At 59.3% G+C, this 56,468-nt stretch carries 59 protein-coding genes and 1 pseudogene (1 of these 60 running past the window's edge); 49 read left to right on the plus strand and 11 right to left on the minus strand.

What is annotated here, in order from left to right:
* From M2447_RS07115 to upp, 5 genes and pseudogenes are all read left to right on the plus strand, one after another.
* Positions 1-444 (plus strand): annotated as a pseudogene (locus M2447_RS07115) (hypothetical protein); the annotation flags it as partial.
* Positions 445-535: 91 nt separating this feature from the next.
* Positions 536-742 (plus strand): hypothetical protein, encoded by a 207-nt coding sequence (locus tag M2447_RS07120; protein ID WP_108826433.1) that lies wholly within the window; start codon positions 536-538, stop codon positions 740-742.
* Positions 726-1,184: a nucleotidyltransferase gene (locus M2447_RS07125; RefSeq protein ID WP_277510459.1), complete on the plus strand. Its 459-nt coding sequence runs from the start codon at positions 726-728 to the stop codon at positions 1,182-1,184. The genes M2447_RS07120 and M2447_RS07125 overlap by 17 nt, the downstream gene beginning before the upstream one ends.
* Positions 1,185-1,288: 104 nt before the next feature.
* Entirely contained in the window at positions 1,289-2,551 is a 1,263-nt protein-coding gene (locus M2447_RS07130) for a S41 family peptidase (RefSeq protein WP_277557987.1), read from the plus strand.
* Between the two features lie 81 nt (positions 2,552-2,632).
* Positions 2,633-3,247 (plus strand): uracil phosphoribosyltransferase, encoded by a 615-nt coding sequence (gene upp, locus M2447_RS07135; protein WP_277510462.1) that lies wholly within the window; start codon positions 2,633-2,635, stop codon positions 3,245-3,247.
* 61 nt (positions 3,248-3,308) lie between these two features.
* On the opposite strand, the gene M2447_RS07140 is transcribed toward upp, so the two are convergent.
* The gene (locus tag M2447_RS07140; RefSeq protein WP_277557988.1) at positions 3,309-4,370 is read right to left on the minus strand and encodes a DUF481 domain-containing protein; all 1,062 of its coding nucleotides are present in this window, start codon (positions 4,368-4,370) and stop codon (positions 3,309-3,311) included.
* Between the two features lie 121 nt (positions 4,371-4,491).
* On the opposite strand from M2447_RS07140, the gene M2447_RS07145 reads away from it, so the two are divergent.
* From M2447_RS07145 to M2447_RS07160, 4 genes are all read left to right on the plus strand, one after another.
* Complete coding sequence (locus M2447_RS07145; protein ID WP_277557989.1) at positions 4,492-5,427, plus strand: class I SAM-dependent methyltransferase; 936 nt, start codon at positions 4,492-4,494, stop codon at positions 5,425-5,427.
* Between the two features lie 259 nt (positions 5,428-5,686).
* The gene (locus M2447_RS07150; protein ID WP_277557990.1) at positions 5,687-7,195 is read left to right on the plus strand and encodes an O-antigen ligase family protein; all 1,509 of its coding nucleotides are present in this window, start codon (positions 5,687-5,689) and stop codon (positions 7,193-7,195) included.
* 268 nt (positions 7,196-7,463) lie between these two features.
* The gene (locus M2447_RS07155; RefSeq protein ID WP_277557991.1) at positions 7,464-7,952 is read left to right on the plus strand and encodes a hypothetical protein; all 489 of its coding nucleotides are present in this window, start codon (positions 7,464-7,466) and stop codon (positions 7,950-7,952) included.
* Positions 7,953-8,372: 420 nt separating this feature from the next.
* Positions 8,373-9,260 (plus strand): fructose bisphosphate aldolase, encoded by an 888-nt coding sequence (locus M2447_RS07160; protein ID WP_277557992.1) that lies wholly within the window; start codon positions 8,373-8,375, stop codon positions 9,258-9,260.
* 82 nt (positions 9,261-9,342) lie between these two features.
* On the opposite strand, the gene M2447_RS07165 is transcribed toward M2447_RS07160, so the two are convergent.
* Positions 9,343-10,020 (minus strand): hypothetical protein, encoded by a 678-nt coding sequence (locus M2447_RS07165; protein ID WP_277557993.1) that lies wholly within the window; start codon positions 10,018-10,020, stop codon positions 9,343-9,345.
* A 239-nt stretch (positions 10,021-10,259) separates the two neighbouring features.
* Here M2447_RS07165 and M2447_RS07170 point away from each other — a divergent pair, with 239 nt between their 5' ends.
* From M2447_RS07170 to M2447_RS07220, 11 genes are all read left to right on the plus strand, one after another.
* Complete coding sequence (locus M2447_RS07170; protein ID WP_277557994.1) at positions 10,260-12,377, plus strand: sulfatase; 2,118 nt, start codon at positions 10,260-10,262, stop codon at positions 12,375-12,377.
* A 72-nt stretch (positions 12,378-12,449) separates the two neighbouring features.
* Complete coding sequence (locus M2447_RS07175; RefSeq protein ID WP_152032696.1) at positions 12,450-12,749, plus strand: hypothetical protein; 300 nt, start codon at positions 12,450-12,452, stop codon at positions 12,747-12,749.
* Positions 12,750-12,761: 12 nt separating this feature from the next.
* Entirely contained in the window at positions 12,762-13,064 is a 303-nt protein-coding gene (locus tag M2447_RS07180) for a hypothetical protein (protein WP_108824590.1), read from the plus strand.
* Between the two features lie 137 nt (positions 13,065-13,201).
* On the plus strand, positions 13,202-13,576 hold the full coding sequence (locus tag M2447_RS07185; RefSeq protein WP_277557995.1) for a hypothetical protein: 375 nt from the start codon (positions 13,202-13,204) through the stop codon (positions 13,574-13,576).
* Positions 13,577-13,792: 216 nt separating this feature from the next.
* Positions 13,793-14,167: a metalloregulator ArsR/SmtB family transcription factor gene (locus M2447_RS07190; RefSeq protein ID WP_277557996.1), complete on the plus strand. Its 375-nt coding sequence runs from the start codon at positions 13,793-13,795 to the stop codon at positions 14,165-14,167.
* A gap of 103 nt (positions 14,168-14,270) precedes the next feature.
* Positions 14,271-15,575, plus strand: a complete 1,305-nt coding sequence (locus M2447_RS07195; RefSeq protein WP_277557997.1) for a permease — start codon at positions 14,271-14,273, stop codon at positions 15,573-15,575.
* A 50-nt stretch (positions 15,576-15,625) separates the two neighbouring features.
* Entirely contained in the window at positions 15,626-15,859 is a 234-nt protein-coding gene (locus tag M2447_RS07200) for a thioredoxin family protein (RefSeq protein WP_108826435.1), read from the plus strand.
* Positions 15,860-15,872: 13 nt separating this feature from the next.
* Positions 15,873-16,295, plus strand: coding sequence for a thioredoxin family protein (locus tag M2447_RS07205; RefSeq protein WP_277557999.1), 423 nt, complete (start codon positions 15,873-15,875; stop codon positions 16,293-16,295).
* 19 nt (positions 16,296-16,314) lie between these two features.
* Positions 16,315-17,013, plus strand: coding sequence for a cytochrome c biogenesis protein CcdA (locus M2447_RS07210; RefSeq protein ID WP_277558000.1), 699 nt, complete (start codon positions 16,315-16,317; stop codon positions 17,011-17,013).
* Between the two features lie 389 nt (positions 17,014-17,402).
* Positions 17,403-18,653, plus strand: a complete 1,251-nt coding sequence (locus M2447_RS07215; RefSeq protein ID WP_277558001.1) for an FtsW/RodA/SpoVE family cell cycle protein — start codon at positions 17,403-17,405, stop codon at positions 18,651-18,653.
* Between the two features lie 228 nt (positions 18,654-18,881).
* A complete protein-coding gene (locus M2447_RS07220) occupies positions 18,882-20,666 on the plus strand; it encodes an Rne/Rng family ribonuclease (RefSeq protein WP_277510484.1) in 1,785 nt (594 codons plus the stop codon).
* Between the two features lie 153 nt (positions 20,667-20,819).
* Here the strand turns inward: M2447_RS07220 and M2447_RS07225 are convergent, their stop codons facing one another.
* The 3 genes from M2447_RS07225 to M2447_RS07235 all read right to left on the minus strand — a co-directional run bounded on the left by M2447_RS07225 (position 20,820) and on the right by M2447_RS07235 (position 23,391).
* Positions 20,820-21,614, minus strand: coding sequence for a glycerophosphodiester phosphodiesterase family protein (locus M2447_RS07225; protein WP_277510486.1), 795 nt, complete (start codon positions 21,612-21,614; stop codon positions 20,820-20,822).
* Positions 21,615-21,799: 185 nt separating this feature from the next.
* Positions 21,800-22,567: a glycerophosphodiester phosphodiesterase family protein gene (locus M2447_RS07230; RefSeq protein WP_277558002.1), complete on the minus strand. Its 768-nt coding sequence runs from the start codon at positions 22,565-22,567 to the stop codon at positions 21,800-21,802.
* A gap of 128 nt (positions 22,568-22,695) precedes the next feature.
* Positions 22,696-23,391: an L-ribulose-5-phosphate 4-epimerase gene (locus tag M2447_RS07235; protein ID WP_277558003.1), complete on the minus strand. Its 696-nt coding sequence runs from the start codon at positions 23,389-23,391 to the stop codon at positions 22,696-22,698.
* A gap of 224 nt (positions 23,392-23,615) precedes the next feature.
* Between M2447_RS07235 and M2447_RS07240 the strand changes: the two genes are divergently transcribed.
* From M2447_RS07240 to M2447_RS07300, 13 genes are all read left to right on the plus strand, one after another.
* On the plus strand, positions 23,616-24,956 hold the full coding sequence (locus tag M2447_RS07240; RefSeq protein WP_277558004.1) for a sn-glycerol-1-phosphate dehydrogenase: 1,341 nt from the start codon (positions 23,616-23,618) through the stop codon (positions 24,954-24,956).
* A gap of 335 nt (positions 24,957-25,291) precedes the next feature.
* The gene (locus M2447_RS07245; protein ID WP_277558005.1) at positions 25,292-26,674 is read left to right on the plus strand and encodes an MFS transporter; all 1,383 of its coding nucleotides are present in this window, start codon (positions 25,292-25,294) and stop codon (positions 26,672-26,674) included.
* 173 nt (positions 26,675-26,847) lie between these two features.
* On the plus strand, positions 26,848-27,633 hold the full coding sequence (locus M2447_RS07250; protein ID WP_277558006.1) for a DeoR/GlpR family DNA-binding transcription regulator: 786 nt from the start codon (positions 26,848-26,850) through the stop codon (positions 27,631-27,633).
* 66 nt (positions 27,634-27,699) lie between these two features.
* Positions 27,700-28,899 (plus strand): AAA family ATPase, encoded by a 1,200-nt coding sequence (locus tag M2447_RS07255; protein WP_277558007.1) that lies wholly within the window; start codon positions 27,700-27,702, stop codon positions 28,897-28,899.
* An 87-nt stretch (positions 28,900-28,986) separates the two neighbouring features.
* Positions 28,987-30,507: a carboxypeptidase M32 gene (locus M2447_RS07260; protein ID WP_277558008.1), complete on the plus strand. Its 1,521-nt coding sequence runs from the start codon at positions 28,987-28,989 to the stop codon at positions 30,505-30,507.
* A 38-nt stretch (positions 30,508-30,545) separates the two neighbouring features.
* Complete coding sequence (locus tag M2447_RS07265) at positions 30,546-31,352, plus strand: TatD family hydrolase (RefSeq protein WP_277558009.1); 807 nt, start codon at positions 30,546-30,548, stop codon at positions 31,350-31,352.
* A 22-nt stretch (positions 31,353-31,374) separates the two neighbouring features.
* Positions 31,375-31,749 carry a metallopeptidase family protein gene (locus tag M2447_RS07270; protein ID WP_108824606.1) on the plus strand — a complete coding sequence of 125 codons (375 nt, stop codon included), beginning with the start codon at positions 31,375-31,377 and terminating at the stop codon, positions 31,747-31,749.
* A 67-nt stretch (positions 31,750-31,816) separates the two neighbouring features.
* The gene (locus tag M2447_RS07275) at positions 31,817-32,206 is read left to right on the plus strand and encodes a hypothetical protein (protein ID WP_108824607.1); all 390 of its coding nucleotides are present in this window, start codon (positions 31,817-31,819) and stop codon (positions 32,204-32,206) included.
* On the plus strand, positions 32,203-33,126 hold the full coding sequence (gene nadC, locus M2447_RS07280) for a carboxylating nicotinate-nucleotide diphosphorylase (protein ID WP_277558010.1): 924 nt from the start codon (positions 32,203-32,205) through the stop codon (positions 33,124-33,126). The genes M2447_RS07275 and nadC overlap by 4 nt, the downstream gene beginning before the upstream one ends.
* A 16-nt stretch (positions 33,127-33,142) precedes the next feature.
* On the plus strand, positions 33,143-34,195 hold the full coding sequence (locus M2447_RS07285; RefSeq protein WP_277510497.1) for a biotin--[acetyl-CoA-carboxylase] ligase: 1,053 nt from the start codon (positions 33,143-33,145) through the stop codon (positions 34,193-34,195).
* On the plus strand, positions 34,192-34,545 hold the full coding sequence (locus M2447_RS07290) for a four helix bundle protein (protein ID WP_277510498.1): 354 nt from the start codon (positions 34,192-34,194) through the stop codon (positions 34,543-34,545). Before M2447_RS07285 ends, M2447_RS07290 begins: the two co-directional genes overlap by 4 nt.
* A 96-nt stretch (positions 34,546-34,641) precedes the next feature.
* Positions 34,642-35,421 carry a type III pantothenate kinase gene (locus M2447_RS07295; RefSeq protein WP_277558011.1) on the plus strand — a complete coding sequence of 260 codons (780 nt, stop codon included), beginning with the start codon at positions 34,642-34,644 and terminating at the stop codon, positions 35,419-35,421.
* The gene (locus M2447_RS07300; protein ID WP_277558012.1) at positions 35,414-36,664 is read left to right on the plus strand and encodes a helix-turn-helix domain-containing protein; all 1,251 of its coding nucleotides are present in this window, start codon (positions 35,414-35,416) and stop codon (positions 36,662-36,664) included. The genes M2447_RS07295 and M2447_RS07300 overlap by 8 nt, the downstream gene beginning before the upstream one ends.
* A 72-nt stretch (positions 36,665-36,736) precedes the next feature.
* Here the strand turns inward: M2447_RS07300 and M2447_RS07305 are convergent, their stop codons facing one another.
* Together M2447_RS07305 and M2447_RS07310 are read right to left on the minus strand one after the other, a co-directional pair.
* Positions 36,737-37,858 carry a tetratricopeptide repeat protein gene (locus M2447_RS07305; RefSeq protein ID WP_277558013.1) on the minus strand — a complete coding sequence of 374 codons (1,122 nt, stop codon included), beginning with the start codon at positions 37,856-37,858 and terminating at the stop codon, positions 36,737-36,739.
* A gap of 285 nt (positions 37,859-38,143) precedes the next feature.
* Positions 38,144-39,106 carry an archaemetzincin gene (locus M2447_RS07310; RefSeq protein WP_277558014.1) on the minus strand — a complete coding sequence of 321 codons (963 nt, stop codon included), beginning with the start codon at positions 39,104-39,106 and terminating at the stop codon, positions 38,144-38,146.
* 201 nt (positions 39,107-39,307) lie between these two features.
* Between M2447_RS07310 and M2447_RS07315 the strand changes: the two genes are divergently transcribed.
* On the plus strand, positions 39,308-39,952 hold the full coding sequence (locus M2447_RS07315; protein ID WP_277558015.1) for a YajG family lipoprotein: 645 nt from the start codon (positions 39,308-39,310) through the stop codon (positions 39,950-39,952).
* 24 nt (positions 39,953-39,976) lie between these two features.
* On the opposite strand, the gene M2447_RS07320 is transcribed toward M2447_RS07315, so the two are convergent.
* Positions 39,977-40,396, minus strand: coding sequence for a hypothetical protein (locus M2447_RS07320; protein ID WP_277510506.1), 420 nt, complete (start codon positions 40,394-40,396; stop codon positions 39,977-39,979).
* A gap of 135 nt (positions 40,397-40,531) precedes the next feature.
* Between M2447_RS07320 and M2447_RS07325 the strand changes: the two genes are divergently transcribed.
* Positions 40,532-41,365, plus strand: a complete 834-nt coding sequence (locus M2447_RS07325; RefSeq protein ID WP_277558016.1) for an ABC transporter ATP-binding protein — start codon at positions 40,532-40,534, stop codon at positions 41,363-41,365.
* A 78-nt stretch (positions 41,366-41,443) separates the two neighbouring features.
* Here the strand turns inward: M2447_RS07325 and M2447_RS07330 are convergent, their stop codons facing one another.
* Positions 41,444-42,124, minus strand: coding sequence for a nucleoside 2-deoxyribosyltransferase (locus M2447_RS07330; RefSeq protein WP_108824614.1), 681 nt, complete (start codon positions 42,122-42,124; stop codon positions 41,444-41,446).
* A gap of 149 nt (positions 42,125-42,273) precedes the next feature.
* Between M2447_RS07330 and ruvB the strand changes: the two genes are divergently transcribed.
* Positions 42,274-43,320: a Holliday junction branch migration DNA helicase RuvB gene (ruvB, locus tag M2447_RS07335; protein ID WP_277558017.1), complete on the plus strand. Its 1,047-nt coding sequence runs from the start codon at positions 42,274-42,276 to the stop codon at positions 43,318-43,320.
* A gap of 30 nt (positions 43,321-43,350) precedes the next feature.
* On the opposite strand, the gene M2447_RS07340 is transcribed toward ruvB, so the two are convergent.
* Entirely contained in the window at positions 43,351-44,322 is a 972-nt protein-coding gene (locus M2447_RS07340; protein WP_277558018.1) for a DNA polymerase III subunit delta', read from the minus strand.
* Positions 44,323-44,383: 61 nt separating this feature from the next.
* Positions 44,384-46,621, minus strand: a complete 2,238-nt coding sequence (priA, locus tag M2447_RS07345; protein ID WP_277558019.1) for a primosomal protein N' — start codon at positions 46,619-46,621, stop codon at positions 44,384-44,386.
* A gap of 119 nt (positions 46,622-46,740) precedes the next feature.
* On the opposite strand from priA, the gene M2447_RS07350 reads away from it, so the two are divergent.
* From M2447_RS07350 to M2447_RS07410, 13 genes are all read left to right on the plus strand, one after another.
* The gene (locus tag M2447_RS07350) at positions 46,741-47,211 is read left to right on the plus strand and encodes a transcriptional repressor (RefSeq protein WP_277558020.1); all 471 of its coding nucleotides are present in this window, start codon (positions 46,741-46,743) and stop codon (positions 47,209-47,211) included.
* A gap of 42 nt (positions 47,212-47,253) precedes the next feature.
* Complete coding sequence (locus tag M2447_RS07355; protein ID WP_277558021.1) at positions 47,254-47,640, plus strand: tetratricopeptide repeat protein; 387 nt, start codon at positions 47,254-47,256, stop codon at positions 47,638-47,640.
* 277 nt (positions 47,641-47,917) lie between these two features.
* The gene (locus M2447_RS07360) at positions 47,918-48,595 is read left to right on the plus strand and encodes a phosphate propanoyltransferase (protein ID WP_108824619.1); all 678 of its coding nucleotides are present in this window, start codon (positions 47,918-47,920) and stop codon (positions 48,593-48,595) included.
* A gap of 98 nt (positions 48,596-48,693) precedes the next feature.
* A complete protein-coding gene (locus M2447_RS07365; protein WP_108824620.1) occupies positions 48,694-48,963 on the plus strand; it encodes a BMC domain-containing protein in 270 nt (89 codons plus the stop codon).
* A 68-nt stretch (positions 48,964-49,031) separates the two neighbouring features.
* Positions 49,032-49,310: a BMC domain-containing protein gene (locus tag M2447_RS07370; protein ID WP_277558022.1), complete on the plus strand. Its 279-nt coding sequence runs from the start codon at positions 49,032-49,034 to the stop codon at positions 49,308-49,310.
* Between the two features lie 115 nt (positions 49,311-49,425).
* Positions 49,426-50,637, plus strand: a complete 1,212-nt coding sequence (locus M2447_RS07375; RefSeq protein ID WP_277558023.1) for an acetate kinase — start codon at positions 49,426-49,428, stop codon at positions 50,635-50,637.
* Between the two features lie 113 nt (positions 50,638-50,750).
* Positions 50,751-51,044, plus strand: coding sequence for a BMC domain-containing protein (locus M2447_RS07380; RefSeq protein ID WP_108824623.1), 294 nt, complete (start codon positions 50,751-50,753; stop codon positions 51,042-51,044).
* Positions 51,045-51,231: 187 nt separating this feature from the next.
* Positions 51,232-51,531 carry a EutN/CcmL family microcompartment protein gene (locus M2447_RS07385; protein WP_108826439.1) on the plus strand — a complete coding sequence of 100 codons (300 nt, stop codon included), beginning with the start codon at positions 51,232-51,234 and terminating at the stop codon, positions 51,529-51,531.
* A gap of 69 nt (positions 51,532-51,600) precedes the next feature.
* Positions 51,601-53,100 (plus strand): phosphatase PAP2 family protein, encoded by a 1,500-nt coding sequence (locus tag M2447_RS07390; protein WP_277558024.1) that lies wholly within the window; start codon positions 51,601-51,603, stop codon positions 53,098-53,100.
* A gap of 36 nt (positions 53,101-53,136) precedes the next feature.
* Complete coding sequence (locus M2447_RS07395; RefSeq protein WP_277558025.1) at positions 53,137-54,600, plus strand: aldehyde dehydrogenase family protein; 1,464 nt, start codon at positions 53,137-53,139, stop codon at positions 54,598-54,600.
* A gap of 60 nt (positions 54,601-54,660) precedes the next feature.
* A complete protein-coding gene (locus tag M2447_RS07400) occupies positions 54,661-55,935 on the plus strand; it encodes a PDDEXK nuclease domain-containing protein (protein WP_277558026.1) in 1,275 nt (424 codons plus the stop codon).
* A 68-nt stretch (positions 55,936-56,003) separates the two neighbouring features.
* Positions 56,004-56,285, plus strand: a complete 282-nt coding sequence (locus M2447_RS07405) for a EutN/CcmL family microcompartment protein (protein WP_277558027.1) — start codon at positions 56,004-56,006, stop codon at positions 56,283-56,285.
* Positions 56,286-56,384: 99 nt separating this feature from the next.
* A protein-coding gene (locus tag M2447_RS07410) for a EutN/CcmL family microcompartment protein (RefSeq protein WP_277558028.1) crosses the window boundary here: on the plus strand, positions 56,385-56,468 show its start. It continues 240 nt past the right edge of the window; only the first 84 of its 324 coding nucleotides appear in the window; it begins with the start codon at positions 56,385-56,387; the stop codon falls past the right edge of the window.

Consider the following 56,468-nt stretch of genomic DNA (forward strand, 5'->3'; position numbering starts at 1 on the left):
TTCGTGACCAATCGCAACGATGCGCCCGAGGCGTTGTGGCGCGATTACAACCAGCGCGCGCGAATCGAGCAGCGCATATGCGAACTCAAGGACGACTTGGCGGCGGACAGTTTTTGCCGGCGGGAGTTTTTTGCGACGGAGGCGGCGTTTCGCTCGGTGCTGATGCTCTTCAACCTGCTCAGTGTGTGGCAGGGGGCGGCGTTGGGCGAAAAGCGCGAATACAAGCGTCCGGTGACGCTGCGCATGGAGGTGTTCCTGTGCGGAGCGGTGGGCGGACGAAGCGGGCACAAGCATGTGCTGCACATGAGCAGCAGCTGGGGCGGGTTGGAAAAACGCAAGCCGATGATCGAGCAAACATTGCGATGGTGCCGTTCAATCGCGCCGCGATTGGAACCGCCCGGTGAAAAACCAAGGGACATCCCCCCGGGCCTGCTGCAAAATTAATCTCCAATCGCGGTTTTCAGGTTTAAAACAGGAGGGCCGCGCGGGGTCTTTCATCATTGCCTCGGGCATCGGACTCCGGAAACTTTGGCGCATGAATGAACGGCTGAAGAGAGAGCGAATTTTCGATGAGGCCCGCAAGGCGGGAGTCGATCTGGATTTACTCGACACCAATCTTCGCCTGAGCGTTTCCGAACGCGTGCGCCGGCATAACGAGGCTTTGCGCTTGGCGGCGAAACTGGAACGCGCCATGAAGGCACGTCATGGAAGACCTAAGCATCCTCTTGAAGCGTCTCAATGATGAGGGCGTCGACTTTGTCATCATAGGCGGGTTTGCCGCCGTGGCTTACGGGGCTTCAACGCTTACGCGAGATGTTGATCTTTGTGCCGCGCTTACACGGGAAAACGTGGAAAGAATTCGCGCAGCCCTGTCCGGATGGAATCCAAGGCACCGCATGACGCCGGCCCGGCTTTCGTTTCTCACGCATCCAAGTGCCGGCGAGGATGTGAAAAACCTTTATTTGGAAACTGACAAAGGCGTGGTGGATATTCTTTCGTCGGTGATAGGCGTGGGTGATTTTGAGCGACTCAGGCGGGCGGCGGAGGTGGTGGAAATTGACGGCTGCGAATACCGCATCATGGGACTTGCCGATTTGATTGCCTCAAAAGAGGCGCTCGGGCGCGACAAAGACTTGCTCGCCGCCAGGGAGTTGCGGGTCATTGAGGAAAAACGAAAGTCTTGAGCAAAAACTTTCGTCCCGGCGTCCTTTCTCAAGCGGCGTGTTGCTTTTGCGGCGGGGTTTTCCAGTCTGCTCGCAACGTGCTGGTTTTAAGGACAACGGACTGGTTGAAAACACGCGCTGCGAAAGGCCGGTGCGCGTGGCTGTTTCTTGCGGTGGCATTCGCGCTGCTGTTTTCCGGCTGCGCGAGCACGCCGGACCGCGCGTGGTTTATGCCGCGCGTCACTCCGCGCGCCTCGGATAAAACACCGCGCGCCGATTACAACCGCATCGTTTTCGACCATGCGTGCAAATTGACGGGGATTTATTTTTACGACGAAACTTTCGGCGGGCGCGACTGGCCCGCGCTTCAGGCGAAACACCGGGCAAAAGCCGGCGCCGCCAAAAACAACGAGGAGCTTTATAACGCGCTCAACGAAATGCTCAAGGAGCTCGGCTCCAGCCATGCGACCGCCATCGCGCCTGAAATCGTGCGCGCGCAAAAGAAAATGCGCGCCGACGCGGTTTCGCTCCTCGGATATATTTCGGTGCGGCTGCCCGGCCTCGACACACCCGTCGTGTATGAAGTCACGCCCGACAGTCCGGCGTCCGAGGCCGGCGTGAAACGCGGCTGGCTGCAGGTCGGCGTGCTGCTGCGCGACAACACCGACGTGCCGGCGCATGAGGGCGAGGTGGCGCGCCAGCAATTTCTCGACGAGAACAACACGCTGCGCACGGTGACTTTCACGCTGCGCGCGGTGCGCGGACTGGGCTCGCGCAATTTTGCCGAGATGCGACCCGACGGCGTGCTCTATTTGCGCTTCGACCGTTTCAGCGGGGACTCCGCCGCCTGGGTGCGCGAGCAATTAAAAACGCATGCGGGTTCCGCGCGCGGCGTGGTGCTCGACCTGCGGCTAAACGGCGGCGGCGAGGTGGGCGCGTGCCGCCGTGTGTTGGGGGAGTTTTTCACGAAGCCGGTCAAGGCGGGCGTGTTTCTGGACAGGCGCGGCAGAGCTTCCGCCGTCGAGGCCAGTGTCAGCCGCCGGGGCGCGCACTACACGGGACCGCTTGCGGTGCTCGTGGCGCGGATGAGCGGAAGCGGCGCGGAGGTGTTTTCGGCGGCGATTCAGGACAACAAGCGCGGCGTGATTGTCGGCAGCACATCGACGGGGCGCACGGCGGGCGCGGTTTTGATGAGCGTCGATTTTTCCCTGCCCGGCGGCGGCAAGCTGCAACTGCCCTTGAGCAATTACAAAACCGCCGCGGGCGCGTTGCTTGAGGGGCGCGGAGTGCCCGCCGACATCAACGCGCCGCTGCCAACCGTGGAGAGCCTGCGCGCCGGCGAGGACCCGGCGCTGGAATGCGCGGCGCGGACGGTTTTGGGAAAATAGAGAAAATTTTCACGAACCTTTCAGATAAAACGCGCCGCTTTTGTTTTCCTTTTTTCGCGCCGGTGGTTTTCCATTCACGCCATGCCGCACCTCATCAAACATCCCCTGGCGTTGCATGTGATTGCGCGTCTTCGCGAAAAGACCACCAAGCCGGCTGAGTTTCGCTCGCTCTGCCATCATCTGTCGATGTTGCTCGCGCTCGAGGCGACGCGCGACCTTGCCATGCGCGAGGTGGCCGTCAACACGCCGCTTGAGGCGTGCATCGGGCACGAGCTGGCGCGGCCGCTCGTGGTCGTGCCAATCTTGCGCGCGGGGCTTGGCATGGTGGAGCCAATCGTGGCGATGTTTCCCGATGTGAGCGTCGGCTACATCGGGCTGGAGCGCGATCACGAGACGGCCATGGCGCGAAACTACTACTGCAAGATGCCGCCGCTGGCGGGCACGCGCGTGATGGTTGTTGACCCGATGCTGGCGACGGGCGGCTCGGCCGTGCAGGCAATCGACGTGGTGAAACAAAAAGGCGGTGGGGAAATATGCATGCTCAACGTGGTCGCCGCGCCCGAGGGCGTGAAGGCCGTCAAGGACGCGCATCCAGACGTGCCGATTTACACCTGCGCGCTTGATCGCGCGCTCAATGACAGAAAATACATCCTGCCGGGGCTGGGGGATTTTGGCGACCGGCTTTACGGGACGTAAGCGGCGGAAAGCGGAAACCCTTCGGGAACGCCGGGCCGGGGCGCGGCGTTCCCCGGATTTATTATTTCCACGTCAGGAGCAGACGCGCGAAATACGTGGTGTCGAGGCGTTCGACCCCGGGGTTCGGATGGCTGTTGTAATCGTTGGAAATACCGACGCGGAATTTCCAGCGCGGGCTGGCCATGGGGAGCTCGATGAATGACTCGTGGTAAATGCGATACACGCCGAAATCATCAAAGGTGGGAGTGCAGGAAACGCGGTTTGTCATCGACCAGGTTTTCATCGTGAGCTGGTTGATCAGGCCGAGGTCGAGGCCGAGTTCGCTCAGGTTCGGAATTGCCGTCAGGCCGGGGCCCGGGTCGTCGTATTTCTCGTAGCGGTGCGAAAGACCGGCGCGGAACGTGAGCGTGTCGACTTTGTTTTTGATGATGTCGTAGCCCAAGCCGGCCGCGGCGGTGTTGTAGAGTTTGATTTCCTTCACGCGGTCAAACCCGGCCTCGTCGCGCGCATACCAGGAGAAGCGCCCCGAAAAGTTGTTCTGGTAATCGGCGCCGGCGCGGAAGAGGTCGGCTGATTTTTCGTGATCGCTGACCTGGCGGTCGTAGCCGGTGTAGAGTTGGAGAATGTCGAAACTCGACTTGAGCGTGGCGCGGAAGGAAAAGCTCGTGCCGATTTGCTCCTTCGTGCCGGTTTTGCCCGTCACGTCCATGCCGGCCTCGAACCTCCAATGGCGTTCGTTTCTGGCGACTTCGGGGTCCTTGGCGTCGATGGCCCAGGATTCCTTGACTTGGGCGAGGTTTGCCGTGACCGGACTGCCCGCGCTGGTGCGCACGACGGCGCCCGCGGGCGAGCCGCTGATGGAGCCGGTGATCACCCTGCCGTCGGCGAGGCGCACATTGATCGGCGCGTCGGTGGTGACCGAGGTGATCTCGCTTTGCTTGACCTTGATATCGCCGGCGAAGTCGGTGTTGATGACCACGGTGGACGAGTCGACTTTCGTGACCCTGCCCGTGAGCCGGGATCCGTTTTTGGTTTCGATAACATCTGCGAACAACGAGCCCGTTGCCAGCAGCGCCGCGGAGAGAATGGCGGCCGCTTTCTTGATGGTTTGAATGTGTGTCATGGATGGATGCAAAAAGCTCACGAAATGCCCGGCGGGGATTTTGGCAAACGCATTTGTGCAAAAACACCGTCTAGCACTCGACATCGCCGGCTGATCGCGTTTCGCTCGCGGCATTATTCCAATGTCCGCGTCCAAACAGCAAAATCCCGCCGCGCCTCAATCCGCGCGCTCCGCGCTCGTCGTCGCCGACGGCTGGCGCGACTACCAGTTGCTCGATTGCGGCGCGGGCATGAAGCAGGAGCGCTGGGGCGAATACACGCTTGTGCGCCCCGACCCGCAGATCATCTGGCCGCGGCGCGACGGCGGCGGGGCCGGCCCCGCGGACTGGAAAAACTGGGACGGTTATTATCACCGCCACGCCACGGGCGGCGGGCGCTGGGAGTTTCGCAAGCCGCTTCCCGAGTATTGGAAAATTGGATACGGGCAGCTCGTCTTCAAAATACGGCCGACCTCGTTCAAGCACACGGGGCTGTTTCCCGAGCAGGCGGTGAATTGGGACTGGTTTTCAAAAAAAATCCGCGACGCAAAAGCCGCCGGGCGCGAAGTGTCCGTGCTGAATCTCTTTGGTTACACGGGCGCGGCCACCTGCGCGGCGGCGGCGGCGGGCGCGAGTGTCTGCCATGTTGACGCCGCCGAGGGCATGGTGAAGTGGTGCCGCGAAAACGCCGCGCTCTCCGGCCTCGAAAACGCGCCCATCCGCTACATCACCGACGACTGCATGAAATTCGTGCGTCGCGAGATCAAGCGCGGACGCCGTTACGACGCGATCATCATGGACCCGCCCACCTACGGGCGCGGCAGCGGCGGCGAGATGTGGAAGCTTGAGGATCACTTGTGGGAGTTGCTCAGGGAATGCCGCGAAGTGCTGAGCGATCAGCCGCTGTTTTTCCTGATCAACGCCTACACCGCGCGCCTTTCGCCAACCGTGGTCGTCAACTTGCTTGGCGAATTGATGCACGCCGCCCGCGGCACGATCACCGGCGGCGAAGTCGGCCTGCCCATCCAGCGCGATGGCAAGGTGCTGCCGTGCGGAATCTACGGACGGTGGGAAGCGTGAGGATCAAGAGGGCGGCCCGCGCGTCATCACAAATGGCCCCGGGGCGGCAACCGGCGCCGTCAATGAAACGATCTCCTTTTTACAGTGCTCTTGATCCATTGGGCGCCGTTTTTGCGGCTCCCAACATTCACATTTTTGGAAGCCTCCCAAACCAGATGCACTCGCGCACCGAGGGGAAGCCCGGCGCGGCGCCTTTCCCGCCTTTTTATGGTGCGAACACTTGCACGTTGTGCGCGAGGTGTTCAGCATCCGGCACTTCGTGAAACTATCCGGCAAAGACTTGGTTATCGTGCTCATCGCGCTTGTCGTGGCGGTGTGGGCGGGGCTGCGCATCGCGAGCGAAACGATGACACTGCCGATCATGGTCGGGGGGATTCTCCTTTGCGTGATTGTCGCGCATGTGTCGCCGGTTCGGTTTAATCCGCTTGTGCTCGGCTTGCTCATGGCGGGATACATGCTGGGCAATCGCGGGTTTGCGCAACTTTCGATTTCCGGGAGCCTGCCGTTGTTTCCGGCGGAGCTGGGGATTGCGGCAACATTGACGGTGCTGCTCTGGCGTTGCGCGCGGGAAAAAAAGCTGCCGTGGCGGAATGATTTTCTAAATTGGGCGCTGATTTTCTGGATCGCGGTGAGCACGGTGCGGCTGCCGCTGGATGCGCGCACATACGGGGCGATGGCGTTGCGCGATTATGCGATGGTGTATTACGCGCTGTTTTTCTTTGTGGCGCAGGAGGCGTTTGCCTCGGACGCGGGCAGGCGCTGGGCGAGGCGCTGCTTGCTGGCGGGCACGGCGATGCTGCCGTTGCTTTACGGGGCGTTTTCATTGTGGCCGGATTTTTTCCTGGGCACGCTGACGGTGCGCGGCCTGCCGTTAATTTATTTCAAGGGCGACCTGGCGGGCACGTTCATGAGCGTCGGCGCGCTGGTGTGGTTTATTGTGTTCGAGCGGGGCAAGTCGCCCTGGCGCTGGCTGGCCGTGGCGATTTCGCTGGGACTGGTCGCGGCGATGCTGGCGACCGAAAACCGCGCGGCGATGCTGGCGCTCACCGCGGGCGTTGCGGTGATGTTGATCGGCGGCCGGTGGCGGTTTGCGGCGGCGCTTGTCTCGGCGGGCGCGGTGGCGGTGGTCGCGATTTTGTTCTGGGCGCAAACCACGGGGCGGCCGTGGGAGAAGACGCCGCTGCACGGCATTTCGCAACGAGTGGTGTCGATTGTGGATTTTCAGGGCGCTCGGGATTATTCGACGGCGGAGGGCGCGGAATCGAAGGGCGACAACAACCGGTTTCGCGCGATCTGGTGGGAGACGGTTGTTGACGAAACGGTGGCGGCCAATCCGTGGACGGGGCTGGGTTACGGTCACGATTTGGCGGAGGGTTTCCTGCGGGCGTATTACGCGGATTCGAGCGACCAGTTCACGACGCGCAGTCCGCACAACCTGTTGCTGAGTATTTTTGCGCGGACCGGTGTGGCGGGGCTGGGGGCGTTTATGATTCTGTGCACGGCGATGCTTTTTCGCACGTGGAAAGTGTCGCGCGAGGATTCGCGCCGGAGCCGGGAGCGGCTGATCGACACGGGCGAATGGACGGGGCCGCAGTGGAAATCCGGCGCGTGGTGCTGCGTGTGGGCGATTTTCACGAGCGCGTGCTTCGGCGTTGTGCTCGAGGGCCCGATGGGCGCTGTGGTCTTCTGGATCTTGCTCGGCGCGGCGGCGGCGAGCAGCAACGGCGCGGCGCCGAAGCAGGATGAGGCGAAAGAAAGCGCAAAATAGGAATTATATTTCACGCAAAACAGAAACCCCGACGAACGTGAGTGATCAATATCCCCCTTCGCCGTCAAACCCCCGCCCGCTGCACGTGCCGCGCAAAACCACGACGCACGGAAGGCTTGTTGTTTTCCGGAAGGGCAAAGAAAATCCTCAAAATGGCATGCGGGAAGAATGGATAAAATGACAAAACACAACCTGGCGCTTTCAATGACCTGTATGAATGATTATAGGCGGCCAAAGCTCACGAATGATAAGTCGAAAGCTGATTACAATGAGTAGCATACAGCAATATATCAATTATCGTAAAAGCCTTGCCAAATATCTAGAGGAATTACGTGAGTTAATTAATGTGCCTGTGACTGAGGTCACACTTGTGCCTTTGGATGAAGTCGCTAGGATACGAAAAAAACTTGTCGAGAAGATAACAATATGTCCTCAAAAAAAATTTCGGATCCCATTTCCGGAAAAAACGGGTCAACGTTTTCGCACTTTCATTGAACAGCTGGAGCAGCTTAATTCATCACCAATTTATATTTGGACTGAAGCTGCAAATGGATGTGGTCTTTTTCAGGCGTCTTCTTTGATCAAAATAAATCTAGATTTCTCATATGATGTGAATTCCCAAGGCATCATTGTTATTTTAACAAAAGATCTTCGTGATCGAATGATATGGGATTTTTTTGAGGAAAACTCCGAAAAGATTATTGAAGTCGAGTTAATGGGGGAAACGTGGCCTCAATCAAGATGTTACGAAATCTGAGATGCAAACCTATTATGATTCAAAAAGTCGAAAAGCGTCAGGTCGTGTTTTGTAACTTTTATGATTGCTTGAGAAAGGCGTTTGGGGGCGTTGCCGAACGCCGCGCACATTGAGAATCCAGCATGCCGGAGCATTGGGCTAGGTGAGCCGACAGGGTAATTATCGTAACGCCCTATTTGAGGGAGCGCTGTGCGGCGTGGGTGTTAGCAGACGCCCTGCTCGCGGCGGCTTCATGGCATGGATGGAATTTACGTGCCTATAATTTAACATTTTTGATCAAAAATTGGTAAATCCCGGATTGATGCCTTCCGAATTCCCCAAAGGTGAGACAATACCGTCTCCGGCCGCTTGAAACATTTCGTATCATGATTATACTTTGAAGTGAAATAGTTTTATCAACCACCATCAAAGGCACTGAATATGAACAACGAACAACTTCTGCGAATGCAAAATGGCAAGGGCTTCATCGCGGCCCTGGACCAAAGCGGCGGCAGCACTCCCAAGGCACTGCTCCAATATGGCGTTCCCGAAAGCGCCTATTCCAATGACGAGGAGATGTTCACCCTCGTCCACGAAATGCGCACGCGCATCATGACCAGCCCCGCCTTTACCGGCGGGCGCATCCTCGCCGTGATCCTCTTTGAGCAAACCATGGACCGCCTGGTCGAGGGCATGCCGACCGCGGATTACCTGTGGGAGAAAAAACGAATCGTTCCCTTTCTCAAGATCGACAAGGGCCTGGCCGGGCTAAACAACGGCGTGCAGCTCATGAAACCCATGCCGGAGCTCGACAAGTTGCTTAAGCGCGCCGTTGAGAAACGCATCTTCGGCACCAAGATGCGCTCCGTCATCAAGGAGGCAAATCCGGCTGGCATCGCCGGGTTGGTCGCCCAGCAATTTGAAGTCGCCGGGCAAATCGCCGCGCATGGACTCGTCCCCATCATCGAACCCGAGGTGGATATCCACAGCCCCGACAAGCCCGCTTGTGAAAGGCTCCTCAAGGAAAACGTCGTCAAGCAGCTCAACGCGCTTCCCGCCGGCACCAAGGTCATGTTTAAGTTTACCATTCCCAGTGAGGACAACTTCTTCGCCGACCTGATGCAGGACCCGCATGTCGTCCGCATTGTCGCCCTCTCCGGTGGTTACAGCCAAAAGGAGGCAAACGAAAAGCTGCGACTCAACAAGGGGCTTATCGCCAGCTTCTCCCGCGCCCTTGCGGAGGGACTCGGCGCCCGGCAAAGCGACGAGGAATTCAACAAGACTCTCGCCGCCTCGGTCGAATCCATCTACGAAGCTTCGATCACCTGAGCGTGGGTAAAAGTTTCTTTTTTCAAGCTCCGCCTTTTCCCCCGAAGAGGCGGAGTCTTTGTTTGTCCTGATCGGGCTATCGCTATCGCTGCATGATTCTTTCAAGGGCAATCGCCACGCCCAGCAAAAGCAGCCGGAAGGTGCTGCCAGGCTCCAGGGTGTCGACAAACTCGATCAATTTTCCGGGGACTTTTTCGCGGTCGTTGCAAACCTTCAAAACACATGGTTTGTATGATGCGAATTTTGCCCCATTAACAATGAGATCATAAGAAAGGCTGGCTGTTGACAGCACCAAGAAACCTTTTCGTTTTATCCTCAACTCGGCGATGGGCGATCTGTTTTCATCCGTGAACCGCCATTTGTCACCGCTCACAATGGTAAAACATTGTTCAAGCCTGAGAATACGGTTTTCCGCCAAAAGATGAAAGAGACAGGTTCCCTTTATTCCGGGCTCACGGGAGATTTTCAAAATAGGGCGGTGAATCAATGAGTCATTTATGATGTATTGAAATCCAGCCATTTTCCCGAATTTTGATGTCAATGTCAGAGGTATTGCACCTGCATGACGCAAGGCATTGCTTGCCGGGGTTAATTCTGGCTCTCCTGTGTGTAAAAGTAATTCTTTATTATCCGCATTAAGGACATAAAATCTGTCGCCATCCGCGCGATGTATTCCCGTGAGAAACAGACTGTTTGTTTCATGCCAACTTGGCGAGGGCTCGTGCTGGTTTTTTGAAGTGGATTGAGATTGATTGGGCATTGAAAATAACAACTAAAGGTCTGGATATTTTTTGGATTTTTATAATATGGCCTCACAGGGTTCAACTTGGTTTCGATCAATCCTTTTTCCCAACCGTTTTTTTCTAATTATGCTTGCATATTGCATGGGGCTGAGACGGAGCCGCTCCTCACTTTTTGATGTTTGCGGGAGGGCTTTGCTTTGAATTGCGATGGTTGGCAGGTGGGCGCATTTTGCATGTGATACGGACTTCGCATAGCATGAGCAATCGCATTCCTGCCGTAGTTTCGACGAGTTTGTCGCGGTTGGGGGAGGCCGTTGGAACAGTGATCGAGAGCCGAAAAAGAGTCGGATTATGTTTTGCCACTCCCGAGGTTGCACTTGTCAATGACTGCGGACGGGGCAATCTCTCAGTGCATGGCCCCTGCCGCCGTCAAAACCCCGCCCGCTGCGCGCCGCGCAAAACCGCGACGTGTGGAAAGTTTGTTGTTTTCCGAAGGGAAGGGCAAAAAATCCTCAAAGTTGCATGCGGGAAGAATGGATATAATGACAAAACACAACCTGCCCCCTTCAATGACCCTTGCCGGCAAGCACTCCAGAAAACCACGCGACGTTCATTATACGGCGGAGGGCGGCAAGGAAATCGCGAGGGTGGTCGCCGCCGCAATAGCCGAGGCGCTGCGAGATCTGCCATCGAAAACACGCAAGCAAACTCCAAACGAACCATGAAAACACACGGGCAAAACATGCATGCGAACGTAAAATTGAAAAAATCCGCCCTTTGGGCCTCGGCGGCGTTCTTGACTACCCTGCCCACGCCGGGCATCGCGAGCACGCCCCGGCAACAGCCCAACATACTTTGCATTGTATGCGAGGACATAGGCCCGTATCTGGGTTGCTATGGGGACACGGTTGCAGTCACGCCAAATCTCGACAGATTCGCAACGCAAGCACGGCGTTATACGCGCATGTTTTCCTCGGTTGGGGTGAGCGCCCCTTCAAGGGCGTCGCTGATAACCGGACTTTATCCCACCTCATTCGGCGCAAACAATATGAGGACTTCGTCGGCCAGCCCGGATAACGACGCTCGCGTGAAACCTTACGAAGCCGTCCCGGTCGCCGGGGTTAAATGTTACACGGAGTTTCTCCGCGCCGCCGGATATTATTGCACAAATAACAGCAAAACCGATTACCAGTTCAACGCCCCCATAACTGCCTGGGACCAAAGCAGCGGCAAAGCCCACTGGAAAAACCGTCCCGAAGGAATGCCGTTTTTTGCAATATTCAACATCGCAGTCACCCATGAGTCGCAGATATGGAAGCGGGCAAAGGAGCCGCTTGTGGTCAATCCGGACGACATCACCCCGCCACCCTATCACCCCAACAATAAAATCTCTCGCCGCGACTGGGCCGTTGTTTACGGCAATATCGCCGCGATGGACCGCATGGTCCAAAAATATATAGACGAAGTCCGGGAAGCGGGTCTTCTCGATAACACTATTATCATCTGGTATTCCGATCACGGCGGGCCGATGCCGCGTCAAAAGCGCGCGTTGCGCGACAGCGGCACGCTGGCCCCGTTCATGATAAGGTTCCCCGACGGGCGTTTTGCCGGGACTGTTGACAATGATCTTCGCGCATTCGTGGACATTCCGGCCACCATCCTGTCGCTCGCCGGCATCAAGCCGCCCGAGTATATGCACGGGAAGGCCTTTTTGGGCAAATACAAGGAGGCGGCGCGCGATTATATTTACGGAGCCCGGGACCGTTTTGATGCGAAAACGGACTGCCAGACCGCCGTTCGAGACCGCCGCTTCAGACTGCTGCATAATTATATGCCGGAACAGTCCGAATTTCTCGACATCAGTTATCATCGCAATATTCCCACCCTGCGAAACATGATGGAATTATACAACGAAGGAAAATTGGAAAAACTCCCTTCGCTGTGGTTCACGAAGCCGCGCCCAACAGAGGAATTCTACGACATTGAGCAGGATCCGCACGAGATGAACAATGTCATAGACGATCCGCGGTATGCGAAAGACGTCGCTCGGCTGCGTAAAAAACTGGCGGAAATGGATGCCGCGTATAATCCTTTCGCGGGCAAGCCGGAATCAGCACTCCGTGAACACCTCTGGCCCGGCGGCGAGCAACCCAGGGTTGCCGACCCGGTTTTTACCCGCGCGAAACGCAAGCTCACCATAGAGTGCCCCACGCCGGGGGCATCCATCGCCTACCAAATAAATGGCGAGGGGCTGGCGAGGGGGCATTGGAAACTTTACACTGGACCCCTGACGATAAAAAACGGTGACAAAGTGACGGCAGTATGCACCCGCATAGGGTATAAACCCACGGGGGAGATTGCGTATAACTATTAACACGAGTTCATCAGTTGGGCCATGCCGTGAATAAATTGCCCTCAATCGGTGGGACTGTCTCGGCGATTACCAATGTTTGAGCGACTTCATTCAAGCAGAGCGGAAATCGATACTGATATCTGGCAAAAATTTTTATTTCCACCTACATCAACCCTCCGGACTCAAAACGGCCATGTGTTTCAGGGCCGTTACAAGGCGATATTGCTGGAGAATGCGACGGCATTGAGCCGCGTGGTTGATTTCATACACTTGAACCCAGTGCGCGCGGGTGCGGTGCCGCCCGGACTGGTGGAGCAATACCAGCGAAGCAGTTTGCCGGAGTTCATTAAAAAGAAAAAGGCCCGCGGGATTGACCGCCGCCGACTGGCTTGAGGCGAGGGGCGGATGGTCCGACGACGCCAAGGGCATGAAAAATACCTGCAATATCTGAAGGATATAGGAAACGATGAGCAGGCGCAGAAGCAAATGGGGTTGGTGAAACTTTCACGGGGCTGGGCATTGGGCACGCATGGTTGGAAACAAGCGCTGGCCCGCGAATATGCGCATAAAACCTATGCGGAAGGCATGAACAAAGAAGAGGCGGGGGAAATACAGGAATTGCATTGGGAGGGGCAATTGGAAGCGGCACTGAAAGCGGCGGGACGGAAGCCCGGCGACCTGAAAACCACACCGAGGCTGCGGGGGTGAAAAATGAAGATCGCGGCGCAACTGAGAAAAGAGGGCGGGGCGCCGGTTGGATGGATCGCTGAAGAATTGCACCTTGGCACAGCGGGCACAGTGCGCAACTATCTTGCCAAGCACAGAGTCTCCAAAAAAACACGCGCATGACAATTAACAACACGGCAACCATTTCGCTGCGAGCGATTGCAGTTTTATTGTGCATTGCGATATCGTTTGTCTCTGGATGCGGAGGAAGCCCGGACGAGGAACAGCGAGCCGGGGCGGCGGCTTCACAGGCGACATTGAGGAACCTGAAAAGAGAGCTCCAGAAGACCAGGGACATGCTGAATGCCTACGACCAGGGTTTGAAAAAACTCAGGGCAAACGCACCTTACTGCGGAGGCCGGCAAATGACGGCGGAGTATGCGCCGGAAACGCTCGAAAAAATCGAATCGCTAAAGTCGAAGGCAAAAGACTTGGAGCTTCAAATACAGGCCATCGAGACATCGCCACTCGAACAGGATCAGGGGCAACTGTAGGATGATTATAAGGCAAACTGGGATGGATTTTTCCAAGCCGGAGTTTTTGATTTATTCCGTCGCTTTTTGAGGCCGAAAAGGGCCGAAAAAGGGTCAGATGCACGCAAAAAATCCGAGGCGTGTGTTATTGATTCTCTCATGTCTTTTTTGAATTCCGTGAGAAATGACTAAAAATATATGTCTTGCTATTTCGCAAAACGGCGAAATGGTCGCGACATGCTTTTAACCAAATCAGCGCGTTCCAAAAGGGCCCGTTCACCCTCTTTCGAGCATGAGGCGGCGGTTTTTAAGGCGCTCGGACATCCCGCGCGCCTACAAATTGTCGCCAGGCTTGCCGGGGGCGAGCAGTGCGTTTGCGACCTCGTTGATCTCACCGGACTCGGCTGGTCAACCGTCTCGCGCCACCTCTCCGTGCTTCGGGACACCGGGGTCATCGAGGCCGAAAAACGCGGCATGCAGGTATTCTACCGCCTCCGGCTTCCGTGCGTCGCACGCTTCATCTCGTGCCTGCAATCGGCATCCGACGGGCAGGATGTGCGCTTCACTGTCAAAGCCGGGGCCGGCGCTAAAACAGCCTGCTGCGCAAACTGATTTTTCCCGCCTAATAACAACGCGCAAAACCGTCGCCGACTATTTCGCAATTTCACGAACTACCCGCCGTCCTTCATTTGCCCCCGCCATCCGCATTCGCACAATGAACAAACTCAAGGAAACAAAAACATTTCTCCTGATGGCGGGCGTTTTTGCCGCGTTCTATTTCCTGCCGTCCGGCTGGCCGCGTTTTGACTTGGCGATTCGAGAGGCGCTCGAACTCGCCAAATGGTATGCGCGCGAGCACGTCATCCTGTGCCTGCTGCCGGCGTTCTGGATTGCGGGCGCGATCGGCGCGTTTGTCTCGCAGCAGTCAGTCATGCGTTACCTCGGCCCGAAGGCCCCGAAGGCGCTCAGTTATGGCGTGGCGTCCGTTTCCGGCACCATTCTCGCGGTGTGCTCGTGCACGGTGCTGCCGCTGTTTTCCGGCATCTACCGCATGGGCGCGGGACTCGGGCCGGCGTCGGCGTTTCTCTACTCGGGCCCCGCGATCAACGCCCTCGCGATTATCATGACCGCAAAGGTGCTCGGCTTTCAAATCGGCGTCGCGCGCGCAGTGGGCGCGGTCGTGTTTTCCATCGTCATCGGCATTTTAATGCACCTGCTTTTTCGAAAAGAGGAGCAGGCCAAGGCCGCCAAAATCGCCGCGCTACCCGAGGCGCCGGCGACGCGTCCGCTTTGGAAAACCGCCGCGTTTTTCGCAACGATGGTCGGCATTCTTGTGTTCGCCAACTGGTCGCGCCCGCCCGGAGGCGAAAGCGGTTTTTTTGCCGTCGTCTTTTCCATAAAATGGCCGCTCACCGCGCTGCTCGCCGCCGTGCTCGGCGTGATGCTCTGGCGCTGGTTCAAGCTCTCCGGGGCCAAGCTCGCCGTTACTGGAATCGTCACCGCGGCGTCGGCGCTGCTGCTGCCCGCGCATCCCGAGGCGTGCGTGCTCGCCGCCATCGCCGGACTCGTCTGGGCGACCGCGGGGCGCGACGGCGAGGCGGGCGAGTGGTTCGACCAGTCGTGGACGTTTGCGAAGCAGATTTTTCCGCTCCTCATCGGCGGCGTGCTCGTCGCCGGATTGCTCCTCGGACGGCCCGGGCACGAGGGGCTGATTCCCTCGGAATGGATCATGCAATCGGTCGGGGGAAATTCGTTTTTCGCCAACGCGTTTGCCGGCATCGCGGGCGCGTTCATGTATTTCGCCACGCTCACGGAGGTGCCGATTTTGCAGGGTCTCATCGGCAACGGCATGGGCGAAGGCCCCGCGCTCACGCTGCTGCTCGCCGGCCCCGCGTTGAGCCTGCCAAGCATGATCGTCATCAACTCCGTGCTCGGTCTGAAAAAAACCGCCGCCTACATCGGCCTCGTCATCGTGCTCTCGACACTCGCCGGCTGGGGCTACGGCGCGATTTTCGGCTGATGAATTTATTTTCCACCACCACCACCACACAACCAACCAACACACACATCATGAAAAAAATCCAAATCCTCGGCATGGGATGCGCCAAGTGCAACAAGCTCGCGGAGGTTGCCGAAACCGCCGCCAAAAACCTCGGCCTCCAATACGAAATGACAAAAGTCAAGGACCTGAACGAAATCGCCGCGCTCGGCGTCATGTTCACGCCCGCGCTCGTCGTGGACGGCGTCGTGAAAGTGTCCGGCAAAGTCCCCTCAGACGAGGAGATGAAACAACTGCTCGCCTGATTTTTCGCGCATTATGAAAAACCGCCTTCTCATCACGCTCTGCGCCGCCGCGCTCGCGTTTGTTTTCACTCCGGCGTCGCGCGCCGACGACGCCAAGCCCGGCGCGGCCAAACCCGCCTTGCCCAAGCTCGTCGATCTCGGCGCGGACAAATGCATTCCCTGCAAACAAATGAAGCCCATCCTCGATGAGTTCATGCGCGACTACGCCGACCAGTTTGAGACGGTGTTCATAGACGTTTGGAAAAAACCGGACGAGGGCCGGGCTCACAAAATCCGCCTGATTCCGACGCAGATTTTCTACGACGCCAGCGGCAAGGAACTCGCGCGCCATGAGGGATTCATTTCCAAAAAAGACATTTTGGCCAAATGGGCGGAACTGGGAATCACGGTGAGGGAACCGGCACCGAAGCCGGTGCCCGCGCCCGCGAGGGAATGATCCCGAATCGTCCGCGACAATGGACACCCTCTTCGAAACCCTGACCTCCGCGATGGGCGGCGCTCCGCTCGTCGCGCTCGCTGCCGCGTTTGCGTGGGGCGTGTTGAGCATCATCCTCAGCCCGTGCCACCTCGCGAGCATCCCGCTCATCGTCGGCTTCCTTCAGGGAGGCAAACGTGTTTCGGCCGCGCGCGCCGCCGGGCTGTCCACGCTGTTTGCGTTTGGCATACTCTGCTCCATCGCGCTTATCGGAATCCTGACGGCCGCGGCCGGTCGCATGCTCGGCGATCTCGGCGCGTGGGGAAACTACATCGTCGCGGCCGTGTTTTTCATATTCGGACTGCACCTGCTCGGAGTCATCCCGCTGCCGGCCGCGTTGCAAGCCGCGCCCAACAATCCGCGACGCGGCCCGCTCGGCGCGTTTTTGTTCGGCTTCATATTCGGCGTCGCGCTCGGCCCGTGCACGTTTGGTTTTATGGCTCCGGTGCTCGGCGTCACGTTTGGCATGGCGGCGACGGCCCCGGTTTTTGCCTACGGCATGCTGCTGCTTTTCGGGCTTGGCCACTGCGCCGTCATCGCGCTGGCGGGCACGTCGAGTGCGTGGGTGCAAAAACTCCTCTCGTGGCAAAACGACGCTCCCGGCGGACGCTGGCTGCGCCGCGCCTGCGGCGTCCTCGTGATTCTCGGCGGCGTCTATCTCATTCTGACGGCGCGATAAACCGCCCCTCCCTCAACCCCGCCGCATACGCGGTGAAGACGATCTTGATCTCACCGCGCACGCGCCGGAACTCGGTGAGGATTTCATCCTCTGTGCCGACCGCGTGCGCCGGGTCGTTGAAGCCCCAATGATGATTGAAAAAAGGGTCAGGTTATATTTTGCCATTTTTGGTGGCTTGAGAATGCCAATCTGATGGTGATGCCGAATGTCACGCACATTGAGAATCCGGCATGCTTCCGGCGTCCGAATCCGAAAAAAATAACCGCCGCGGTTCGCTTTTTGCTCTTTCGCGCATTGGTGCGATGTGGTTTTTTGCATCCTTTCATTCCTTATCTCACGTTTTTCATTCCGCACTCCGCATTCCGAGTTCCGCATTCCATCCCGTCCGCATGGTAGCCAAGACACGCATTTCGTTGCTCGACTGGTTCAGCGCCTTCAAGATCAAGACGCAGGAGCGGTTCGACGTGTTCACGCCCGCGGCGTTGCTTGTGCTCGGCGTGACGGGGGTGATGTTTATTTACAGCGCGCAGCTCGAGCGGCACGGCACGGCGTGGAAGGCGCAGTGCATTTTTTGGGTTTTGGGCATCGCCGTCTATGTGGTGGTGTCGCTCATCGATTACCGAATCTGGCTCAGTTATGTGCACTGGATTTACATCGCCGCGCTTGTGCCGTTGGTGCTGGTGCTTGTGCCCGGTATCGGCGATTCGCAGTTTGGGGCGCAGCGCTGGATTAATTTTGGTTTCTTTAAATTCCAGCCGTCCGAGACGGCGAAAATCGCCGTTCTCCTTATGTCGGCGGGCATTCTCGCGCGCTCGAAAATAGGCAATGTGCTCGATTCGCTCGGAGTGCTTGGCAAATTGGCACTTGCGGCGGGCGTTCCCATCTTCTTGATCTTTCTGCAGCCTGATATCAAATCGGCCATTGTCCTTCCTCCCGTGATTTTCGCCATGCTTTACGTCTCACGCCTTTCGCTCCGCTTTTTCGCGGTGGTGCTGGGCGCGTTTGTGCTTCTTGTGGGCGTGGTCGCATGGGACACCGCGTGTTATGTGAATTTCATGCAGGAAAACGGCTACTCGTATCAAAACAGCGAACAGCGCGATCTTTACAACAAGCGCTCTCCGCTGCCTTTCCGCGGGTATCAGCGCAACCGCATCCTTGCCTTCGCCGCGCCCAACATCATCGACCAGGCGGGCACCGGCGATTCTTACAACCTCAACCAATCTCTCATCTCAATCGGCACGGGCGGGCTTACCGGCAAGGGCTGGCGCCAAGGCACGCAGGCCAAGCTCGGTTACCTGCCCACCGCCGTTTCGCATAACGATTTTATTGTCTCGGTCATCGCCGAGGAAACAGGATTTTTGGGAAGTCTTACGGTTATTAGTCTGTTCGGATTGATCCTGTTCAACAGCATACGCATCGCGGGTCTCGCAAGGGACCGCTTTGGAACCCTGATCGCCATCGGCGTGACGATGTTCTTCACGGTGCATGTGTTTGTGAACATTGCCATGTCCATCGGACTGGTGCCCATCACGGGCATACCGCTTCCCTTCATTAGCTACGGAGGCTCCTTTTTGCTTTGTTGCTGCTTGCTGCAAGGACTGGTCCAGAGCGTCTATCGTTTTAGGAGGGATTTTTCATGACATCTGAAAAATCCAGCCTCGCGATACTGACCGCCCTGCCGGGATTTCCTGCGCCGCAACCACCGCGTATTGGGGCCGCCGACACCACCACCACACACAACAAAAGAAAAAGCCTGAACGCCCGAAAAGCTGAAAGCCTGAAACAAGCAGGCGCGCGCTCCCAACGCCGCCCGATTTTTTCAGCCTTCAGCCTTCGGAACTTCAGTCCTTTTCGCCCATACATACGCCATGAGCGACCAATCACAAACTCCCTCGCCGGGAAACTCCGGCGACTCCAACGCGCCGCGCCAGCAAACCCCGGCCGCCGCACTCCAGAAATACGACGAGGAGCTCGTCAACCCGCCTCCGCAAACGCAAGTTGACCCCGTCAGCCCCGCCGAACTCAAGGCCGGGGCGAAGGAACGCGCCAAGGACCGTCCGATCCTCCAAAAAATCCTCTCCGTGTTTCGAAAGGAAAAAACCACCTTCCGCGAGCTCATCATCAACTCCGAGCCGCTCGAAAAACGCGTCGCCCTGCTCGTTGACGGCACGCTCGAAAAATTCGAGATCGAGCGCGACTCCGACAACCGCATGGTTGGCGGCATCTACAAGGGCCGCATCAAAAACCTCGACCCCGGTCTCAAGGCCGCCTTCGTCGATATCGGCTATTCCAAAAACGCCTTCCTCCACTACTGGGACATGCTTCCCGCCGCCGCCGACTCGTCCGTCGAAGTGGTGCGCGTGAACAAGCGCAAAAACGCGCCCCAGCGCCCCGCCGAGCCCACCATCAAGGACATTCCCAACCTCTACCCGCCCGGCAGTGAAATCGTCATTCAGGTCACCAAGGGTCCCATCGGCACAAAGGGCCCGCGCACCACGACCAACCTCGCCATCCCCGGCCGCTACCTCGTGCTCATGCCCTACTCCGACCAGTGCGGCATCTCGCGCAAAATCGAGGACAACAAGGAGCGCCACCGCCTCAAGCGCATGATCAACGAGCTCACCATCCCCGAGGGCATGAGCGTGATCGTGCGCACCGCGGGCGAGGGCAAAAAGACGCGCTACTTCGTTCGCGACCTCCACATCCTCCTCAAAACCTGGGCCGGCATTCAGCAAAAAATGCAGTCGGAAAAATCCCCCGCCTGCCTTTACCAGGAACCCGACCTCGCCGAGCGCACCGTGCGCGATTTCCTCACCGAGGAAGTGGACCGCGTGCTCGTTGACAGCTCCGAGGATCACTCGCGCATCCAGAACCTCGTCGCGCAAATCAGCAAACGCTCCCGCTCCAAAATCGCGCTCTACAAGGACAACATCCCGATCTTCGAGCGCTTCAACATCGAGCGCCAGATTGAGCAGACCTTCCAGCGCCGCGTGCCGCTTCCCAGCGGCGGCGAAATCATCATCGACGAAACCGAGGCGCTCATCGCCATCGACGTGAACACCGGCTCGCACAAAAACCGCGGTGGCGACGAGAAGAACACCATCTACGCCGTGAACCTCGAGGCCGCGCAGGAGATCGCGCGCCAGATCCGGCTCCGCAATCTTGGCGGCCTCATCATCATGGACTTCATCGACATGAAGGAGCGCCGCCATCGCAACGCGGTTTACGAAAAAATGGTGCAGGCCATGTCGGAGGACAAGGCGAAGAACCACATCCTCCCCATTTCGCAACTCGGCATCATGCAAATGACGCGCCAGCGCCAGCAGGAATCCCTTTCGAGCAACCTTTACACCGACTGCCCGTATTGCCGCGGTCGCGGCATTGTGAAGAGCGCGACGACGATGTCGGTCGAACTCCAGCGCAAGCTCAGCTCGATTGTCCGCCGCCTGCAAAACCGCAACGACGGCAAGGAGTATTCGCTGCGCGTGCTCGTGCACCCGAGCATCCTCGAACGCCTCCGCAGCGAGGACGCCGAGCTGCTCGTGCGCATGGAACGCCTCTACGGCGTGAAGCTCGCCTTCCGCGCCGACCTCAACTACCACGTTGAAAACTTCAAAATCATCAACGCGGTCACAAACGAAGAGTATCGTTAAAGTGGAGGCGGCATCCCGCCGCTCGTGAAAAACTCACCGCAAAAAAACGCGAACCGCATCAACCGGTTCGCGTTTTTTGTTGGGTCGCGATGTGTGTTTGCCGCGCCGATCACCAGCGGGTGCGGTGTGGAATAAGCGAATGGCGCGCCGCGATCATGGTTTTGTCCTGAATTGCGCCACCGCGTCGAGATAGGCTTTCACCTTGTTGGGATAGTCTGACGAAACGTAGGTGACGCCGTGGCGGATCGCCCAGTCCACCACTTCATGGTCATTGGCCTGCCAGATGGTGGTCTCGATGCCGAGCTTGTTGGCTTCGCTGATCAATTCCGGGCGGTTCATCATCACGTTCAGGGGATAGGAAATGCCTTTGTAGCCCAACTGCTTCGCTTCCGCGGGGCCCATCGCCTTCAGGCTGCTGCTCAAGTAGATCACCGTCATGCCGGGTTGGAGCCGGACCACCTCGTTGCACATGTGTTTGCTGAATGAGGTGATTTCCATCAGCGGGATGACGTCCATTTCGCGGGCGAGCGCCAGCACCGCCTCCACGACTTGCGTTTCGCGCTTTGGCGTCGGATGGGTTTTGATCTCGATTATCATTTTTGTCGCGGGGCCTTTTTTGCCCTGCTCGAAGATTTCGCGCAGCGTCGGCACCTGGCTTCCGTTGGGCAGCCTGGCGGCGCGGATTTCCGCGAACTTGTTTTTTTGCGCGTGCAGATCGGTGCCGTTGATCTTGGGGCCGTGGACGACGATGAGCTGGCCGTCCGCAGTCATGTTGACGTCGAGTTCGGCCGCGTGGGTTCCCAGTTTTTGGGCGTTGGCGAGGCTTGAGACGGTGTTTTCCCACGAGCCCTCGGTGTTATAAAATCCACGATGGGCGATGATCTTGGGTTGCGCCGCGAGGTTCAGCATGCCGGCGGTAAGCGCGCACAATAAAAGCAGTTTTTTCATATCGGTCGGAGGTTGGGTTTTGGGTGAAGTTGCGGGGGCGACGGTATTCTGGTTTATTCGGCGAACGCGAGGCGAAATTGGCGGGGCGATCGTGGCGGCGGCGCGGCATGTGCCGACGCGAGTCGACGTGTGGCGACATGTATCGGAACGATGCCAAACCGGGCGTCGCGAGCGAGGGGGATTTTTTACTTTTTGAACTGCGCGATCGCGTCGAGGTAGGCTTTGGCTTTGTCGGGGCTGTCCGTCGAAACGTAGGTGACGCCGTGGCGGATGGCCCAGTCGATCAGTTCGCGGTCGTTGACCATCCAGAGCGTGGTTTCGATGCCGAGTGCGTTGGCCTCGCGAACGATTTCGGGGCGGTTCATCATCACGTTGAGTTGATAGGAGAGGCCTTTGTAGCCCAGCGCCTTTGCCTCCGCGGGGCTCATGGCTTTCATGTTGCTGCTGACATAGACAACAGTCGCGCCGGGTTGGCGCCGCACCACTTCGTCGCAGACGTGTTTGCTGAACGAGATGAACTCAATTTGCGGCACGAGCTCCATTTCGCGGGCGAGCGCCAGGATTGCCTCCACGACTTGCGTTTCGCGCTTCGGTGTCGGGTGGATTTTTATTTCGAGGATCAGTTTGGTGGCGGCGCACTTTTTCCCCTGCTCGAAGAATTCGCGCAGCGTCGGTATTTGGAGTCCGTTGGGAAGTTTGGCGGCGCGGATGTCCGCGAATTTGCTTTTTTGCGCGTGGAGTTTGGTGCCGTGGATTTTTGGGCCGTGGACGACGATGAGCTGGTCGTCCGCCGTCAGGTTGACGTCGAACTCGACTCCGTAGACTCCCAGCTTTTGGGCGTTGGCGAGGCTCGAGACGGTGTTTTCCCACGAGCCTTCGGTGGCGTAAAAGCCGCGATGCGCCACGATCTTGGGTTGCGCCGCGAGGTTCGCCGCGCCCGCGGCGGTCAGCATGCATAGTGATAAGAGTGAAAGCAGTTTTTTCATGTTGGGTTGGTGGGTTGGATGCGTTGGAAGGACAAAGCGGGGTGGGGCGGGGGAGTGCGGTGTGTGCGAGGATTGCGGTCGTGTTGGCGGGGAAATCACGGTTTCTTTTTCTGGCCGTAATAGGCGCCGGCTCCGTGTTTGCGGCTGTAGTGTTTTTTGATGAGCAGGTTGTTCATCGGCATTTCCGCGTTGAGCTGGCGGGTGATGAGTCCCATGCGGGCGATTTCCTCCAGCACGACGCTGTTGTGAACGGCTTCCGCCGCCGTCCGTCCCCAAGTGAAGGGGCCGTGATTGGAGACGAGCACGCCCGGTGTGTGCAGGGGGTTGCGTTTTTCAAAGCATTCGAGGATCACGGCGCCGGTGTTTTTTTCGTAATCGGTTTCGACTTCGGGGGCGAGCATCGGGCGCGTGCAGGGCACCGGGCCGTGGAAATAATCGGCGTGCGTCGTGCCCATGACCGGGAGCGCCATGTTGGCCTGCGCCCAAGCGGTGGCGTGGCGGGAGTGCGTGTGGACGATTCCGCCGATGCCGGGGAACGCCTTGTATAACTCGATGTGCGTGGGTGTGTCCGAGGAGGGGTTGAGCGCGCCTTCCACGGTTTTGCCCTCAAGGTCCACGACCACCATGTCGCCGACGGTAAGCGCGTCGTATTCCACGCCGCTGGGTTTTATCACAACTAACCCGCGCTCGCGGTCTATCGCACTGGCGTTTCCCCAAGTGAAAATGACCAGCCCGTGTTTCACGAGGTCGAGATTTGCCTTAAGCACTTCTTCTTTGAGGTGTTCCAACATTTTTTGAATAAACTAGGAATGAGTTGAGGTGAGAATCGAGGGGAAGCGGAATCGCTAAAACGCAAAAATAGAAAACTAAAAATAAAGAAAAGGAAAGAATAATTCTTATTTTTCTTGTTTTTTGCGAATGTTTCTTTCATTTGTCTGCTAAATAGCATGGAAAAGGAAAATTGATCGCGAGGAGACGCTCTTTCGTGTTCTGCCTCAAACAGAATATATTACCCATGAATAAAATACAAAACGCATTATCTCGCACGACGGACACCAAGGCGCTCATTATTGCCCGCGACGCGCTTCCCCAAACGGCGGAGATGTTCGCAGAGCTGTTTCCCAGCAGGCGCGCGCTTGTCATGGCGGACACAAACACTTATCCGATTGCCGGTCAGGCGGTTGCGGAGTCGTTTCGGCGGGCCGGGATTGGACAGGATGAACCCGTTGTCTTTCAAGCGCCGGAGCCACATGCGGAATGGGCTTATGTTGAGAAACTTATGGGTATTCTCAATGCCACCGACGCGGTGCCCGTTGCCGTGGGTTCGGGTGTGATCAACGACCTCGTCAAGGTCGCCTCGCATCGTTGCGGACGGCGCTACTTGTGCGTTGGCACGGCGGCTTCGATGGACGGCTACACGGCTTACGGGTCGTCGATCACCTACAAGGGCTCGAAGCAGGCTTTCGATTGTCCGGCGCCGCTTGGAATGCTTATCGACACCCGCGTGGTGGCCGCCGCGCCGAGCGACATGTCCGCTTCGGGATACGCCGATTTGCTGGCCAAGGTGCCCGCCGGCGCCGACTGGATTCTCGCCGACGCCATCGGAGCCGAGCCCATGAATAAGCCCGCTTTCGACATGGTGCAGGACGGGTTGCTGAATGCGTTGGGCGATCCGAAAGGTGTGAACGACGGACGGGAGGATCGCGTGGCGCCGCTCGTCGAGGGATTGTTGCTCGCCGGTTTTGCCATGCAGGCGCACCACTCCAGCCGTCCCGCGTCTGGCGCCGAGCACCAGTTCAGCCACCTGTGGGACATGGAGCACCACACTTTTAACGGGCAGGGCGTTTCGCACGGATTCAAGGTGGGCATCGGCACGCTCGCCTCGACCGCGTTTCACGAATTTTTGATCGCCGCGCCCGTCGGCGCGCTCGACATCGACGCGTGCGTCGCCGCCTGGCCGTCGTGGGACGCGACCGAAAAGGAAATACGGCGCGTCTTCAACAACGACGAAAGTTTTCTCGGACGCTGCATCGGCGAAACAAAAGCCAAATACGCGACCCCCGTGGAATTGCGCGCGCAGTTGTCGGCGTTGCGGGAAAAATGGCCGGAACTGAAACCCGCGCTCGAAAAACAAATACTGCCCTTCGCGGAGATAAAACGCCGACTGCGCGAAGTGGGCGCGGCGCATGAGCCGGAGCAGATCGGCATTTCGCGCGCCAAGCTGCGCGAGACGTTCACCAAGGTGCCCTACATGCGGAGCCGCGTGAACGTGATCGACGTCGCCGTCAGGTGCCGGTTTTTCGACGCCTGGCTCGACAAGCTCTTCGGCCCCGGCGGCGTGTGGGAGATCAAATGACCGCCGCATGAAAAATCGAGCCGAGCGGCCGACCATCCCCAACGGGGATGTGTCTCATAGCCCAAGGTTGGCGCGAGTTGCGAGCGCCTACCTTGGGTTTGATGAAAAAGAAAACACAACCCCGAGGGGGTTGTGTCTGCTGAAAATCCACGCCGGACACACCACAGGCCGCAACCCCGTTGGGGTTGGTTGTCTTTTCATTATTCCCGGGGTAGCTCGCCACGCTCGCAACCCCGGGCTATGAGACGGAAGCCCGTTGGGCTTCATGCAACGTCCCCTTTGTTTCGAAATTAATAATAACAGTCCGCCAACCCAAATAAGCCGAACAACCCAAAATGACCCCCGAGCAAAAACAGAGATTCAAATACTGGCAGACACGCACGCTGATAGGGACGATGTTTGGCTACGCGCTGTTCTATTTTGTGCGCAAAAACTTTTCGCTCGCCATGCCCGGCATCGAGGCCGACCTCGGCGTCACCAAAACCCAGCTCGGCATTTTCCTCACGCTCAACGGGCTGATCTACGGCGTCTCGCAACTCGTCAACGGGATGTTCGCGGACCGCAAAAACGCGCGCTGGTATATGTCGATCGGACTCCTCCTGTGCGCATCGGTGAACATATTTTTCGGCTTCGGGGCGGATGTCGCGGCGTTCCTCACGGGCGAGCACGACGGGGCGCGGTTCACCAGCACCATCGTGCTCTTTCTGGGCCTCATGTGGGTGCTCAACGGCATCTTGCAGGGCGCGGGATTTCCGCCCTGCGCGCGATTGCTGACCCATTGGATTCCGCCAAGGGAGCTCGCCACAAAAATGTCGATTTGGAACACCTCGCACTCGGTGGGCGCGGGCCTGGTGGTCATCATGTGCGGCTACATCATGACCAACATGGGCGAGGGGCCGAATCACGTCGGGGCGTGGAGATGGTGCTTTTGGATTCCCGGGCTGATCGCGCTGGCGGGCTCGGCGGCGCTCTTCATGACGCTGCGCGACACGCCCGCGTCCGTCGGCCTGCCCGAACTGGAGGGCACCGAGGTCAGGAAAAACGCCACCAAAAAAGAACAGTCCGCCGAAACCAAGCTGCTGATTCGCAAAAAAGTGTTCGGCAATCCGATCATGTGGATTCTCGCGTTCGCCAATTTTTTTGTCTACATCGTGCGCTTCGCGGTGCTCGACTGGGGGCCGTTTCTCCTGAGCGATTCCAAGGGCGTGAGCCTCGCGCACGCGGGCTGGCTTGTCGCCATGTTCGAAATCGCGGGCATCGCGGGAATGCTTTTCGCGGGATACGCCACCGACCGGTGGCTCGGCGGCAGGGCACACCGCACCTGCGTGTTCTGCATGCTGGGCACGGCCATTTTCATGGCGATATTCTGGCGGCTCGAGCCGGGGATTCCCGTGTGGATTTATTACGCGACACTCTGCGCCGCCGGATTCTGCATCTACGGACCGCAGGCGCTCATCGGCATCGCGGCCGCGAACCAGGCGACCAAAAAAGCCGCGGCCACGGCCAACGGATTTAAGAGCATGTTTGGCTACGCGAGCACGATGATTTCGGGCGTGGGTTTCGGTTACGTGGCCCAGCACTACGGATGGAATTACACCTACCTGGCACTGATCATCGTCTCGTTCATAGGCATGGGCATCCTCATGCTGATGTGGAACACCAAGGCCGACGGCTACGGCGATCTGGAACGCATTGAAACCGCCGGCGAAAAAAGATAGGGAATTATCACTGAATAATGAATGACCACGGATTACACGGATTTACACGGATAAATACAAAATAGCTGGTTTGTATCCGTGCAAATCCGTGTAATCTGTGGTCAATAAAATCAGAAAACCTTAATTCAGGATAACGCCCAAGACCATAGCTCATACCAAAACACACCCGCTCCATGTTAAGCATCGCCGAAAGACATAAGTATATTCTCGACCTCCTCAACACGCACGGATTCGTGCGCGTCACGGACCTCGCGGAGCGTCTCGGCATGACAAAAGTCACCATCCGCAACGACCTCAAGATGCTCGAGGGAAAAGGCATGCTCTACCGCATGCACGGCAGCGCCAGCAAAGCCAACCCGCACGTGAGCGACGTGAACGTGAAAGTGAAGGGACAGTTGAACAGCGAAAAAAAGCGCCTGATCGGACTGGAGGCGGCGCGGCACATTTTGGAGGACGACTCGGTGATCATCGGCTCCGGCTCGACCGTCGAGGCCTTTGCCGCGGTGCTCAAGCCGGTGCGCCACCTGAACGTCGTCACGCTGTCGTTGCGCGTGTCCATGCTGCTCTGCGAGCAGGAAAACATCGACGTGCTGCAACTCGGCGGCAACGTGAACCACAACTCGCTTTCCGTGCGCGGGGATTATTCCGCCTCCGGGCTCGCCAACCTCGTCTGCTCGAAATTGTTCATCGGCGTCGACGGACTGGACCTCGAATACGGCGTCACCGCCTCCACGGTGGAGGAGGCCACGCTCACGCAAAAGATGATGCAAGTGGCGTCCCAAGTGGTGGTGCTGGCGGACTCGTCGAAGTTCGGCAAACGCGGCTTTGGCCGCATCGGATCGCTCGAGGACATCGACATGCTCGTGACCGACGCCGGGATCCCGGAGCATTTCAAAACCGCCCTGGAAGACGCCGGCGTGGACGTGCGCGTGGTGGCGGGCGAAAGGCCATTCGCCTAAAGGACCATTTTGCCGACTGTGGCAAATTAGTCTGGACTATTTTGCCACGTCCGGCAAAACAGTCTCATGTCACAGCGCCTCCGTTTTTACGATTCCCTGCTTGCATGGCATCTCAAAGAATACCGCCAGATGGCATTTGTCAGCGGTCCGAGGCAGGTTGGAAAAACGACCGTGTGCGAAGGCACCGCCGATGTTTGCTGGAATTGGGACAACACTGACGATCGACGCCTAATGTTGTCGGGGCCGTCCGTCATGGCGGATAAAATGGGCATTGGTCAGTTGCGCGAGAAACCGCCGGTTGTGGCCTTTGACGAACTACACAAGTATTCGAAATGGAAAACACTGCTGAAGGGATTTTTTGACACATACGGGAAAAAAATAAAAGTGGTTGTTACGGGGAGCTCGCGTCTGGATGTTTTTCGACGGGGCGGCGACAGCCTCATGGGCAGATATTTGCTTTATCGAATGCATCCGTGGTCGGTCGCGGAATGCCTGCACACGGACATGCCGGCCAATCCTGTTCGTTTGCCAAAAAACGTAACCGATGCCGATTGGGATGCGCTGTGGGCGCATGGTGGATTTCCGGAGCCATTTCTTAAAAGAGACGCCCGTTTCACCAGACGGTGGAACACACTGCGGCAGGAGCAGCTTTCCAGGGAGGATCTGCGCGAGGTGAGCCAGTTGCAGGATTTGGGCACTGTCGAGGTGCTTGTCCAATTGCTGGCGGAACGTTCGTCGCAGCAACTCGTGTATGCCAACCTTGCCTCCGAGATCGGCGTTTCGGTGAACACAATAAAGCGTTGGGTCGATCTGCTCGGACGGTTGCACTATGGATTTTTGGTGCGCCCTTGGTTCAAGAATATCAACAAGGCGTTGCGCAAGGAACCCAAGTGGTTTTTGCGCGATTGGTCCGGCATTGAGGACGTTGGTGCGCGTGCGGAAACATTTGCCGCCTGTCACTTGCTTAAGGCGGTGGAGGGGTGGACCGACATGGGCTTGGGTCGCTTTGAATTATACTACTTGCGCGACAAAATGAAGCGGGAGGTCGACTTCCTCGTGACGCGCGATCGCAAGCCTTGGTTTTTGGCCGAGGTCAAACATTCGGAGACGACGATTTCTCCCGCACTTGGTTATTTTCAAAGGGAAACCAAGGCGGCGCACGCATTTCAGGTTGTCTTGGACATGCCGTATGTGAATGCGGATTGCTTCAAGGAATCCGCCCCCGTGGTTGTTCCGGCGCGCACATTGTTCAGCCAGCTTTTATAATAAAGGAAGAGTGAGTGTTGATAAAAACAGCTTCGTTTTTTGAATTTCTTGCTGCGTAGCGCCACTGGGCGCTGTTTTATTTTTAACATGTCAAAACTCATTGATGGTTCCGTTGCCAAACTTTCCTCGCTTCTCAAGCGCCCGCATTTGTTTCTCACGATTACCGAGCTCCTCGGCTGGGACGAGCAGGTCTATCTTCCCCCCGGCGGGGCGGAGCATCGCGCGGAGCAGCTTTCCGCGCTGGCCGAGGCGGCGCATGCGGCGGTGAGCGATCCGCGCATCGGTGAACAACTCGCCGCGCTCGAAAGTCCGGAGGCGTTCGAAAAACTGACCGCGCCCGAGCGCGCAATCATCCGTTGTGCGCGCCGCGATTATGACCGCGCGACAAAACTTCCCGCCGAATTTGTCCGCGAGAAAGCCGCGCAAACCAGTCGCGCTTATCATGCGTGGGCCGCCGCGCGCGAGAAATCGGACTTTGCCTCCTATGCGCCAATGCTGGAAAAAAACATCGAGCTCGTGCGGCGCGAAGCCGCGCATCTCGGGCATGGCGGCACAGGCGCCGAGGCTTACGATTACATGATCGACCAGCACGATCCCGGCATGAACGCGGCGGTGACCGAAAAGCTCTTCGATGAACTGAAAGCCGGCTTGGCGCCGCTCGTGCGCCGCATCACCGAGTCGCCGGTGAAGGCGCGGCCCGATCTTTTGCGCGGATTTCCCGTGGAGAAACAGCACGCGTTTCTCCGCGAGGTCACGGAGCGCATCGGGTTCGACTACAATCACGGCCGCATCGACATTTCGATCCATCCGTTTTGCTCGGGCACGGGCGACGACATCCGCATGACGACGCGCTACGACGAAAACAACCCGCTCGATTCGCTTTTCAGCGCGATCCACGAGGCAGGGCACGGCATTTATGAGCAGGGGTTGACCGCCGGCGTGCGCCACACCGCGCTCGGGCAGGCCGCGGGCATGGGCGTGCATGAATCGCAAAGCCGCCTGTGGGAAAATCAAGTCGCCCGCAGCCGCGGTTTCTGGCGTTGGTTCGAGCCCAAGTTCCGCGCGGCGTTCCCCGGGCAGATGCGCGCGATTTCGCCGGACGAATTTTACCTCGCGGTCAACGCCGTGCAGCCAACGCTCATCCGCGTCGATGCCGACGAGGTCACATACAACCTGCACATCATTCTGCGCTTCGCGCTGGAGAAAAAACTGTTCTCCGGCGAGCTCGCCATCGCCGACCTGCCGCGCGCGTGGAACGCCGCGTCGCGGGAGCTCCTCGGGCTCGAGCCGCAAAACGACCGCGAGGGCGTTTTGCAGGACGTGCATTGGAGCGCCGCGTCGTTTGGATATTTTCCGAGCTACTGCATTGGCAACATGGTGGCCGCGCAGCTTTGGTATTCCGCGCTGGCCGAGCGTCCCGCGCTCGAGGATGACTTTGCGCGCGGGGATTTTTCGTGGCTGCTGAAATGGCTGCGCGAAAAAATCCACTCGCAAGGCAAGCAACACGACACGCTCGAACTCGTGCGCCACTCAACCGGCGGCGAGCTTTCGCCGAAATGGCTGCTGCGTTATTTGGAGGAGCGTTACGCGCCGCTGTATCTAAAGTGACACCGGCGTTTCCATCGGGTCGCCTGTTTTAAAAATCCATGCTCATCGACACGCACACACATCTCGAATCCTTCCACCGCAAGGGAACGCTTGACGCCGCGCTGGCGAACGCGCGCGAGGCCGGGCTTTCCGCCATGATCACCATCGGCACCTCGACCGACGACTGGGCGCTCTACCGTTCGCTCGCCGCCGCGCATCGCGGGTTTGTGCATTATTCGGCCGGGCTGCATCCGTGCTCGGTCGATGAGAACTGGGAGCGGGAGGTTTCGCAGATCGGGCAATTCTGGACGCGCCATGAAAACGATCCGCTTCCCGTCGCGCTCGGCGAGTGCGGGCTCGACCGCTTTCATCTTCCGAAAAACGACGAGGCGCTCGCCAACCGGATTTTCGCGTGGCAGCGCGCCGCGTTTGCCGCGCAGCTCGAAATCGCCCGCAGTCTTGCGTGCCCGGTCGTGATTCATTCGCGCGGCGCGTTTGACGAATGCGTGCGGATGATCGACGAAAGCGGCGTTGATTGGGCTCGCGTGGTGTTTCACTGCTTTGTCGAGGGCGCGCCGCAAATGCGCGAGCTCATGCAACGCGGCGGGCGGGGCTCGTTCACCGGCGTGCTCACCTACAAGAACGCGGAGCTTGTGCGCGAGGCCGCGCGCGAGCAGGGGCTTTCGCGCTTCATGGTCGAGACGGACGCGCCCTATCTCACGCCCGAGCCGCACCGTGGAAAACCCAACGAGCCCGCCTTCGCGCGGCACACGGCGGAATACGCGGCGGGAAAAGTCTTCAATGTTTCCGCGGAGGAACTGGCCGGCGTGAGCACGCAAAACGCCCGCTCGTTTTTTGGCATTTGACGCTTTTTGATAAGATTGCCGCATGTCCCTATTCTCCAAACTCGTGGCCGAGGCCGAAAAAACCGTTGCGAAGGCGCAACGCAAGCTGCCGCCCGATGTCGCGAAGTATGCCGCCGATTTGCCGGTCGTGTATCACGACTGGCCTGGCGAGGAGATTTTGGACGACGAGTTTGAGCCGGACATCCTCGGCCTGTTCGTGGGCGATCCGCTCGGTGTCGAACCGGGGCTGGGCAATGTCGCGCCCGCCCAGGTGCTTTTGTTTTTGGAGAGCATCTATGATTACGCGGAGGGCGACATGGCGATTTTTCGCGACGAGGTGCGTCTCACCTATTTGCACGAACTCGGGCACTACCTCGGTTGGGACGAGGACGACCTCGAGGCGCGCGGACTGGAATGACCGCCCCGAAACCATTCCCACAAAAACACTGGAATCGCGCGCGCGCGCCCCGCATAGTGCGGTCACGATGAGCCATCATCCATCAACACAAGATTCGCCGCCGTCCGCGCCGCACGCCATTGAGGGCGTTTGGGTTGCCGTGCGCCTCGAATACGCCGGCGAGGCCGCGCCCGACATGGTGCTTGAAAAAACGGAAGTCATTTTTCGCAACGGCAACTACACCGTGCGCTTTGGCGGCGAGACGTCATTCGACGGCACATACTCGCTCACGGAAACACACATTCTCATTGAGGGCCGCCGCGCGTCCGACAAAAATTCGATGACCCTCCGCGGCATCTACCAGCTCGTCGGCAACCGCCTCCGCACCTGCCTCGGCATGGACGGCGTCGCCCCGGAAACCTTCGCGACCAAACCCGGCTCGCAACACTACCTCGGCACCTACCGCCGCATCTCATGAAACGCAACCGCACCGCCATCGCCCGCTCGCTCATCAAACGGCTCGCTTGGGACGAGCTCGACCCCGCGTATCTGCGCCGCCTGGTCGAAATCGCCCGCGACGAAGATCTCGCCGGACTCGGCCTGCGCGCCCGTCCGCGCAAAACCGGTGATCGTTCCACGGGCAGCATCGCCGCCGCGCCGCGCGCCGCCGCCGCAAATCTCGTCGCCCGCCAGGAGCTCGTCGCATGCGGACTTCCGCTCCTGCCCGTCATACTCGCCGCCTATGGCTCCGGCGTTTCCGTCCAGCTTCGCGCCAGGGACGGTAGCCGCATCCGCCCCGGCGGCACGCTCGCCACGCTCTCCGGCGATCCGCGCACGCTCCTCGCCGCCGAACGCATCATCCTCAATTTTCTCCAGCGACTCTCCGGCGTCGCCACGCAAACCCGGCTCTATGCGGACGCCCTCGGCAAGTCGCGCACCCGGCTTTTGGACACGCGCAAAACCACGCCCGGCTACCGCATGCTCGAAAAATACGCAGTCGCTTGCGGGGGCGGCTGGAACCACCGGCTCGGCCTCTTCGACCGCGTCATGCTGAAGGACAACCACCTCGCGCTCCTCGGCTCCAACGACGGGCTCGCCGCCGCCGTCGCCCGCGCAAAGAAAACCGGCCTTCCCGTCGAAGTGGAAGTTGACCGTCTCGACCAAATCCCGCCCGTGCTCGACGCCGGCGCCGACGTCATCCTCCTCGACAACTTCACCCCCGCCATGCTCAAGCGTGCGGTCGCCCTTGTCGGCAGGCGCGCATTCACCGAGGCCAGTGGCGGCATCACCTTGAAAACACTTCCCAAACTCGCCGCGCTCGGACTCGACTTCGTATCCACCGGCGCGCTCGTCCACCAAAGCATCTGGGTCGATATCGGCCTCGATTGGAAAAGCTGAAAAAGCAATTCTCGCAATGCCCGGTCACAACCTTGAAACCAGCATCCTCCGCGCGCTTCTCGAAGACCGCGCGCGCTTCATTTCGGGCGAGCAGCTTGCCGAGAATCTCGGCATCACGCGCGTCGCGGTTTGGCAGCATCTGCAAAAACTCCGCGCCGAGGGATTCGATTTCGAGGCGATTCGCAACGTCGGCTACCGCATCGCGAGCCTTCCCGAGTCGCCCCATGCCGCGCTTCTGCGCATCCTCGTCGGTCCGCGCAAACACACGCCGGCCATCATCGTTCACGAAACGCTCGACAGCACCAACGACGAGGCCACGCGCCAGCTCGCCGCAAATTGCCCCGCGCCATTCATCGTGATTTCCCGCGCCCAAACCAAGGGACGCGGACGTTTCGGACGCCCCTGGCACAGCAGGGAAAACGGCAATCTTTACATCACCTTCGCCTTTCGTCCGCGCGCCACTCCTTCGCACATGCAAACCTTCACGCTCTGGATGGGCGTCAACATTTGCGATCTCGTCACGGCGCATGTGAAAAATACTCCCGGCATCAAATGGCCCAACGACCTTCTTTTCGGCACTCGCAAGGCCGGCGGCATGCTCACGGAGGCCCGCATCGATGCCGACCAGATACGCGACCTCATCTTCGGCCTCGGCCTTAACATCAACAGCGCGCCCGCCGGCTGGCCCGCCGAGCTTCGGCCCGTTGCGACTTCGCTCATTGAGCAAAACGACGGCGCCCCGCTCGACATGAACATCTTCACCGCCGCGCTCATCACGCGCATTCTCGACGCCTACGAGCAATTCATCGACGAACCCGAGGCCACGGCGGCGACCCTCGCCGCGCTTTGGAAAAAACACGATCTCCTGCGCGGCAAACCCATCACCATTCTCTCCGGCAACGAACGCCTCACCGGTATCGCCGGCGGCATCGACCCCGAAGGCTCGCTCATCCTGAAACCCGAATCCGGCCGCCCCCAAAAAGTCCGCGCCGGGGAAGTCACAATTGAGAAAAATTCCAAATCCCAATATCCAAATTCCAAAGAAATCCCAAAAAACAAAACCCCATGAAACCCCCGCCGGAAAATTTGGAAGCACGCACTGCCGAGTTTGCCGCAAACATCAGGTCGTTTGCGAGAAAACTTCCGCGAACCATTTCAAACATGGAGGACGTGAAACAGCTCGTCAGGGCGTCCGGCTCCGTTGCCGCCAATTGCATTGAAGCCAACGAATCCCTTGGTGAAAAAGACAAGCTGCTTCACTTTCAAATCAGCCGAAAAGAAGCCAAGGAATGCGGACTTTGGCTGCGACTTGTTCATATCGGTGAAGCCGCGGCGCTGGATAAGCAAAGAAATATTCTCGCGCAAGAATCTCATGAGCTGCGTTTCATTTTGTCCGCTATCATTAAAAAACTGGAATAGTCATTTTTGAGGTTTTGAATTTCGTGATTTGAGATTTTTTTGAAATTTGGGCGTTGGGATTTGGAATTTTTCATCAAGCTTACACACACACTGCAGATGTTATTTTGCATAGACATTGGCAACACCCACACGCACTACGGCGTCGTAGCCGAAGGCGACGGCGCGCGCGCGCAATACGACACGCCCACGCGCACCCTTGAGGACCCCGCCAGCGGCATCGGTCCGAAAATCGCCGATCTCCTCGCGCGCCAGCCCGGAATCATCGGGCTCGCTTACTGCTCCGTCGTTCCCGCCGCCACCGAGGCGCTCCGCCGCGTCCTCGCGCGCGACAAGTTTTCGCTTCCCGCGCTCCACCTCACGCACGACAAAAAACTCGGCGTCCCCATCACTTACCCGCGCCCGGGGGAAATCGGGCAGGATCGCCTCGCCAATGCCGCCGCCGCGCGCCTTCTCGGCGAGCTCCCCGCCGTCGTTATCGACATGGGCACGGCGGTCACATTCGACATCATCACCCGCGCGCACGGATACGAGGGCGGCATCATCGCCCCCGGCGTCGAGCTCATGCGCCGTTATCTCCACGAGCAAACCGCGCAACTCCCCCTCCTCGACGAATCAATCGACGTCACCCGCGCCGTCGGCCAGTCCACAATCGAGGCCATGCGCATCGGCACCGTGGTTGGTTTTGGCGGGATGATCCAGGCGCTTCTCGATACCGTGATCGCCGACCTTGCCAGGCGCGGCGAAACAACCCCGCGCATTTACAGCACCGGCGGTTCCGCCGCCCTCTTGCGCGACCGGCTCAAAACTCCCTTCGAGGTTGTCCCCGATCTCACGCTCCGCGGCCTCGCGGCCGCGTGGAAACTCAACCATGAATAAGACAAGAGGCCAGAGTGCCGGAGACCAGAAAACCAGGGGCCAAACCTCCGGCCTCCCTCCTCTTTTCCCCGGCATCCTCACCCAGGTGGCGTTTGAAAAACTTGCAGCCCGCTACAAGCGCGCGCACGGTCTCGATCTCGCCGCCATCGACTCCGCCGGCAAGGTTCTCGCCGGTCGTATCCATTGCGCGGATACAAAAACCGCCCGCGCCGCCGGTCCCTCAGCTTTCAGTCATTCAGCCTTTTTCAACCAGGCGCTCGAGGAAACTCTCCGCTGGGGCGAGCCCTGCATCATGTGCTGCCCTTGTGGAAACGCGCTCTGGGCCGTGCCCGTGATGCGCAACCAGCAAACGCTCGGCGGGCTTCTCGTTGCCGGCGTCCCCCTTGAGCCCGACGGCCCCGCCGGCGAGCTTGACCGCAGCCTGCTCTCGGCCAGTCACGGCCTCCTCAATCTTGCCGCGCGGGAAAACCTCACCAACACCGCGCTCCTTGAGCAAAACCGCCTTGCGGCGCGCCGCGAGTCGGGTCGCGCCGAGGCCCTGCACGATCTCAAGGAACGCCTCTACGACGAAATCCGCAGCGCCTATCTTCACGAGGAACCCGCGCTCCTCGCCGCCATCCAGCGCGGCGAGCGCGCCGAGGCGCGCGGCATCATCAACCGCATACTCACGGCCATCTACGCGCGCGGCGCCGGACGTCGCAGCCTGCTCAAAACCCTCTCGCTCGAACTCGTCGTCATGATGGCCCGCGCCGCGGTGCAAGCCGGCGCCGAACCCGAAAAAGTCCTCGGCCTCAACTACCGTTCGCTCACCGAGCTCGCCGACGTGCATTCACAGGAGGACCTTTCGCGCTGGCTCTGCGACATGCTCGAGCAGCTCATCGACGCGATGGGCGCGCCCGCCGCGCACCCCAACGCCGTGCAACTCGCCCGCGCCGTCGCCCACATCGAGCAACACTACGCCAACGACCTCACACGCGACGAAGTTGCCCGCGCCGCCGGTCTTTCCCCCGGGCATTTTTCGCACCTCATGCGCGAGCACGCCGGCGCCACCTTTACCGGGCTGCTCCTCCGCATCCGCCTCGACAACGCCCGCCGCCGCCTCGCCCGTGAAAACGCCCCTGTCGCCGAAATCGCCCAATCCTGCGGTTTCAGCGACCAAAGTTATTTCACCCGCGTCTTCAAAAAAGCCTTCAGTGAAACTCCCGCCGCCTACCGCCAGCGCACCCGTGGCGCGGTTTTGTAGCACAGTTGCCAGCCCTCGGGGCTGGGGATGATTGACGCGACCAGAGGCTTCGTCCTACAAAAACCTTAAAATCTAGCGAACGGTTATCCCGGCTTGGATTTGTTTGGCGTTTTGCCGAGCTTGCTTGATCGATTTTTTAGGAAGGTCTTTCTCAAGCCTTTTGATAAGGGCATTAGCCTTGGCTTCAAGTGAGTCAGTGAGTTCTTTTTGGTTCGCTTTGACTGTATAAAGCCAGGCGAGCGCTTCGACCTCATCCTTGTCGATGCCTTCGCCATCATAGTATGCAACGGCAAGCTGAAACTGCGCTTCTCCATGACCTTGTGCGGCAGCCTTTTGATACAATTTGAACGCTGCGGGCAGATCCTTGGGTGTGCCCGCACCATGGTAATGCATGGTGGCAAGGTTGTATTGTCCCTTGGAGTCGCCTTGTTCAGCCGCCTTTTGAAACCACTTGACTGCAGCAGGGAGGTTTTGGGGTGTTCCTTCGCCAGCGCGATACATAAGCGCGAGGCTGTGTTGCGCCCACGCATTTCCTTGTTCAGCTGCCTTTTGATACCATTTGAACGCGGACAGGAGATCTTTTGATGTGCCTTGCCCCATTTTATACATGTAGGCGAGGTTGTATTGAGCGTTTACATGCCCCTGTTCAGCCGCAGTTTGGAAGTATTTGAATGCGGTGGATATGTCCTTGGGCGTGCCTCGCATTAAATGCGCAAGGCCAAGATTGTATTGCTCTTTTGCGTCCGGCTTTTTTTCTGGTTCATCCAGCGCCTTTTCAACCGCCTCGGAAAGCGCATTCCATTTGGTTTTTAGCTCTTCGGAGTCTTGAAAAAGCGCCCTATATGCCGTCAAAAGCTCCTTCGTTTTTTTGTAATCTTTTTTGAAGTAATAATTTTCCACTATCAGCATGTATATCTGTGGATTGAGTTTTTCTTTTTTAATATATATATTTTCTGCAATTTTTAAGGTCTCAATTGAATCATCAAATTTTGCCTGTCCTCTTTGGACAATGGCGAGCAACACAAGCGCCTGCTCATTCTCGGGGTTATCCTTAAGCTCAAGTTCAAGCTCGGAGATGACTTGGTTTGCCGCAGACGGCCCTTTTGCATAAAGCTCGAGAGCCTTGTCGAAATGTCGTCCTGCAAACGCAAGCGGGCTGAGAAATGTGAATAATATCAATATATATTTTTTCATCTTTTGAAATGGGTATAAAAAAGCGAAAGGACGTTCGCGTCGCTGTTTCTAATTTTTAGAAACGCTTAGTGATGCTGTAAAAAACAGTTGAACGGTCAATCGAGATTCATCGTTTGCCAAAACGGATAGTGCAATCTGCGCAATGGGCGCGACATTGAGTGGAAGACTGGCGGAAGCCCCGCGCTGTCGAAAACCTCGCAACACGGCGTGCCGATGATGTTTTGCCCCGCCCTATGGCGTTATGAAACGCCGCCCGCCACTCCGGTTTCGCTCATCTTGCAATTGTCACTTCACCTTCGCCAATTGCCTTTTCACCCATTCCGCTTCGTCGGTCATGTTGTGCTTGCGATAAAAGGCCTCCAGTTCGCGGTAGCGTTTCACGGGGTCAAAGCGGATCGCCTCGCGCAGTTTTCGGAGGCAGATTATGCACGCATGCTGGGGCTGCCGGTCCGCCTCGGCCAACGTGTTCGAGCCGTTTATCAGGCATTGATAATAAACACAGTGCCACAATCCAAACATGTGGGCGACCTCATGCGCGAGTGTGTGACAGCTTCGCCACAACATCCGCTTTTCGAAGTCCGCCGGGCGTCCCGTCATTCCGATGCCGAGGAACGCGGGATCATGCCTCGCGAAACTGAACACGCCCACGCGTTCCCTCAGTGACGCCTGCCCGAACACAAAATTCCACGACGCCTGCGGATACAAATCAGTCATTGTCACCCCGATCATGCAGTAGGCGTCCTTTGGCAGCAATTCGCGCAAAAACGCCATGATGCTTCCCGTGAGAATCTGCCGTTTCCCGCTGTATTTGTTGATGCGCGGCGAGAACAACTCCTCCGCAGGCTCGAAAACCGGAAGCACTCGCACCTCCATTTGAAAAAACACCGCCGCATATTCGCGCAACGCCTCCAGCGACGGGCTCGCTTCCTCCTCGAATTTTCCGATCGGAAAAAGATAAATCACGCGGCGCGCGTTGTCGGGCCGGTTGGCGTTGCTCCGCTTGTAATCCGGAAAAGTTTGCCCGCGTTCCTTGTGGCGCGACAGCCAGTCACTCGGCCCCGGCTTTGCAATAACCTCAAAGTCCGCATCCGCCGCGAGCAGTTTTCGAAACGGTTCGGACTCGTCCGAAACATCACCCAGCGCTCGTGCGCGCGCCTCCTCCGACGGCGCGACAAATTCCGCGCCGCATGTTTTTACTGGCAAAACTATCAGGGCCAAAACAACGCACAGGCGCAGGGGTATGTTCATGTTTCGCATGAAACTGTTTTTTTCCGGGAAATAAAGCGCAATGGACTTCCTGAAAAAACATCGCCGCATCCATGTTGTTGATTGCTCCTCTTTGGGATCCGATATTGCGGGTATGTGGTGAAGCGCACTTGACGCTATCAGCTTGTGGAGAGCATAAATCCATGCGCGATCGAAACTCCAACAAATCCCAACCCCCATATTATGAAAAAGTGCCTCATTGTCTTGTTACTCACCAGCGTAGCCCTGCTCAGCGGCTGTGTTACCGGTCGGCGTTCGGTTTCCCTTGGCGTTCCTCAGGTCACTCCGGGGGCCGTTGACAGGGGTGCCATCCAGATCACTTCGGTTGCGGACAATCGCGAATTTCAAAACAACCCGCTTGATGCGTCAGTGCCCTCAATCAACGGCGATGTCTCGACCATGACGCCCGAACAAAAATCAAAAATGATCGGACGCCAGCGCAACGGTTTTGGAAAAGCGATGGGCGACATCGCCCTGGCCAACAACGAATCCGTCCCACAGCGCGCCCAGGCCCTTGTCGAGGCCGCGCTCAAAAAACGCGGTTATAAAATCGCAACCGATGGCTCCGCGCCCGTGACCGCGTCGGTTTCGGTCGATGAATTTTGGGCGTGGTTCACGCCGGGAATGTGGACGATTTCCTTCGAGGCCAAAGTCGTCTGCACGATTACGCTCACAAGGGCGGGCTCGCCCGCAAGCGTCACCATACGCGGCCATGGTATGAACAAGGGCCAGGTTGCAAGTGATGAAAACTGGCAGCGCGCCTATGATCGCGCCTTTGCGGATTTCCTCGAGAAGTTCGACAAGGAACTCGACACCACGCCATTCTGACGCGCGATCAGATCGCCCGTGTTTTTATCTTAGCAGCGTGATCTCGCGTCGCGCGGCGGCGATCCGCTCGTCGATTCCCGCGCCGGGAAATTTTTCCGCCGTCAACTCCAGCAACTGCCGCGCATACTGCCACGCGCCGCGCGCCAGCGCCTGTTGCTCCTTGTAAACATACACCCGCGCCATTTCCGACAGCAGGTCGGCTTGCAGCAGGCATTTTGCGCGCGCCTCGTCCGCCGCCTCGCCTAATGTCAGCGCGCGAAACTGCTCCTCCGGCGCGAGTCCCATGAACAACGCCGCCTTGCGCCCGAACAAGCGTTCCTGCGCCTGCAGGATCGCCATCATCGCGTCATCAGGCCGCTCCGCCTCGCGCAGCCGCACAACTTGCGAAAGAAATTCCCGCAGTTGGTCGAGAAGCCGCAAAATATAATCGCGCTGGAGGCTCATGCAAAAAACGTATCCCAAATGAAACGCCCGCTGCCAAGCCGCATTGTGCGCGGCCGCAATCCCCCGCCATGCGCCCTCCCTGTTCGCTCCGCGCTTGGCACGCCGCGCCGCCCTGTGTTTCATGTTTTGTTTCACATGAAAAAGCCCGCCGCCACGCCCGCGAAAAACGCGCCCATCCTCGACGTCTCCGGCCTGCGCCTTGAGCGCGGGCAAACCGTCATTCTCGCCGACATCGCGTGGCGCGTCGCGCGCGGACAGCACTGGGTTATCCTCGGCCCCAACGGTTGCGGCAAAACTTCGCTGCTGCGCGCGCTCACCGGATACATCTCGCCCACCGCGGGCGACGTTTCCGTGCTCGGCCACACCTACGGCGAGTGCGACTGGCGCGACCTGCGCCTGCAAATCGGCATTGTCACCACCTCGCTCCAAGCCTCGATTCCGCCCGCCGAGCCCGCCATCGAAACCGTGATCAGCGGCAAATACGCGCAGCTTGACCTTTGGATAAAAAACACCCGCGCCGACGAGACCGCCGCGCTCAAGCTTCTCCGCTTCGCCGGCATCGGGCACCTTGCGCGCCGCGAATGGCTCCACCTTTCGCAGGGCGAGCGCCAGCGCATCCTCATCGCGCGCGCGCTCATGGCCAACCCGCGCCTGCTCATCCTCGACGAGCCCTGCTCCGGGCTCGACCCCGTGGCGCGCGAACACTTTCTCGCTTTCATCGAAAAGCTCGCCCGCCGGCGCGCCTGCCCGGCGCTCGTCCTTGTCACGCATCACGTCGAGGAAATCACGCCCGCCATCACGCACGCGCTCGTGCTTCGCGCCGGAAAAATCGTCGCGCAAGGCCCGCTCGCCACGGCGCTCACCGGCAAAACGCTTTCCGCCTCATTCGACTCGCCCATCCGCCTCACCCGGCGCGCAAACCGCCTCGGGTTGCAATTCGCCGGACGCGGAAAGAACAGCGTGTTTTAAAACCGCCGTGCCGGCGGCCGGCATGAATCGGCCCGGAACGGCTTGTGTTAAAATTTGTGGCGCGGCGTTTTTTGCCGCTCACAACAGGTCGCGGTCGATTTTGTTTTCGAGGATGCGGCTTATGTGTTTGCGCAGCACCTTTTCCTTGCCCTTGAAACCGGGCATGAGCGCGAGCCAGCTGTAAACTTCCTCGCACAAATGTTTCGGCATGCGCGGTTTTGTTTTGATCGCGCGGTCGAGCGCGCGCACGCACGCCTGCGCGATCTGCTCGCACATCAACTGCGCGTAAACCGAGCTGTGCTGCCCCGCGAGCCGCACGATCTCGTCGATCGCCGCGATGCGCCGGCGTTTCATCGACGTTTTGTAAAGGCCGGGGCTGTCGACAACCACCTTCACGGTGCGCGGGAAAAACCCGGCCATCGCCGTCCATGCGTCGCCGCGCGTGTCACTGCGCAAAACGACGGCGGGAATGTCCGCAAACTTCGCGATCATGAACGCGGCGAGCGTGTCCGAATCGACCGCGGTTCCCTCGAAATTAAAAAGCGCGAGGTCGCACTCGAGCAGCTCCTTGATGTCGCGGTCGCGGGCCGCGCGGCTCGATGATTTTCCGTGCTCGATGTTTTGCGGGAGCACGCACAAAAACCGCCCGTGCGACTTTTCATAAATCGCCTCCGCAAGATACGCGTTTCCAATGAGGTGTTTCTGGGAAAAGAGCTCGCCGGAAAAATAAACCGTGTGGTGCTTCTGCTTGTGTTTCATTCCGTGGTGTAATGCGAAACACGTAGCGAAATCGCGGCGAAATCCAATGGAAAATGCAGGGGCGGGATTAGGGGCGCCGCGCCGCGGGCGAAAACCCGCCGGCATCATTTCGCTCGTCACGTTTCCGTTTTCGACTTCTGTTTTGTCCCATGGCTTCCGCTCCCGAACCCAACAAAGGCCTCGGCTACATCAGCAACGCGCTCACTTCCCCGGTGACGGCGGCGGAGTCGGCGTTGCGCCCGTTGTCGTTCGATGATTTTGCGGGCCAGCCGAAAACCGTCGAGCGGTTGAAGGTGATGACGGACGCCGCTCGCCGGCGGGGCGATCCGCTCAACCATATTTTGATCAGCGGACCCCCGGGCCTGGGCAAGACGACGCTGTGTTTCATCCTCGGGCACGAGATGGGGAAAAATGTGCGCGTGACCTCCGGCCCCGTTGTCGAGAAGGCGGGCGACCTGGCGGGGCTGCTCACTAATTTGGAGGAGGGTGACATTTTGTTCATCGACGAAATCCACCGCATCCCGAAGGCGGTCGAGGAGTATTTGTATTCGGCGATGGAGGACTTCCGTCTCGACATCATGATCGACCAGGGGCCGAACGCGCGCAGCGTGCGCCTGTCGATTCCGAAGTTCACGCTTGTGGGCGCGACGACGCGCGCAGGCCTGCTCACCGCGCCGCTGCGCTCGCGTTTCACGCTGCAAACGCGGCTTGATTATTACGGCGTGCCCACGCTCACCGGAATCATCAAGCGCAGTTGCGGCCTGTTGGGCGTGCGCATTGAGGAAACCGGCGCGAGGGAAATCGCGATGCGCTGCCGCGGCACGCCGCGCGTGGCGAACAACCTGATCAACTTCGTGCGCGACTATGCGCAGGAGCGAACCAAGACCGGCGTGATCACGCGCGAGGTCGCGGCGGCGGCGCTGGAACTGCTCGAAATCGACGCGACCGGCCTCGACGAAATGGACAAGCGCATGTTGCGCATCATCGCGGAGAACTATCGCGGCGGCCCGGTCGGCATGAGCACGATAGCGGTCGCCGTGGGCGAGGAATCCGAAACGCTCGAGGAAGTGCACGAGCCGTTCCTAATCCAGGAAGGCTACCTGCAGCGCACGCCGCAGGGCCGCATGATCACGCCGAAAGGTTATCACGCGATCGGTTTGAAGGCGGCGGTTGGCGCGCAGGACGAGTTGTTGTAGAACAAGGCGCGCCGCCGGGTGCGCTCCCGCTTATCTCGCCGTCGTCCAGATGCGCAGGGATGAAAGCAGAAAACTTTCCAGCGCGGCGGATTCGTTCATGTTCACCCGCAGAAGGCCGGTGGCGTGCTCGAGCTTGGCAACGGCCTCGGTGAGCGCGCGGCTTGCCTTGGGGTTTTCGGCAACGATTGCCGGCACGGCAAAGTCGCGCGTGGCCTGTTCGATTTCGATGAAAAGACGCGTGCGCAGGTCGTTGGCGATGCCGGTTTCAATGGCGATTTGCTCGGCCTCGCCGATGTCCGCGGGGAGATTCTCCTTTTGTTTTTTCCAAATCTCGTCGGTTGCGAATTCGAGAATCACGCCGAAGCGCGAGACCAATCCATAGACGGTGAAGATGCTGTCGGCGACATCGCGCCTTTCCATTTTGGGGCCGGCAAGACGCGCGAGCCACGCCTTGTAGTCGGCGAGCCACGCGCCCCAGCCGTCGGGCGAATAGGCGGCGGGGATGCTCGGGAAGCGGAAGTTGAGGCAGCGGCTGCGGATCGTGGGAAGCAGCGAATAGGGGCGCGTGGTGAGGAGAATGATCGTGGTGTTGGCGGGCGGCTCCTCGAGCGTTTTCAGGAAGATGTTTGCCGAGGCGGGGTTCATGCGGTCGCACTCGTAAATGATGGCGGTTTTCTTGACCGAAACATTTGGCGAAACCTGCACTTTTCCGATGAGCGCGCGCGTGGCGTCGGCGCCGATCTGGCGGACTTTTCCCGCGGGGCGCAGCGTGAAACAATCCGGATGGTTCGCGGGCGCAAAATAGGCGGAGGAGGCGTGTGTGTTGAGAATGCGGTCGGCGGTGCAATCGGCGATGCTGGCGAGGATTTCGATGTCGTCACCGGAAAGGAGCAGGCTGTGCGAGAGGCGTCCGGTCTGGATGGCCTGCTCGATCACGGCGATCGACGGTGAGTCGGCGAGCGCGGCGGGCCATTGGGTTTTGGGTGCGATGACATCGGACATGGGTGAAATTAAGAATTAAAAATTAAGAATTAAGAAAGCAGAAAGACTCGCGGCGGCCCGGCTACATCAGGCTCACCGGATCGACGTCGAGCACTTGGATCATGTCGTCGGGCCAGGCAAAATCCTGGCGCAATTTCGCGATCTCCGCCACGACTTTTGTCACTTGCGCCGTGAAATACCAGAGTTGGTAGCGGTATTCGTCCTTTATCTTTTCAATTGGCGAGGGCGCGGGGCCGCGCAGCTCGACTTTGTCGCCGAGGGTCTGCTCGATTTTTCGCGCCCATTGCTCGGCGAAAAACTGCAGCTTTTCGGGATTCGGCCCGCGAAACACATGTTGAATCAGGTGCCGGTAGGGAGGGTAGAGGAATTGTTCGCGCATCTTTAACTCGCCCGCCGCGAATCCGGCGAAGTCCGCGTGGCGCGAAAACTGGATCGCCTCGGACTGCGGTGTGAAGGTCTGCACAACCACCTCGCCCGCGCGGTCTCCGCGCCCGGCGCGCCCGGCCACCTGCACGAGAAGCTGGAATGTGCGCTCGTTCGCGCGGAAGTCCGGCACGTGCATCGAGATGTCCGCGTCGACCAGGCCGACGAGCGTGACGTTCGGGAAATCGAGCCCCTTGCCGATCATCTGCGTGCCCACGAGCACGTCGATCTTGCCCGAGCGGAATTGAGCGAGCACCTCGCGAAAACGGTTTTTGCGCGACATTGTGTCCGTATCCATTCTTTCAATACGAGCATGCGGAAGCACATGGCGCACGGCCTCCTCGACGCGCTGCGTGCCGAGGCCGCGCCAGCGGATTTTGAGCGAGCCGCATTTCGGACAGCGGAGGGGCGCGGGGCGTTCCGCGCCGCAAAGATGGCAGCGCAGTTGCTCGTCGTGGCGGTGATACGTCATCGCGATGCTGCAATGCTCGCACGCCTCGACGTGTCCGCACTCGGAGCAAAGCATGCTCGATGAATAGCCGCGGCGGTTGATGAAGAGGATCGTCTGCTCGCGCTTCTCGAATCGATCCCGCATCGCGCCCACGAGCTGGCGCGAGAGCGTGGTCATGCCGCGCGTGCGCATGATTTCGATGCGCATGTCGACGATGTCGATGTCGGGCAGCTTGCGCGAGTCGATGCGCCGCGGGAGTTGCAGCAGGCGGTAGCGCCCGTTTTGCGCGTTGAAAAATGACTCGAGCGACGGCGTGGCGGAGCCGAGCAGGCAGTGCGCGCCGGCGAGCTTGGCGCGCATCACCGCGACATCGCGTCCGTGGTAGCGTGGTGTTTCATCCTGCTTGTAGGCGGGCTCGTGCTCCTCGTCCACGACGATGAGCCGCAGGTTTTGCACGGGCGCAAAAATCGCCGAGCGCGCGCCGACCACGATGCGCTTTTCGCCCGTCGCCAGCGCGAGCCAGCCGTCGAGCCGCTCGCCGTCGGAGAGGTGGCTGTGCCAGACCACCGCGCCGTGGTGCGGAATGAGCGCGTTGAGCCGTCCGCGCAGGCGCGCCACGGTTTGCGGCGTGAGCGCGACCTCGGGCACGAGAAAAATCACGCCGCCGCCCGCCTCGAGCACGTCGTGGATCGCGTGCAGGTAAATCTCCGTCTTGCCCGAGCCGGTGACGCCGTGCAGCAGCGACACGCCGAATTTCCCCTCTCGCAACGATGCCGCGAGCGCATCGGATGCCGCGCGCTGCTCGTCGTTGAGCGCGGGAGGATGCGCGGCGACGATTTCGCCGGCGGCCCAGTCGTCGTCGTAGGCGATGCGCTCGATGCGGCGCTCCTCCTCGCGAATAATGCCGCGTTTGACGAGTGCGTTGGAAACCGCGGCGGTGATGCCGAGGCGCGAAAGCACGAGCGACTTGCGCTGCGGCTTGAATTGCTGCGCGAGAAACGCGTAGAGCTTGGCCTGCTGCGGCGCGCGGCGGTTGAGTGTTTCGAGCTCCGGCACGTCGAGCCGGCGAACGAGCGCGAGTTGTTTTTCGGTTTTCAGGCCCGCGCCGTTGCGCACGGAGGCGGGCAGCATCGTTTCGATGATCGCGTCGAGGCCGCACGCGTAGTAGGCGGCCATCCAGCGCGCGAGCGAAAGCAGGTCGGGCGTCAGCGCGGGGAAGGGGTGCAGCAATTGCGTGACATTCTTGAGCTTGCTCACCGGGAAATTGTCGGGCGCGCCGATCATGCCGACGATGCCCAGGTGCATGCGGTTGACAATCGGCACGCGCACCAGTGAGCCGACTTGCATGTGCGCGCGCAGCCCCTCCGGCACCTGGTAGTGGAGGAGCTTGTCGAAGCCTGCGAGCGGATGGACGCCAACGATCATTTTGCGCAATTGGTGAGCGCCCATGACGGCGGGTGCGCGGGCTCGGCGCAAACTTTTTGGCGCGGGCACGCAAGCGCGGTGGCTTGACACCTCACCGCCGCGCTTCGACATTACTCTTCGTGAGCACCGACGCCGCACGCGAAAAATTCAAAATCTACCTCTCGAAAAAGGGTCATCGAGTGACCAATCAGCGTCTCGCCATCTTCGAGGCCGCTTTTGCGCGCACGGAACACTTCACCGCCGAGGAACTGCTTGATTACGCGCGCGACATCGACGACTCCGTGTCACGCGCCACCGTTTACCGCACGCTTCCAATCATGATCGAAAGCGCGCTCGTGCGCGAAGTCGACATCGGCAAAAACTTGAAATACTACCTGCCCAACAGCGACGACAACACGCAAGTCGCGCAGGTGATCTGCGTTGATTGCGACCGCATTTTCGAGGTCAAGGCGCCCTTCATGGAATGGTATGGCAGCACCGTCTCGTCGAAGCTCGGCCTCACACCCTGCTCGCAACGCCTCCAAGTCAACGCGCAATGTGATTCATTCCGCAAGACAGGCGATTGCAAGAACCGCCCGCAGAAACGCTGACCCGCGGACCATCCCGCGCTGGAATGGAGAGCCAGACCGCCCATGTCACGCAAACCGGAAGACGACCTGCCCTTTGTGATCTCCTTCTACGAGTCGATCCTGCGCCGCGACCCGCAATACGACTCGGTCATCGAAATCCTCGGCAGCCTTTACACAAAAACCGGGCGCATCGCCGACGGACTCAAAATGGATCGCAAACTCGTGCGCATCCGGCCCGACGACTCCACCGCGCGCTACAACCTCGCATGCAGTCTTGCGCTCTCGCACAAGTTTGAGGACGCCCTCCAAACGCTTTCCGAGGCCATCTCGCTCGGTTACAGCGACGCCGACTGGATGGCCAAGGACGACGATTTGAAATGTTTCAACAACCACGCCGCATTCAAGGAGCTGATCAAGCTCGCGAGGAAAAACCAACAGCGCAATACGTGACGGGCGATTTTGGCGGGATGTAGTTTTTCAGCTGTAATTGAGCGCGGGGCGATGAGTTGTCCTTGGCACTCAATTCCACGGTTTGGCAGTCCGCGCCTCTCGAGCCGAACGCTGGGTTTGATTTTCGTTAAGGGAGGAGTGTTTGAAAATTATATGATTGACTTGCGTCATAAATAAAAAAGTGTGAGCCTCTCTTTTCTCACAAAACAGCCCCAATTTTCACGGCATTCCACTTTTCCAATACTGTAATCCACGTCCGACATCTCGCATTTCACCCATGTCTCTCGCGCCTCCAGCTCCCCATCGCGCCACCATCGAACACCAGGTTCGCCGCGCGCTTTATGAGCGACTCGGACAACCGATGCCCAAGACCGTCCGCGCGCCCAATCCGCTTCTCGTAAACGTCTCCGCGCGCCATTGCCACCTCACCCCGCAGGCGGTCGAAATCCTTTTCGGCAAGGGCCACACGCTCACGCCGATGAAGTGGCTGTATCAAAAGGACCAATACGCCGCCAAGGAGGCCGTCACGCTCATCGGTCCGCGCTCGCGCGTCATCTCGAATCTCCGCATCCTCGGCCCGTGCCGCGACCTCAACCAGGTCGAACTCGCATTCACCGACGCCATCTCGCTCGGCTTTGAAATTCCCGTCCGCAACTCCGGCAGCATCAAGGACACACCCGGCTGCATGTTGATGGGGCCCGCCGGATTTCTCGAATTGCCCGTCGGCGTGATTCGCGCCGCGCCGCACGTGCACATGCACCCGGACGACGCCGCGTTTTACCGCGTCAAAAATGGCGATTATATGAAACTCCGCGTCGGCGGCGATTGCGGCGTCACCTTTGACCGCATGTTCGTGCGCGTCTCGCCCGATTTCAAACTCGAGGTCCACATCGACACCGACGAAGCCAACGGCTGCGGCCTCGGGCCGAACACGCCGTGCGAGTTACTGAAGTGATTTAACGCCCGATACTACTCGCTACCCGCTACTCACTACCCGCCACTTTTCCCAAACCATCAACCACAACCCAAACCTAAAACAACACACACAATCCCATGAGCGAATCTCTCGGAATGATTGAAACCAAAGGCTACGTCGGCGCGGTCCAGGCCAGCGACGCGATGGTCAAGGCGGCGGGCGTTACGCTCGTCAAGCAAGTGCAAATCGGCGGTGGCCTTGTCACCGTTCTCGTCAAGGGCGACGTCGGCAGCGTAAAAGCCGCCGTGGACGCCGGAGCCGACGCCGCGAAACAGGTCGGCGAGCTCGTCTGCGCCCACGTCATCGCCCGTCCCCACGCCGAACTCCTCAAGCAATTCGGCATCTGAAGCGCGCGAACCACGACGCCAACAACAACAAACTCTAAACACCAAACCCTAAACTCATTTTTATCACCATGGCTCAAGAAGCACTCGGCATGATTGAAACAAAGGGATTCTGCACGCTCGTCGAAGCTGCGGACGCCGCCCTCAAAGCCGCCAACGTCACCATGACCGGTTACGAGGCGATCGGCTCCGGCCACGTCGCGGCATTCTTCCGCGGCGACGTCGCGGCCCTCAAGGCCGCCATCGACGCCGGCGCTGAATCCGCCCGTCGCGTCGGCGACATCGTCGCCGTCCAGGTCATCCCGCGCCCCCACGAAGACATCGGCGCGCTCGGCAAGTGGATTGTGTGAAGTAATTTTCGATTTTCGATTCTCGATTTTGGATTGCGCGCTCCCGCGCGTGATCGAAGTCGGGGTGGGAGCGGCAGCTCCCAATCGAAAATCGAGAGTCCAAAATCGAAAATCCATGAACGTTCTCGTCGCCAACCTCGGATCGACCTCGTTTAAATACCGTCTCTACGCCATCGACGGCGCGGAAGCGCGCATGCTCGCGCGCGGCGGTTTTGAGCGCGTCACCGATCACGGCGCGGTCATTGACCAGGCGATGAATGAGCTCGCCGTGGCCGGTCACAAGACAATCGACGCCGTCGGTTTCAAAACCGTGCTCGGCGGCGACATCACCGGTTGCCTCCTCGCCGATGAAAAGGTCGAGCAGGCGCTCCTCGCCACCGCCGACCTCGCGCCCGCGCACAATCCGCCCTACGCCGCGGGCATTCGCACATTTCGCGAACGCCTGCCCGCAGTGCCGCGTGTCGCGCTCTTCGAGACGGCGTTCTATCAATGGGTGCCGCCCAGCGCGCACCGCTACGCCGTTCCCGAGGCGTGGTATCAAGCCGGCATTCGCCGTTACGGTTTCCACGGGGCGAGCCATAAGTTTGTCGCCGAACGCAGCGCCGAGCTTCTCGGCCGCGACGACATCGCCCAAAAAGTCCGTGACCTCTACATCGCCGGCCCGCAATCCTCTGGCACTCTGGCCTCTGGCCTTCTGGCTTCTGGTCTCCGCGTGATTTCGTGCCACTTGGGCGGCTCGAGTTCCGTGACCGGCATTCGCGACGGCGTTGCCATCGGCACCAGCATGGGGCTCAGCCCGCAGTCCGGCCTCCCGCAAAACAACCGCGTCGGCGACCTCGACTCCGGCGCGATTCCCTGCGCGATGCGCCGCCTCAAACTCTCGCTCGAGGATGTCGAAAAACAACTCACCAAGGAATCCGGACTGCTCGGCATTTCCGGCGTGAGCAACGACGTGCGCGACATCAAGGCCGCCGCCGACAAAGGCGACGCCCGCGCCCAGCTCGCGCTCGATGTATTCATTTATTCAATACGCCACTGGGTGGGCGCCTTCTGGCTCGAAATGGGCGGTTGCGACGCGCTCGTTTTTACCGCCGGCATCGGCGAAAACAACTCCTGGCTCCGCGCCGCCGTGTGCGAAAACCTCGCCGGACTCGGCCTCGTGCTCGACCCCGCGAAAAACGCCGCCAACGCCACCGAGCAAAACCTCGCCGCCGCCGATTCGCGCACCCAAGTGCTCGTCATCCCCGCCAACGAGGAACTCGTCGTCGCCCGCGAAACTGCCCGGCTTTTGCAAGCAAAAGCCGGAAGAGTGAATGGTGAAGGGTGAATGGTGAAAACAAACCTAAGACAACCCGCCACGGTTCTCCTGACTCCTGTATTCTGACTCCTGACTCTTTTTTTTCTTCAACCACAACAATCAACCAACCAACAAAAAACATCATGGCACAATCCGCCCTTGGACTCCTCGAAACCCGTGGCCTCACCGCGCTCGTCGCCGGTGTGGACGCGATGCTCAAATCCGCCAACGTCAAGCTCGCCGGCCCGATGAAACAGGTCGGCAACGCGCTCGTCACCGCCGTTGTCACCGGTGATGTCGCCGCCGTCAAAGCCGCCGTTGAAGCCGGCGCCGACGCCGCGCGCACCTACGGCGAAGTCGTCAGCGTGCAAGTCATTGCCCGCCCCCACGAAGACGTCGCCACCGTGCTCCCGAAGGCAGCAACCGCGAAAAAGTGATTTTTCGCGGTAAATTCCAATAGCCAATACTCAAATTCCAAAGGAACAGCCGCGCGCAAACCGCGCGCCACCTTCTTTGGAATTTGGAAATTGAAAATTGGAATTTTTTTGGAATTTGGCCGCTGGAATTTGGAATTTTTCCACTGTCATTTTCACGAACAACAGCAACCCAAACGCCCACCGCACCATGTTTCTCGCACGCGTCATAGGCTCAGTGGTCTCGACCAAAAAGGACGACACCATGAAAGGCCGCAAACTCCTCGTGCTTCGCCCGGTATTTCCCGACGAGGCAAACCCGACCAAACTCAAACCCGGCGGCAGCACAGTGGTGGCGGTTGACGCCCTCGGCGCGGGCGCGGGCGACCTCGTGCTCTTTTGCCAGGGCAGCTCCGCGCGCATGACCACCGGCATGAAAACGCTTCCCATCGACGCCGCCATCGTCGGCCTCGTCGACACCGTCGAGGTGCTCGGTAAAAACGCAGCGTGATATTCCGTCGATCGTCGAACGGCTCATTTTTTCCCTCCGCAACAAAATAGAAAACAGGCAAAACGCATTATGAAAAAACGGCACATTACCCCGATCGTTGCATTCATCGTTGCCGCAATATGCCCCGCCGCCTCGCTTCTCGCGCAGGAGCAATCGGCGCGCTTTCTGCTTACCGCCGAGGCCGAAATCCTCGCGCAAATCCCGCCGCCGCCCGCGCCCGGTTCCCCCGCGGACATGGCCGATACGGAAACGCTTTACCAGGTCCAGAAAAGCCGCACGCCGGAGCTGCTCGCGCGCGCCGAGCGCGTCAGTTCGCAGGACATCATGTCGCCGGGAGCGCTCGTGTTTGGATGGGAATTCAACAGGCAAAACCTCCCCCGCACGGCGGAGATATTGGAGCAGGCATACGTTGAGCACCGCCCCGCCGTCCTTGCCTCGAAAAAACAATGGGGCCGCGTGCGCCCCTACAATCGCGGCATCGGCATCACGCCCTGCGTGGAAATCGTGCCGAAGGACGAATCCTACCCAAGCGGGCACTCCGCCGAAAGCGGCCTCCTGGCGATTCTCTACAGCGAGGCGATGCCCGAATACAAAAATCTTTTCATGGAGGATGTGCGCGAAACCACTTGGGGCCGCATCATCGCCGGCGTGCATTACCCGAGCGACACCCAGGCCGGATGCCTGCTCGGTTTCACCATCGCGAGGGAAATGCTGAAAAATCCGCACACCCAAAACGCGATCAAGGAAATGCGCGCCGAGATTCTTGCGTTTCTGGAAAAGCATCCCGAAGCCGTAATGATCTCCGGCGTTCGTGCCGCCGGCGCCACCGCCGCGGAAATCGCCGCGCGCCCGGCAACAAAGGCGATCCGGATGCACTCCCACAACGACTACAGGCAAAAGCGCCCCTTCTACCTGGCGTATTCCCAGCACGCGGATTCCATCGAGGCGGACATTTACTCCACGCCCGTTCCCGGCGAACTGCGCGTGGCCCATGACAAGGAGGAAGTGCCCTCCGCCCCCTCGCTTGATGAAACCTACATCCGCCCGCTCGTCGAGGTGTTTAGGCAAAACGGCGGACGCCCCTGGAGCGGATCGGAAAAACAACTCACCCTGTTGATCGACCTGAAAACATCCGACACCAACACGCTGGACAGGCTGGTTGCCAAGTTGAGAATGCACCCCGATGTGTTCGACCCCGGCGTCAATCCGCGCGCCGTGCGCGTGGTGCTCACCAGCTCCGCCCCGCTCGCCGAGCGCTTCGGCAATTATCCGGCGTTTATCTTTTTTGACGGCTCGCACGCAAACTACACCCCGGAGCAGTTGGCGCGCGTCTGCATGATCAGCTACAACTTCAAAAAACTGTCGCGCTGGAAGGGCAAGACGCCGCTGCCGGACGAAGACCGCCTGCGCCTGGGCGAGACGATCAAGAAAGTCCACGCGCTCGGAAAACCCGTCCGCTTCTGGGGCGCGCCCGACACCGAAACCGCGTGGAAAACGCTCCTCGAACTCGGCGCCGATTATGTGAACACCGACAAACCCGAAGCCTGCGCCGTCTGGCTCCGAAAATAATCACCAACGAGAAAAACAACAAACGCACTTTTACCCATGGCATTACAAATCGACGAAAATCTAGTCCGCTCAATCGTCAGCGAAGTCGTGCGCAACATCCGCTCCGGCTCCGCCTCAACCGCGCCCGCCGCCGCGCCTTCCGCGCCCGCAATCGTCAACTCCTCCGGCCCCGCATACGGTGTGTTTCAGGACGTGCCGACCGCCGCCGCCGCCGCGCAAAAAGGCTACGAGCAACTCCGCGCAAAGGGCGTCGCCGCGCGCAAGCAAGTTGTCGACATCATCAAAAAACTCGCCATCGCCAACGCCGACGCCTGGGGCAAATTCGAGTTCGAGGAAACCAAGATCGGACGCCTCGAGCACAAGATCGGCAAACTCCACCTCGTCCCCCTCGTGCCCGGCGTCGAATGGCTGCGCCCCTACGCGCTCAGCGGCGACCACGGCCTCATGCACGAGGAATACACGCCCTTCGGCGTCGTCGCGGCCATCCTCCCCGTCACGCACTCCGTCCCCACGCTTTCCGGCAACATCATCAACGCCGTCGCCGCCGGAAACTCCATCCTCTTCAACCCGCACCCCGGCGGCGCGCGCTCCGCGGCCCTCGCCATCCGCGCCTACAACCAGGCCGTGCAAGCCGCCACCGGCATCGAAAACCTCATCTGCACAATCGAGAAACCCACGCTCGAATCGTTCGACGCCATCTGCAAATCCCCGCTCGTCAACCTGCTCGTCGTCACCGGCGGCCCCGGCGTCGTCAACGCCGCCATGAAATCCGGCAAGCGCGCCATCTGCGCCGGCCCCGGCAACCCGCCCGTGCTTGTTGACGACACCGTCTGCCCCGACAAAGCCGCCAAGGACATCATCCACGGCTGCGGTTTCGACAACAACCTGCTCTGCATCGGCGAGAAACAAGTCTTCGTCCTCGACAAAGTCGCCAACGCGCTCATCCGCGGCCTCGAAAAAGCCGGCGCCGTTCGCCTCCTCCCCGCGCAAGTCGAAAAACTCGCCAGGGAAGTTTTCACCATGAAACCCGACGCCGGCGGCTGCTCGCACCCCGTGCTCAACCGCGAACTCGTTGGCAAAAACGCAAACGTCCTCGCCGCGCGCGCCGGCCTCAACCTCCCCGAGGCCACGCCCATCCTCATCGGCGAAACCGACCCCGACCACCCCTTCGTGATGGAAGAGCAAATGATGCCCATGCTCCCCATCGTCCGAGTGAAATCATTCGAGGAAGGCGTCGCCCTCGCGAAAAAATCCGAGCACGGCTACAAGCACTCCTCGATCATCCACTCGCTCAACGTCGATCGCATGACAGAAATGGGCCGCGCGATGGACACGACGCTTTTCGTGAAAAACGGTCCCAGCACGACCGGCCTCGGCCTCGACGGCGAAGGCTACCTCAGCTACTCGATTGCGACAACAACCGGCGAAGGCATCACCAACCCGCAAACCTTCACCAGAACCCGCCGCTGCGTCCTCGTCGACGCGCTGAAGATTTATTGAGAAAAATCACCGCGTAGGGGCGTCGCTTGCGACGCCCTCCCGTGATCTCGCCTCCAACCAATGCCCAAACCAGCCAAAGCCAAAAAAGCTCGCGCCCGCGCGACCAAGAAAAAATTGGTCGCCCCGGCCGCGTCGGGCTATGGCAATTTGCTGGGCAGCATCGACACCCTACTCGCAACCGCCCGCCGCCACACCGCGCGCGCCGTCAACGCCTGCATGACCGCGACCTACTGGCACGTCGGCCGCCACATCGTCGAATATGAGCAAAAGGGAGCCAACCAAGCGGAATATGGTGATTACCTCCTTGAAACACTCGCCAATGATTTAACTGCAAAACACGGACGCGGTTTTTCAAAGCGAAACCTCCACTACTGCTGCTTGTTTTATCAATGTTTTGATTCCGAATGGATTTACAAAACAACGACTTGTGCGATTTCGGGTCAAATTGTGCAGACACTGTCTGCACAATCTTCCGTTGATTCCCAACAACTTACAAACTCACCTTCCGCCACAGATACGCAACTCGTTCCCCATCAACGAGACAATTTGTTCGGCACCCCGCTCTCCGCCTTCGACCTCCCCACACTCGCCAAAGCCTTCCCGCTGCCCTGGTCGCATTACGTGATGCTTATCAGCCGCAGCCGTTCGCCCGAGGCGCGCGAGTTTTATCACCGCGAAGCCCTGCGCGGCGGATGGTCGGTGCGCCAGCTCGACCGCCAGATCGGCACGCAATTCTACGAACGCGCCGCGCTTTCGAAAAACAAGGCGGCGATGCTCAAAAAAGGCGAAACCCCGCGCGCCGGCGAACTCCTCACGCCCGACGAGGAAATCCGCGACCCGCTCGTCCTCGAATTCCTCAACCTCCGCGACGAATACTCCGAAACCGAGCTTGAGGACGCGCTCATCCGCCACCTCGAAACCTTCCTGCTCGAACTCGGCAACGACTTCACCTTCGTCGGACGCCAGCGGCGCCTCCGTCTCGACAACAAATGGTATCGCATTGACCTCCTCTTTTTCCAACGCCGCCTCCGCAGCCTCGTGGTGATCGACCTCAAAGTCGGCGAGTTCACGCATGCCGACGCCGGCCAGATGAACCTCTACGTCAACTACGCCCGCGAGCACTGGACGCATCCCGGCGAAAACCCGCCCGTCGGCCTCATCCTCTGCGCCGAGAAAAACGAAACCATCGCCCGCTACGCGCTCGACGGCCTCGAAACCAAAATCCAAGCCCGCGAATACAAGCACACCCTCCCCTCCGAAAAACTCCTCGCCGCCGAACTCGCCAAAACCGCAAAGCTGCTCGCGCAGCGAAAGCCTAAAAACCTGAAGACCTGAAGGCTGAAAAAACACCGGCGCGGCAGCGCCCAATCCAAAATCGAGAATCGAAAATCCAAAATTTGCCCATGAACCTTGCTCGCATAGACGGAACCATCATCGCCCCCGCATGCCATCCCAGCATGCGCGGCACGCGCACTGTCATATGCCAGCCGCTTGACGAAAACGGCAACGACATCGGCAACCCCGTTCTCGCAATCGACACCCTTGGCGCGGGCCTTCACCAACGCGTCCTCATCAGCACCGACGGCTCGCGCACCCGCGAAATCGTCCGCGACAAACACAGCCCGCTCCGCAACCACATTCTTGGCGTCGTGGACGACGCCGGCGTAAATTCCAAATTCCAATAACCAAATTCCAACCGATCAGCGGCGCGGTAGCGCCCAATCGTTTCGAGGCCGCAGGCCGACAGTCTGCCAAATCGAGAATCGAAAATCCAAAATTCCACCATGCGCCTCGGCACAGTCATCGGCCGCGTCACCATGACGCTTCAGGAACCCATCTACAAAGGCGGGCGCGTCCTCCTTGTGCAG

Origin of the sequence: Ereboglobus sp. PH5-10, from assembly GCF_029504735.1 — a bacterium.
GTDB lineage: Bacteria > Verrucomicrobiota > Verrucomicrobiia > Opitutales > Opitutaceae > Ereboglobus.

Coding starts and splice junctions, on each gene's coding strand:
- M2447_RS07120 (WP_108826433.1), top strand. CDS start 536: ATGAATGAACGGCTGAAGAGAGAGCGAATTTTCGATGAGGCCCGCAAG.
- upp (WP_277510462.1), top strand. CDS start 2,633: ATGCCGCACCTCATCAAACATCCCCTGGCGTTGCATGTGATTGCGCGT.
- M2447_RS07140 (WP_277557988.1), bottom strand. CDS start 4,370: ATGACACACATTCAAACCATCAAGAAAGCGGCCGCCATTCTCTCCGCG.
- M2447_RS07145 (WP_277557989.1), top strand. CDS start 4,492: ATGTCCGCGTCCAAACAGCAAAATCCCGCCGCGCCTCAATCCGCGCGC.
- M2447_RS07155 (WP_277557991.1), top strand. CDS start 7,464: ATGAGTAGCATACAGCAATATATCAATTATCGTAAAAGCCTTGCCAAA.
- M2447_RS07160 (WP_277557992.1), top strand. CDS start 8,373: ATGAACAACGAACAACTTCTGCGAATGCAAAATGGCAAGGGCTTCATC.
- M2447_RS07165 (WP_277557993.1), bottom strand. CDS start 10,020: ATGCCCAATCAATCTCAATCCACTTCAAAAAACCAGCACGAGCCCTCG.
- M2447_RS07170 (WP_277557994.1), top strand. CDS start 10,260: ATGAGCAATCGCATTCCTGCCGTAGTTTCGACGAGTTTGTCGCGGTTG.
- M2447_RS07175 (WP_152032696.1), top strand. CDS start 12,450: ATGTTTGAGCGACTTCATTCAAGCAGAGCGGAAATCGATACTGATATC.
- M2447_RS07180 (WP_108824590.1), top strand. CDS start 12,762: ATGGTCCGACGACGCCAAGGGCATGAAAAATACCTGCAATATCTGAAG.
- M2447_RS07185 (WP_277557995.1), top strand. CDS start 13,202: ATGACAATTAACAACACGGCAACCATTTCGCTGCGAGCGATTGCAGTT.
- M2447_RS07190 (WP_277557996.1), top strand. CDS start 13,793: ATGCTTTTAACCAAATCAGCGCGTTCCAAAAGGGCCCGTTCACCCTCT.
- M2447_RS07195 (WP_277557997.1), top strand. CDS start 14,271: ATGAACAAACTCAAGGAAACAAAAACATTTCTCCTGATGGCGGGCGTT.
- M2447_RS07200 (WP_108826435.1), top strand. CDS start 15,626: ATGAAAAAAATCCAAATCCTCGGCATGGGATGCGCCAAGTGCAACAAG.
- M2447_RS07205 (WP_277557999.1), top strand. CDS start 15,873: ATGAAAAACCGCCTTCTCATCACGCTCTGCGCCGCCGCGCTCGCGTTT.
- M2447_RS07210 (WP_277558000.1), top strand. CDS start 16,315: ATGGACACCCTCTTCGAAACCCTGACCTCCGCGATGGGCGGCGCTCCG.
- M2447_RS07215 (WP_277558001.1), top strand. CDS start 17,403: ATGGTAGCCAAGACACGCATTTCGTTGCTCGACTGGTTCAGCGCCTTC.
- M2447_RS07220 (WP_277510484.1), top strand. CDS start 18,882: ATGAGCGACCAATCACAAACTCCCTCGCCGGGAAACTCCGGCGACTCC.
- M2447_RS07225 (WP_277510486.1), bottom strand. CDS start 21,614: ATGAAAAAACTGCTTTTATTGTGCGCGCTTACCGCCGGCATGCTGAAC.
- M2447_RS07230 (WP_277558002.1), bottom strand. CDS start 22,567: ATGCTGACCGCCGCGGGCGCGGCGAACCTCGCGGCGCAACCCAAGATC.
- M2447_RS07235 (WP_277558003.1), bottom strand. CDS start 23,391: ATGTTGGAACACCTCAAAGAAGAAGTGCTTAAGGCAAATCTCGACCTC.
- M2447_RS07240 (WP_277558004.1), top strand. CDS start 23,616: ATGAATAAAATACAAAACGCATTATCTCGCACGACGGACACCAAGGCG.
- M2447_RS07245 (WP_277558005.1), top strand. CDS start 25,292: ATGACCCCCGAGCAAAAACAGAGATTCAAATACTGGCAGACACGCACG.
- M2447_RS07250 (WP_277558006.1), top strand. CDS start 26,848: ATGTTAAGCATCGCCGAAAGACATAAGTATATTCTCGACCTCCTCAAC.
- M2447_RS07255 (WP_277558007.1), top strand. CDS start 27,700: ATGTCACAGCGCCTCCGTTTTTACGATTCCCTGCTTGCATGGCATCTC.
- M2447_RS07260 (WP_277558008.1), top strand. CDS start 28,987: ATGTCAAAACTCATTGATGGTTCCGTTGCCAAACTTTCCTCGCTTCTC.
- M2447_RS07265 (WP_277558009.1), top strand. CDS start 30,546: ATGCTCATCGACACGCACACACATCTCGAATCCTTCCACCGCAAGGGA.
- M2447_RS07270 (WP_108824606.1), top strand. CDS start 31,375: ATGTCCCTATTCTCCAAACTCGTGGCCGAGGCCGAAAAAACCGTTGCG.
- M2447_RS07275 (WP_108824607.1), top strand. CDS start 31,817: ATGAGCCATCATCCATCAACACAAGATTCGCCGCCGTCCGCGCCGCAC.
- nadC (WP_277558010.1), top strand. CDS start 32,203: ATGAAACGCAACCGCACCGCCATCGCCCGCTCGCTCATCAAACGGCTC.
- M2447_RS07285 (WP_277510497.1), top strand. CDS start 33,143: ATGCCCGGTCACAACCTTGAAACCAGCATCCTCCGCGCGCTTCTCGAA.
- M2447_RS07290 (WP_277510498.1), top strand. CDS start 34,192: ATGAAACCCCCGCCGGAAAATTTGGAAGCACGCACTGCCGAGTTTGCC.
- M2447_RS07295 (WP_277558011.1), top strand. CDS start 34,642: ATGTTATTTTGCATAGACATTGGCAACACCCACACGCACTACGGCGTC.
- M2447_RS07300 (WP_277558012.1), top strand. CDS start 35,414: ATGAATAAGACAAGAGGCCAGAGTGCCGGAGACCAGAAAACCAGGGGC.
- M2447_RS07305 (WP_277558013.1), bottom strand. CDS start 37,858: ATGAAAAAATATATATTGATATTATTCACATTTCTCAGCCCGCTTGCG.
- M2447_RS07310 (WP_277558014.1), bottom strand. CDS start 39,106: ATGAACATACCCCTGCGCCTGTGCGTTGTTTTGGCCCTGATAGTTTTG.
- M2447_RS07315 (WP_277558015.1), top strand. CDS start 39,308: ATGAAAAAGTGCCTCATTGTCTTGTTACTCACCAGCGTAGCCCTGCTC.
- M2447_RS07320 (WP_277510506.1), bottom strand. CDS start 40,396: ATGAGCCTCCAGCGCGATTATATTTTGCGGCTTCTCGACCAACTGCGG.
- M2447_RS07325 (WP_277558016.1), top strand. CDS start 40,532: ATGAAAAAGCCCGCCGCCACGCCCGCGAAAAACGCGCCCATCCTCGAC.
- M2447_RS07330 (WP_108824614.1), bottom strand. CDS start 42,124: ATGAAACACAAGCAGAAGCACCACACGGTTTATTTTTCCGGCGAGCTC.
- ruvB (WP_277558017.1), top strand. CDS start 42,274: ATGGCTTCCGCTCCCGAACCCAACAAAGGCCTCGGCTACATCAGCAAC.
- M2447_RS07340 (WP_277558018.1), bottom strand. CDS start 44,322: ATGTCCGATGTCATCGCACCCAAAACCCAATGGCCCGCCGCGCTCGCC.
- priA (WP_277558019.1), bottom strand. CDS start 46,621: ATGATCGTTGGCGTCCATCCGCTCGCAGGCTTCGACAAGCTCCTCCAC.
- M2447_RS07355 (WP_277558021.1), top strand. CDS start 47,254: ATGTCACGCAAACCGGAAGACGACCTGCCCTTTGTGATCTCCTTCTAC.
- M2447_RS07360 (WP_108824619.1), top strand. CDS start 47,918: ATGTCTCTCGCGCCTCCAGCTCCCCATCGCGCCACCATCGAACACCAG.
- M2447_RS07365 (WP_108824620.1), top strand. CDS start 48,694: ATGAGCGAATCTCTCGGAATGATTGAAACCAAAGGCTACGTCGGCGCG.
- M2447_RS07370 (WP_277558022.1), top strand. CDS start 49,032: ATGGCTCAAGAAGCACTCGGCATGATTGAAACAAAGGGATTCTGCACG.
- M2447_RS07375 (WP_277558023.1), top strand. CDS start 49,426: ATGAACGTTCTCGTCGCCAACCTCGGATCGACCTCGTTTAAATACCGT.
- M2447_RS07380 (WP_108824623.1), top strand. CDS start 50,751: ATGGCACAATCCGCCCTTGGACTCCTCGAAACCCGTGGCCTCACCGCG.
- M2447_RS07385 (WP_108826439.1), top strand. CDS start 51,232: ATGTTTCTCGCACGCGTCATAGGCTCAGTGGTCTCGACCAAAAAGGAC.
- M2447_RS07390 (WP_277558024.1), top strand. CDS start 51,601: ATGAAAAAACGGCACATTACCCCGATCGTTGCATTCATCGTTGCCGCA.
- M2447_RS07395 (WP_277558025.1), top strand. CDS start 53,137: ATGGCATTACAAATCGACGAAAATCTAGTCCGCTCAATCGTCAGCGAA.
- M2447_RS07400 (WP_277558026.1), top strand. CDS start 54,661: ATGCCCAAACCAGCCAAAGCCAAAAAAGCTCGCGCCCGCGCGACCAAG.
- M2447_RS07405 (WP_277558027.1), top strand. CDS start 56,004: ATGAACCTTGCTCGCATAGACGGAACCATCATCGCCCCCGCATGCCAT.